The 54,978-nt window shown below is 65.4% G+C and carries 61 protein-coding genes and 1 tRNA gene (2 of these 62 running past the window's edge); 45 read left to right on the forward strand and 17 right to left on the reverse strand.

Annotated features, from left to right (window positions below):
- A protein-coding gene (locus AB1781_09480) for an ABC transporter ATP-binding protein (protein MEW5704796.1) crosses the window boundary here: on the forward strand, positions 1 to 1,369 show its 3' portion. Its footprint begins 239 nt before the window's first position; the window shows 1,369 of its 1,608 coding nt (coding positions 240-1,608); the start codon falls outside the window, past its left edge; it ends in the stop codon at positions 1,367 to 1,369.
- Between the two features lie 43 nt (positions 1,370 to 1,412).
- Positions 1,413 to 3,215 (forward strand): translation elongation factor 4, encoded by a 1,803-nt coding sequence (gene lepA / locus AB1781_09485; GenBank protein MEW5704797.1) that lies wholly within the window; start codon positions 1,413 to 1,415, stop codon positions 3,213 to 3,215.
- Here the strand turns inward: lepA and AB1781_09490 are convergent, their stop codons facing one another.
- On the reverse strand, positions 3,216 to 3,515 hold the full coding sequence (locus AB1781_09490; GenBank protein ID MEW5704798.1) for a hypothetical protein: 300 nt from the start codon (positions 3,513 to 3,515) through the stop codon (positions 3,216 to 3,218). It lies immediately after the preceding gene.
- Positions 3,516 to 3,638: 123 nt separating this feature from the next.
- Here AB1781_09490 and AB1781_09495 point away from each other — a divergent pair.
- Positions 3,639 to 3,731 (forward strand) — tRNA-Ser (locus AB1781_09495).
- 243 nt (positions 3,732 to 3,974) lie between these two features.
- On the opposite strand, the gene AB1781_09500 is transcribed toward AB1781_09495, so the two are convergent.
- The 10 genes from AB1781_09500 to AB1781_09545 all read right to left on the reverse strand — a co-directional run bounded on the left by AB1781_09500 (position 3,975) and on the right by AB1781_09545 (position 15,711).
- Positions 3,975 to 4,889: a restriction endonuclease gene (locus AB1781_09500; protein ID MEW5704799.1), complete on the reverse strand. Its 915-nt coding sequence runs from the start codon at positions 4,887 to 4,889 to the stop codon at positions 3,975 to 3,977.
- Positions 4,889 to 7,945: a type I restriction endonuclease gene (locus tag AB1781_09505; protein ID MEW5704800.1), complete on the reverse strand. Its 3,057-nt coding sequence runs from the start codon at positions 7,943 to 7,945 to the stop codon at positions 4,889 to 4,891. Before AB1781_09505 ends, AB1781_09500 begins: the two co-directional genes overlap by 1 nt.
- The gene (locus AB1781_09510; protein ID MEW5704801.1) at positions 7,942 to 8,640 is read right to left on the reverse strand and encodes a retron system putative HNH endonuclease; all 699 of its coding nucleotides are present in this window, start codon (positions 8,638 to 8,640) and stop codon (positions 7,942 to 7,944) included. Before AB1781_09510 ends, AB1781_09505 begins: the two co-directional genes overlap by 4 nt.
- Positions 8,624 to 9,901 carry an AAA family ATPase gene (locus AB1781_09515; GenBank protein ID MEW5704802.1) on the reverse strand — a complete coding sequence of 426 codons (1,278 nt, stop codon included), beginning with the start codon at positions 9,899 to 9,901 and terminating at the stop codon, positions 8,624 to 8,626. Before AB1781_09515 ends, AB1781_09510 begins: the two co-directional genes overlap by 17 nt.
- Positions 9,898 to 11,187: a restriction endonuclease subunit S gene (locus AB1781_09520; protein MEW5704803.1), complete on the reverse strand. Its 1,290-nt coding sequence runs from the start codon at positions 11,185 to 11,187 to the stop codon at positions 9,898 to 9,900. Before AB1781_09520 ends, AB1781_09515 begins: the two co-directional genes overlap by 4 nt.
- Positions 11,184 to 13,196, reverse strand: a complete 2,013-nt coding sequence (locus tag AB1781_09525) for a class I SAM-dependent DNA methyltransferase (GenBank protein ID MEW5704804.1) — start codon at positions 13,194 to 13,196, stop codon at positions 11,184 to 11,186. The genes AB1781_09520 and AB1781_09525 overlap by 4 nt, the downstream gene beginning before the upstream one ends.
- A gap of 1 nt (position 13,197) precedes the next feature.
- A complete protein-coding gene (locus AB1781_09530) occupies positions 13,198 to 13,449 on the reverse strand; it encodes a type II toxin-antitoxin system Phd/YefM family antitoxin (protein ID MEW5704805.1) in 252 nt (83 codons plus the stop codon).
- Between the two features lie 77 nt (positions 13,450 to 13,526).
- A complete protein-coding gene (locus AB1781_09535; protein MEW5704806.1) occupies positions 13,527 to 13,934 on the reverse strand; it encodes a hypothetical protein in 408 nt (135 codons plus the stop codon).
- Complete coding sequence (locus AB1781_09540) at positions 13,931 to 15,262, reverse strand: recombinase family protein (GenBank protein MEW5704807.1); 1,332 nt, start codon at positions 15,260 to 15,262, stop codon at positions 13,931 to 13,933. Before AB1781_09540 ends, AB1781_09535 begins: the two co-directional genes overlap by 4 nt.
- The gene (locus AB1781_09545) at positions 15,259 to 15,711 is read right to left on the reverse strand and encodes a DUF2924 domain-containing protein (GenBank protein MEW5704808.1); all 453 of its coding nucleotides are present in this window, start codon (positions 15,709 to 15,711) and stop codon (positions 15,259 to 15,261) included. The genes AB1781_09540 and AB1781_09545 overlap by 4 nt, the downstream gene beginning before the upstream one ends.
- 351 nt (positions 15,712 to 16,062) lie before the next feature.
- On the opposite strand from AB1781_09545, the gene AB1781_09550 reads away from it, so the two are divergent.
- Both AB1781_09550 and AB1781_09555 read left to right on the forward strand, forming a co-directional pair.
- Positions 16,063 to 17,310, forward strand: coding sequence for a hypothetical protein (locus AB1781_09550; protein ID MEW5704809.1), 1,248 nt, complete (start codon positions 16,063 to 16,065; stop codon positions 17,308 to 17,310).
- The gene (locus AB1781_09555) at positions 17,270 to 18,250 is read left to right on the forward strand and encodes a hypothetical protein (protein MEW5704810.1); all 981 of its coding nucleotides are present in this window, start codon (positions 17,270 to 17,272) and stop codon (positions 18,248 to 18,250) included. The genes AB1781_09550 and AB1781_09555 overlap by 41 nt, the downstream gene beginning before the upstream one ends.
- A 32-nt stretch (positions 18,251 to 18,282) precedes the next feature.
- On the opposite strand, the gene AB1781_09560 is transcribed toward AB1781_09555, so the two are convergent.
- On the reverse strand, positions 18,283 to 18,696 hold the full coding sequence (locus tag AB1781_09560) for a helix-turn-helix domain-containing protein (GenBank protein ID MEW5704811.1): 414 nt from the start codon (positions 18,694 to 18,696) through the stop codon (positions 18,283 to 18,285).
- A gap of 76 nt (positions 18,697 to 18,772) precedes the next feature.
- On the opposite strand from AB1781_09560, the gene AB1781_09565 reads away from it, so the two are divergent.
- The 22 genes from AB1781_09565 to AB1781_09670 all read left to right on the forward strand — a co-directional run bounded on the left by AB1781_09565 (position 18,773) and on the right by AB1781_09670 (position 34,158).
- Positions 18,773 to 19,168, forward strand: a complete 396-nt coding sequence (locus tag AB1781_09565) for a mercuric transporter MerT family protein (GenBank protein MEW5704812.1) — start codon at positions 18,773 to 18,775, stop codon at positions 19,166 to 19,168.
- A 12-nt stretch (positions 19,169 to 19,180) separates the two neighbouring features.
- Complete coding sequence (locus tag AB1781_09570; GenBank protein MEW5704813.1) at positions 19,181 to 19,513, forward strand: heavy metal-associated domain-containing protein; 333 nt, start codon at positions 19,181 to 19,183, stop codon at positions 19,511 to 19,513.
- A 4-nt stretch (positions 19,514 to 19,517) separates the two neighbouring features.
- Complete coding sequence (gene merF, locus AB1781_09575; GenBank protein ID MEW5704814.1) at positions 19,518 to 19,766, forward strand: mercury resistance system transport protein MerF; 249 nt, start codon at positions 19,518 to 19,520, stop codon at positions 19,764 to 19,766.
- A 1-nt stretch (position 19,767) separates the two neighbouring features.
- Complete coding sequence (merA, locus tag AB1781_09580) at positions 19,768 to 21,195, forward strand: mercury(II) reductase (protein MEW5704815.1); 1,428 nt, start codon at positions 19,768 to 19,770, stop codon at positions 21,193 to 21,195.
- A 187-nt stretch (positions 21,196 to 21,382) separates the two neighbouring features.
- Positions 21,383 to 21,958 (forward strand): hypothetical protein, encoded by a 576-nt coding sequence (locus tag AB1781_09585; protein ID MEW5704816.1) that lies wholly within the window; start codon positions 21,383 to 21,385, stop codon positions 21,956 to 21,958.
- Positions 21,959 to 21,992: 34 nt separating this feature from the next.
- Entirely contained in the window at positions 21,993 to 22,334 is a 342-nt protein-coding gene (locus AB1781_09590) for a hypothetical protein (GenBank protein ID MEW5704817.1), read from the forward strand.
- The gene (locus AB1781_09595) at positions 22,334 to 22,828 is read left to right on the forward strand and encodes a hypothetical protein (protein MEW5704818.1); all 495 of its coding nucleotides are present in this window, start codon (positions 22,334 to 22,336) and stop codon (positions 22,826 to 22,828) included. The genes AB1781_09590 and AB1781_09595 overlap by 1 nt, the downstream gene beginning before the upstream one ends.
- Positions 22,825 to 23,124: a hypothetical protein gene (locus AB1781_09600; protein ID MEW5704819.1), complete on the forward strand. Its 300-nt coding sequence runs from the start codon at positions 22,825 to 22,827 to the stop codon at positions 23,122 to 23,124. Before AB1781_09595 ends, AB1781_09600 begins: the two co-directional genes overlap by 4 nt.
- Entirely contained in the window at positions 23,124 to 23,957 is an 834-nt protein-coding gene (locus AB1781_09605) for an ATP-binding protein (GenBank protein MEW5704820.1), read from the forward strand. Before AB1781_09600 ends, AB1781_09605 begins: the two co-directional genes overlap by 1 nt.
- A 6-nt stretch (positions 23,958 to 23,963) precedes the next feature.
- Positions 23,964 to 24,704 (forward strand): hypothetical protein, encoded by a 741-nt coding sequence (locus AB1781_09610; protein MEW5704821.1) that lies wholly within the window; start codon positions 23,964 to 23,966, stop codon positions 24,702 to 24,704.
- 5 nt (positions 24,705 to 24,709) lie between these two features.
- Positions 24,710 to 24,937, forward strand: a complete 228-nt coding sequence (locus tag AB1781_09615) for a hypothetical protein (protein ID MEW5704822.1) — start codon at positions 24,710 to 24,712, stop codon at positions 24,935 to 24,937.
- 140 nt (positions 24,938 to 25,077) lie between these two features.
- Entirely contained in the window at positions 25,078 to 25,293 is a 216-nt protein-coding gene (locus AB1781_09620) for a DUF6511 domain-containing protein (protein MEW5704823.1), read from the forward strand.
- A 15-nt stretch (positions 25,294 to 25,308) separates the two neighbouring features.
- Entirely contained in the window at positions 25,309 to 25,728 is a 420-nt protein-coding gene (locus AB1781_09625; GenBank protein ID MEW5704824.1) for an HNH endonuclease signature motif containing protein, read from the forward strand.
- Entirely contained in the window at positions 25,725 to 26,495 is a 771-nt protein-coding gene (locus AB1781_09630) for a hypothetical protein (GenBank protein ID MEW5704825.1), read from the forward strand. The genes AB1781_09625 and AB1781_09630 overlap by 4 nt, the downstream gene beginning before the upstream one ends.
- Positions 26,492 to 27,772, forward strand: a complete 1,281-nt coding sequence (locus AB1781_09635) for an ATP-dependent RecD-like DNA helicase (GenBank protein ID MEW5704826.1) — start codon at positions 26,492 to 26,494, stop codon at positions 27,770 to 27,772. The genes AB1781_09630 and AB1781_09635 overlap by 4 nt, the downstream gene beginning before the upstream one ends.
- Positions 27,765 to 30,692, forward strand: a complete 2,928-nt coding sequence (locus AB1781_09640; protein ID MEW5704827.1) for a toprim domain-containing protein — start codon at positions 27,765 to 27,767, stop codon at positions 30,690 to 30,692. The genes AB1781_09635 and AB1781_09640 overlap by 8 nt, the downstream gene beginning before the upstream one ends.
- Before the next feature lie 107 nt (positions 30,693 to 30,799).
- Positions 30,800 to 31,339, forward strand: coding sequence for a hypothetical protein (locus AB1781_09645; GenBank protein ID MEW5704828.1), 540 nt, complete (start codon positions 30,800 to 30,802; stop codon positions 31,337 to 31,339).
- Positions 31,336 to 31,593, forward strand: a complete 258-nt coding sequence (locus AB1781_09650; protein MEW5704829.1) for a DUF6378 domain-containing protein — start codon at positions 31,336 to 31,338, stop codon at positions 31,591 to 31,593. The genes AB1781_09645 and AB1781_09650 overlap by 4 nt, the downstream gene beginning before the upstream one ends.
- A complete protein-coding gene (locus tag AB1781_09655; GenBank protein ID MEW5704830.1) occupies positions 31,590 to 31,790 on the forward strand; it encodes a hypothetical protein in 201 nt (66 codons plus the stop codon). The genes AB1781_09650 and AB1781_09655 overlap by 4 nt, the downstream gene beginning before the upstream one ends.
- A complete protein-coding gene (locus AB1781_09660) occupies positions 31,783 to 32,223 on the forward strand; it encodes a DUF6362 family protein (protein ID MEW5704831.1) in 441 nt (146 codons plus the stop codon). The genes AB1781_09655 and AB1781_09660 overlap by 8 nt, the downstream gene beginning before the upstream one ends.
- A 394-nt stretch (positions 32,224 to 32,617) precedes the next feature.
- On the forward strand, positions 32,618 to 33,940 hold the full coding sequence (locus AB1781_09665) for a DNA modification methylase (GenBank protein MEW5704832.1): 1,323 nt from the start codon (positions 32,618 to 32,620) through the stop codon (positions 33,938 to 33,940).
- Positions 33,937 to 34,158: a hypothetical protein gene (locus tag AB1781_09670; GenBank protein MEW5704833.1), complete on the forward strand. Its 222-nt coding sequence runs from the start codon at positions 33,937 to 33,939 to the stop codon at positions 34,156 to 34,158. The genes AB1781_09665 and AB1781_09670 overlap by 4 nt, the downstream gene beginning before the upstream one ends.
- Before the next feature lie 52 nt (positions 34,159 to 34,210).
- Here the strand turns inward: AB1781_09670 and AB1781_09675 are convergent, their stop codons facing one another.
- The 3 genes from AB1781_09675 to AB1781_09685 all read right to left on the reverse strand — a co-directional run bounded on the left by AB1781_09675 (position 34,211) and on the right by AB1781_09685 (position 35,330).
- Entirely contained in the window at positions 34,211 to 34,456 is a 246-nt protein-coding gene (locus tag AB1781_09675) for a hypothetical protein (protein MEW5704834.1), read from the reverse strand.
- Between the two features lie 4 nt (positions 34,457 to 34,460).
- Entirely contained in the window at positions 34,461 to 35,006 is a 546-nt protein-coding gene (locus AB1781_09680; protein ID MEW5704835.1) for a DUF3489 domain-containing protein, read from the reverse strand.
- Between the two features lie 102 nt (positions 35,007 to 35,108).
- Positions 35,109 to 35,330 (reverse strand): hypothetical protein, encoded by a 222-nt coding sequence (locus AB1781_09685; protein ID MEW5704836.1) that lies wholly within the window; start codon positions 35,328 to 35,330, stop codon positions 35,109 to 35,111.
- Between the two features lie 147 nt (positions 35,331 to 35,477).
- On the opposite strand from AB1781_09685, the gene AB1781_09690 reads away from it, so the two are divergent.
- The 5 genes from AB1781_09690 to AB1781_09710 are packed head-to-tail and all read left to right on the forward strand — an operon-like array spanning position 35,478 to position 39,960.
- On the forward strand, positions 35,478 to 36,047 hold the full coding sequence (locus AB1781_09690) for a terminase small subunit, Nu1 (protein MEW5704837.1): 570 nt from the start codon (positions 35,478 to 35,480) through the stop codon (positions 36,045 to 36,047).
- Positions 35,962 to 37,938, forward strand: coding sequence for a phage terminase large subunit family protein (locus tag AB1781_09695; GenBank protein MEW5704838.1), 1,977 nt, complete (start codon positions 35,962 to 35,964; stop codon positions 37,936 to 37,938). Before AB1781_09690 ends, AB1781_09695 begins: the two co-directional genes overlap by 86 nt.
- 10 nt (positions 37,939 to 37,948) lie before the next feature.
- Positions 37,949 to 38,161, forward strand: a complete 213-nt coding sequence (locus tag AB1781_09700) for a hypothetical protein (GenBank protein ID MEW5704839.1) — start codon at positions 37,949 to 37,951, stop codon at positions 38,159 to 38,161.
- Between the two features lie 3 nt (positions 38,162 to 38,164).
- Entirely contained in the window at positions 38,165 to 39,625 is a 1,461-nt protein-coding gene (locus AB1781_09705; GenBank protein MEW5704840.1) for a phage portal protein, read from the forward strand.
- Positions 39,622 to 39,960 (forward strand): MerR family transcriptional regulator, encoded by a 339-nt coding sequence (locus tag AB1781_09710; GenBank protein ID MEW5704841.1) that lies wholly within the window; start codon positions 39,622 to 39,624, stop codon positions 39,958 to 39,960. The genes AB1781_09705 and AB1781_09710 overlap by 4 nt, the downstream gene beginning before the upstream one ends.
- 29 nt (positions 39,961 to 39,989) lie before the next feature.
- On the opposite strand, the gene AB1781_09715 is transcribed toward AB1781_09710, so the two are convergent.
- Positions 39,990 to 40,283, reverse strand: a complete 294-nt coding sequence (locus AB1781_09715; GenBank protein MEW5704842.1) for a HigA family addiction module antitoxin — start codon at positions 40,281 to 40,283, stop codon at positions 39,990 to 39,992.
- Positions 40,284 to 40,294: 11 nt separating this feature from the next.
- Positions 40,295 to 40,576 (reverse strand): type II toxin-antitoxin system RelE/ParE family toxin, encoded by a 282-nt coding sequence (locus AB1781_09720; GenBank protein MEW5704843.1) that lies wholly within the window; start codon positions 40,574 to 40,576, stop codon positions 40,295 to 40,297.
- Between the two features lie 54 nt (positions 40,577 to 40,630).
- On the opposite strand from AB1781_09720, the gene AB1781_09725 reads away from it, so the two are divergent.
- From AB1781_09725 to AB1781_09785, 13 genes are all read left to right on the forward strand, one after another.
- A complete protein-coding gene (locus tag AB1781_09725) occupies positions 40,631 to 41,938 on the forward strand; it encodes a S49 family peptidase (protein ID MEW5704844.1) in 1,308 nt (435 codons plus the stop codon).
- Positions 41,939 to 41,955: 17 nt separating this feature from the next.
- Positions 41,956 to 42,345: a head decoration protein gene (locus tag AB1781_09730; protein ID MEW5704845.1), complete on the forward strand. Its 390-nt coding sequence runs from the start codon at positions 41,956 to 41,958 to the stop codon at positions 42,343 to 42,345.
- 93 nt (positions 42,346 to 42,438) lie between these two features.
- The gene (locus tag AB1781_09735) at positions 42,439 to 43,461 is read left to right on the forward strand and encodes a major capsid protein (protein ID MEW5704846.1); all 1,023 of its coding nucleotides are present in this window, start codon (positions 42,439 to 42,441) and stop codon (positions 43,459 to 43,461) included.
- A gap of 2 nt (positions 43,462 to 43,463) precedes the next feature.
- Positions 43,464 to 43,778: a hypothetical protein gene (locus AB1781_09740; GenBank protein ID MEW5704847.1), complete on the forward strand. Its 315-nt coding sequence runs from the start codon at positions 43,464 to 43,466 to the stop codon at positions 43,776 to 43,778.
- Positions 43,775 to 44,422: a DUF6441 family protein gene (locus AB1781_09745; GenBank protein ID MEW5704848.1), complete on the forward strand. Its 648-nt coding sequence runs from the start codon at positions 43,775 to 43,777 to the stop codon at positions 44,420 to 44,422. The genes AB1781_09740 and AB1781_09745 overlap by 4 nt, the downstream gene beginning before the upstream one ends.
- A gap of 94 nt (positions 44,423 to 44,516) precedes the next feature.
- On the forward strand, positions 44,517 to 44,951 hold the full coding sequence (locus AB1781_09750) for an acyl-CoA transferase (GenBank protein MEW5704849.1): 435 nt from the start codon (positions 44,517 to 44,519) through the stop codon (positions 44,949 to 44,951).
- A gap of 21 nt (positions 44,952 to 44,972) precedes the next feature.
- A complete protein-coding gene (locus AB1781_09755) occupies positions 44,973 to 46,250 on the forward strand; it encodes a phage tail tube protein (GenBank protein MEW5704850.1) in 1,278 nt (425 codons plus the stop codon).
- A gap of 10 nt (positions 46,251 to 46,260) precedes the next feature.
- The gene (locus tag AB1781_09760; GenBank protein MEW5704851.1) at positions 46,261 to 46,698 is read left to right on the forward strand and encodes a hypothetical protein; all 438 of its coding nucleotides are present in this window, start codon (positions 46,261 to 46,263) and stop codon (positions 46,696 to 46,698) included.
- Positions 46,699 to 46,920: 222 nt separating this feature from the next.
- Positions 46,921 to 49,410 (forward strand): phage tail tape measure C-terminal domain-containing protein, encoded by a 2,490-nt coding sequence (locus tag AB1781_09765; GenBank protein ID MEW5704852.1) that lies wholly within the window; start codon positions 46,921 to 46,923, stop codon positions 49,408 to 49,410.
- A gap of 27 nt (positions 49,411 to 49,437) precedes the next feature.
- The gene (locus tag AB1781_09770; GenBank protein MEW5704853.1) at positions 49,438 to 50,040 is read left to right on the forward strand and encodes a DUF2460 domain-containing protein; all 603 of its coding nucleotides are present in this window, start codon (positions 49,438 to 49,440) and stop codon (positions 50,038 to 50,040) included.
- Positions 50,037 to 51,098: a DUF2163 domain-containing protein gene (locus AB1781_09775; GenBank protein MEW5704854.1), complete on the forward strand. Its 1,062-nt coding sequence runs from the start codon at positions 50,037 to 50,039 to the stop codon at positions 51,096 to 51,098. The genes AB1781_09770 and AB1781_09775 overlap by 4 nt, the downstream gene beginning before the upstream one ends.
- A complete protein-coding gene (locus AB1781_09780) occupies positions 51,088 to 51,552 on the forward strand; it encodes an NlpC/P60 family protein (GenBank protein ID MEW5704855.1) in 465 nt (154 codons plus the stop codon). The genes AB1781_09775 and AB1781_09780 overlap by 11 nt, the downstream gene beginning before the upstream one ends.
- A gap of 66 nt (positions 51,553 to 51,618) precedes the next feature.
- Positions 51,619 to 54,978, forward strand: the 5' portion of a protein-coding gene (locus AB1781_09785) for a phage tail protein (protein MEW5704856.1). 144 nt of this gene lie beyond the right edge of the window; the window shows 3,360 of its 3,504 coding nt (coding positions 1-3,360); it begins with the start codon at positions 51,619 to 51,621; the stop codon falls past the right edge of the window.

Here is a 54,978-nt window from a genome sequence, read left to right on the forward strand (position 1 = left end):
GGCGCCGGAGAACCGGCTGCGGGCGCTGCGCGGCGACCGCATCGCCATGATCTTCCAGGAACCGATGACGTCCCTCAACCCGCTGCACACGATCCGCAAGCAGATCGGCGAGACGCTTCAATTGCACAAGGGGCTGCGGGGCAAGCCGGCCGAGGCGCGTACGCTCGAGCTTTTGCGCCTGGTCCAGCTCCGCGACCCGGAAGGGCAGCTCGACGCCTATCCCCATCAACTTTCCGGTGGCGAGCGCCAGCGCGTCATGATCGCGATGGCGCTGGCGAACGAGCCGGACCTGCTCATCGCCGACGAGCCGACGACGGCGCTTGACGTCACGATCCAGGCCGCAATCCTGAAACTGTTGAAGGAGCTGCAACGGAAGTTCGGCATGGCGATGCTCCTGATCACCCACGACCTTGGGATCGTGCGCAAGATGGCTAGCCGCATCGCCGTCATGCACGCGGGCAGGATCGTCGAGGAAGCGGAAACGGCAACCCTTTTCGCCGCCCCCCGGCACCCCTATACGCGGATGCTGCTGGCGGCGGAGCCGGGCGGAAACCCCGCTTTCGCCGACCCTGCCGCGCCGGTCGTCCTGACCGGGGCAAACATGCGCGTCTGGTTCCCGATCCGGAAGGGACTCCTCCGGCGAACCGTGGACTATGTAAAGGCGGTGGACGGCATCTCCGTTTCCATCCGGGCCGGCGCAACACTTGGCGTGGTCGGCGAAAGCGGGTCCGGCAAGACGACACTTGCCCTTGCCCTTTTGCGGCTCCAGCGGTCGGAAGGCGAGATCCGCCTCAACGGCCAGGACCTAAGACGCGTGGGTCCGGGCGCGTTGCGCGCCCTTCGGAAAGAGATGCAGATCGTCTTCCAGGACCCCTTCGCGAGCTTAAGCCCGCGCCTTTCCATCGGCCAGATCATCGAGGAAGGGCTTCGCGTCCATCGGCTTGGCGAACGCCCGGAGGACCGCGTAAACCTCATCGAAGCGGCGCTCCGCGAGGTGGGGTTGGACCCGGAAAGCCGGCACCGCTACCCCCACGAGTTCTCCGGCGGCCAGCGCCAGCGCATCGCCATCGCGCGCGCCATCGTGCTGAAGCCGAAGCTCCTCGTGCTGGACGAACCCACTTCGGCACTCGACCGTTCCGTCCAGGCGCAGATCGTGGCCCTCCTGCGCAGCCTCCAGGCCCGCCACGGGCTTGCCTATCTCTTCATCAGCCACGACCTCAAGGTGGTGCGCGCCCTGGCCGACGAGGTCATCGTCCTGAAGGACGGCCGCCTGGTCGAGGAGGGGCCCGCGGCAACCATCTTCGCCGCCCCCCGCGAGGCCTATACGAAAGCCCTCATCAAGGCCGCCTTCGAGCTGGAGACGACATAGCCCCCGTTGCGCAAGCAAGCCCGCGCCCCTATAAGGCGCTGGCATGACGGACCTCGCCCATATCCGCAACTTCGCGATCATCGCCCATATCGACCACGGGAAATCCACCCTGGCCGACCGCCTGATTCAACTGTGCGGCGGGCTGACCGAGCGCGAGCTGCGCGAGCAGGTGCTGGACACCATGGAGCTTGAGCGCGAACGCGGCATCACGATCAAGGCCCATGCCGTCCGCCTCAACTACCGGGCGGACAATGGCGAGACTTACGAACTCAACCTCATGGACACGCCGGGCCACGTGGACTTCGCCTACGAGGTAAGCCGCTCGCTCGCCGCCTGCGAGGGCTCGCTCCTGGTGGTGGACGCCAGCCAGGGCGTCGAGGCGCAGACCCTTGCTAACGTCTACCAGGCGATCGAAAACAACCACGAGATCGTTCCCGTCCTCAACAAGATCGACCTGCCGGCGGCCGAGCCGGAGCGCGTGAAGACCCAGATTCGGGACGTCATCGGCCTTGACCCCGAAACCGCGCTCCCGGTCTCGGCCAAGACCGGTATCGGGGTGCACGAGGTGCTGGAAGCCATCGTCCACCGCCTGCCACAGCCCAAGGGAGACGCCGCCGCCCCCCTTTCGGCCCTTCTCGTGGACAGCTGGTACGACGCCTATCTCGGCGTCGTCATCTTGGTCCGCGTCATGGACGGCGAGGTCAAGACGGGCATGAAGGTCCGCATGCTGGCGACGGACGTCACCTGCACGATTGACCGTGTCGGCGTCTTCACGCCGAAACCGGAAAAGATCGAAAGCCTAGGCCCCGGCGAGGTTGGCTTCGTCACGGCCGGCATCAAGGCGGTGGCCGATTGCCACATCGGCGATACGATCACCGAGGATCGCCGGCCGACGTCAAAACCCTTGCCCGGCTTTAAACCGAGCATCCCGGTCGTCTTCTGCGGCCTTTTCCCGATGGACGCCGCCGAGTTCGACCGCTTGCGGGAAAGCCTCGGCAAGCTCCGCCTGAACGACGCCAGCTTCGCGTTCGAACCGGAAACCTCGGCCGCGCTCGGCGTCGGTTTCCGCTGCGGCTTCCTCGGCCTTCTCCACATGGAGATCATCACGGAACGGCTTGAACGCGAGTTCGACCTCAATCTCATCACGACGGCGCCCTCGGTCATCTACCGGGTGCACACGACGAACGGCGAGATGAAGGAGCTGCACAACCCCGCGGACCTGCCGGACCCGGTCAAGATCGCGAAGATGGAAGAGCCCTGGATCAAGACGACGATTCTGGTCCCCGACGAATATCTCGGCGCCATCTTGCAATTGTGCACCGAGCGGCGCGGCGAACAGATCGAGCTCACCTACGCCGGGACCCGTGCGATGGTCGTCTACCGGCTGCCGTTGAACGAGATCGTTTACGACTTCTACGACCGGCTGAAGAGCGTGTCGCGGGGCTACGCCAGCTTCGATTACGTGATCGACGGCTACGTGGAGAGCGACCTCGTGAAGCTTTCCGTCATGGTGAACGGCGAGCCGGTGGACGCGCTCGCCACCATCGTCCACCGCTCGCACGCCGAAGCTCGCGGGCGCGGCATGTGCAAGCGGCTGAAGACGCTGATCCCCCGCCAGCTTTTCAAGGTGGCGCTGCAAGCGGCGATCGGCGGCAAGATCGTCGCGCGGGAGACGGTAAGCGCGATGCGGAAGGACGTGACGGCGAAGTGCTATGGCGGCGACGCGACGCGAAAACGCAAACTCCTGGAAAAGCAGAAGAAGGGGAAAAAGCGGATGCGCCAGTTCGGAAACGTCGAGATCCCCAAACGCGCCTTCCTCGAAGCGCTCAGGACCTCCGAGGACTGATCAGCGGCGGAAGGCCCGGGCAAGCAGTACGCCCACCCCCCCGAAGACGACCCAGGCGGGCAGCAGCAGAAGCTGGAGGAAGCCATAGTCCCAGAGCCAGGGGTGCACGTAGCGCTGGACGATCGCCTGCAGGAAATTGAGGCTGCCGGCGTCGAGCTGGTACCAAAGCTCGCCCAGCGCCAGCGACTTGAAGGCATTCCCCATCACCCAGGGCTGCAACGCGCCGCCAAGGCTGAGCAGCGCTAGCACGATCAGCGCCCAACCGAGGACGCGCCCGGCTTGCCGGAAGCGGTGACGCATGTGGCCTTCCCTTGGCTGGCTGCCTTTGGTCCTCGCCGACTTTAAGCCTTCGCGCCGGCCTTGCAAGCGGGAAGCGGGGTCTTGCGCGCGACCGGCGGATGGGCAATGGTGGCGGCCCTTGTCGGAGGGGTGGCCGAGCGGTTGAAGGCGCGCGCCTGGAAAGTGCGTATACGGTGATGAACCGTATCGAGGGTTCGAATCCCTCCCCCTCCGCCATTTCTAGCCATTCGAACGTTCTCCGCGTGCGGACGCGCGGCTGAAATGCCAAGGAACCGCGCGGTTCGGGCGCGAACCTCTGGACTGCGACGTCGGCACACTCGGCTCCGAGCGTTCTCTCTCCGCCCCTATTCTCTCGACCTCTGGACTGAACCGGTGGCAGTACGGAGCCCTAAATATAAGAAATCAAATCAGAAACGGCCGCTGACCTACCACCCGAATTGATATCCCATTTGCCGGGCGTCAGTCTTCCGAGAAGAAATCCTCGTCCAGGCGCTTGAACTCCAGCACACGGCTGGAACGCACCCCGACACCGTGTTCGACCATCAGCTCCGTCAGGCGGCGTCCGTCAATCAGGATCACACGCTGCGGAATGCGTGATGCGAACTCGACGGCCTGGGCGGAGAACGTCGAGGTCGTCACGAAGACGCCCTTTGACGCGCCGAGGCCGACCAGACTTCCGGTGAATGCCTGGATCTCGGGCCGCCCGACCGCGCTTCCCGGGGCGTATCGTTTCGCTTGGACGTAGACGCGATCGAGACCGAGAACATCCTCGTTGATCACGCCGTCAACGCCCCCGTCGCCCGATTTGCCAAGTTGCTCGGACGCATTGCGATGAGAGCCCCCGTAGCCCATCGCCACCAGAAGTTCGACGATGACCTGTTCGAAGAAGCTCGGGCTGTTTTGAAGGATGCGGTCCAGCAGGTCTGCCCGAAGTGCAGCGTGGACAGCTTTGTATGCGGCTTCGACCACCTCCTCAGGCGTCGCGGACGGAGGCTCCGCTTCGGCCGCCGCGGTGACCGCCTCGGAATCGTCCCCACCCCGGTAGAAGTCGCGAAACGCGGGGATCGCAAGCAGATACTTGGTATCGAGGCTGGCGGGCGGATTGGACAGCACCTTCTGCCCCGCCGTTGTTATCGTGAAGCGCCCGCGCTTGGGGCTTTCCAGCAGTCCAGCCTTCGTCAGATAGAACTTTGCCCAATGGATGCGGTTGTGGAGAACGCGCTGTTTGCCGCTCGGCAGCATCTGGCCACGCTCTTCATCCGACAGGCCGAGTTTCGTCGCGATCTCTGCTTCGGCCAGCGGTACGGAGGTCTCGGCCTTGGCAGCCACCTCCAGAACCGGAAGCATGAGGGATTGATAGTCGGGGATGGCCATTATTCGATCGCCTCGTCGGCGGTGCTTTTAGCTCCCGCTGGAAGTCGAAGCTTGCGATAGGCCTCCGAGGAGAGCCAGCCTGTCACGACCTTCTGGAATGACTTATCGTTCATAAATCGGGCAAAGATCTCTTCATTCTGATCCATCCGTTCAACAAACAGAGCTTCCAGAAGATTCTTGAAGACCAACTCGAACTTGTCGCCGGGATTGACTGCTGCCGCTTGACGCAGCGCATTGTCGGATATTGCGGCCTCAACAATTTGATCGAAGAATAGCTGATCTGCCTGATTGAAGTCCGTGCCAAACCGATCGTTGACGACATCAATCAAACGCGACAAGGGCACCGCTTCTTCGTGGAGAACGCCGCTTCCCACCTCGGATGGCCCATCGAGACGATTGGCTTGGCCGTCGCTCAGGCTGATCGAGCCTTCGCTGATTTTCTGAAGACGATAGTATTCTAGCCGGACTTCGTCATCGAATTGGTAGGACGGGCCGCTATCGCGCCTGGGCAGCTTGGAAGCCAGGTGGCGAAGGAACACGTAGAGGCGTTCTAGATCGGAATCCTGATAGGGAATTATCTGGCTCAGGAAACCATAAAGGCTGCCGAACGCCAGCATCTTTCCGCGCCACAACTCCGCTTCGTCCGGAGCTGAGCTCTGCAGATCCTTGAAGCGAGCAACAGCTGGATCTAGGGCAGCGTTCATCAGCTGATGATCGGATGAACTCTGGCGCTGTTTCGGCTTGAAATAGACTGAACAGAACTTTTCCACATCGACGGCTTCGTAGACGCCGTCTGCATCCAGCTCGCTCTTGATTTGATACATCCGCGCGGGGTCGACCTCATCGCCGATCTCCGCGCCCTCGAAGTAGGTCTTGAATGCTTCGCGGATTTCGTCTCGATCGTTGACGAAATCCAGAACGAACGTGTCCTCCTTCAACGGGTGGATTCGATTGAGGCGCGATAGAGTCTGGACTGCCTGAATGCCTGCCAGTCTTCGATCTACATACATTGTATGAAGGAGCGGCTGATCAAAGCCGGTCTGATACTTCTCGGCAACCAGAAGGACCTGATACTCCTGCGTGGCAAAAATTTCCGGGAGCTCCTTCTCACGCACCCCAAGGTTCATGCCCTCTTCGGTGTAAGTCACGTCTTCAAGTTTGTCGTCCGTCACAACGCCGGAGAACGCGACCAATGACTTGATCGCGTAACCCTTTTCCTGAATGTAGCGGTCGAAACTCTGCTTATAGCGAACCGCCTCAAGGCGGGAGCCGGTTATCACCATGGCCTTCGCCCGGCCGCCAATCTTGTGCTGGGTGGCGGCATGAAAATGCTCGACCATTACCTCGGTCTTCTGCGCGATGTTGTGAGGATGAAGCTTCAGGAAACGTGCTAGCGCGCGCGCCGCCTTTTTCCGCTGCACGTTCGGATCGTCTTCGCTCGCCTTGAGTAGCCGGAAATAGGTGGCGTACGTGGTGTAGTGCTTAAGCACGTCGAGGATGAAGCCTTCCTCGATCGCCTGGCGCATCGTGTAGCGGTGCGCGGGCTTGCCGTCCTGGCCGCCGAACACCTTGAGCGTCTTGTGCTTGGGTGTGGCGGTGAACGCGAAGAAGCTGAGATTCGCCTGCCGGCCGCGTTTGGCCATCGAGCGATATAGCTCCTCCATGTCCGTCTCATCGTTCTCGGCCATGTACTTCGCGGCCTCTTCGCGCAGGCCCTGGCCACCGAGAACCTCCTTGAGATCGGTCGCCGTCTCGCCCCCTTGAGAGCTGTGGGCCTCATCGATAATGACCGCGCACCGCCTCGATTTCAGCGTGGCGCTTTCCGCATCGTTTCGCTCCTCCGCCATCTTCGCAAGCTGGCGGGAGACAAACGGGAACTTCTGCAGCGTTGTGATGATAATCGGAACGGCGCTCTGAAGGGCTTCGGCCAGCTGGCGCGAGTCTTCATCGATCTTTTGCACGACCCCATGCTTGTGTTCAAACTGGTAGATCGTGTCCTGCAGCTGCTTGTCGAGCACCACGCGATCGGTGATCACGATGACGCTGTCGAATACCCTCTCGTTGTTCGCATCGTGGAGCGAGGCTAGTCGGTGCGTCAGCCAGCCTATCGTGTTGCTCTTTCCGCTGCCGGCCGAATGCTCGATCAGGTAGTTGTTGCCGACACCATCCCGCCGTGCCTGATCGACAAGAACGCGAACCGCCTCCAGCTGATGGAAACGCGGGAAAATCAAGGTCTCCTTCTTGACCTTTCTTCCCTGATCGTCCCGCTTCTCGTCGATCTGCATATGGATAAATCGCGCAAGCAGATCGAGCAGGCTGTCCCGCTGCAGCACCTCCTCCCAGAGATAAGCGGTGCGATAGCTCCGCCCCTTGGCGTCGGGTGGGTTGCCTGCGCCACCGTCGCACCCGCGATTGAAAGGCAGAAAATGGGTCGCCGACCCGGCGAGCCGCGTTGTCATAAACACGGATTCCGTATCGACGGCGAAATGGACGAGCATTCGCCGCTTGAACTCGAAGATGGGTTCGCGCGGATCGCGGTCATTGCGATACTGGCGCAAGGCAGCTTCCACCGTCTGCCGCGTCATCGGATTTTTGAGTTCCAGGGATGCCACTGGAATTCCATTGATGCTCAACACGACATCGAGCGACTTCTCGGAACCCTTGGAATAGTGCAGTTGCCTGGTGATCCCGACGCGGTTCGCCGCGTAGCGCGCCTCAAGCTCGGGATTGAGCGCGTGGGCGGCCTTGAAGAAGGCTACTCGAAGGGTCTTGCCATAGCATTTGAAACCGTGGCGCAGAGTCGCCAATGAGCCGTTCGCATCCATCCACTTGGTGAGATCTGTGATGATCTGTGCCCCGGTCTTTGCGCCGTGCAGCGCTTCGAGCGCCTTCCACTCTTTGGGTTGTGTCGCGCGAATAAATCCCAGAACGGTTTCCGGAAAGATCGCCCTCTCGCGATCGAAACGTTCCTCAAGCTCGCGGACGTAGCCGTTGGACAGTAAGTGCGCTTCGATGACGGTCTCGAATGCGCCCTCCGAATGCCTGGCGTGGTTCATGCCCGCCTCCTTCCGTCACGAATTTTCTCGATGCGCTGGATCTGCCGTTCCAGCGCCTGCACCAAGACAAATGAAAAGGGTTCAAGCGGTCCGGCCTGATCTTCGGCTTGCTCCAGGGCGCGGAGGCGACGTCGCGCATTTCCCACGTCGATTGACGCCGGCCCCTTGCCACGGATCTGCAGCGTGGCATCGATTACTGCCTTGCGAAGTTGGACCAGTGAGGGGTCGTTGAGACCCAACCGCTCTATGGTTTCACTTGCTGCTGCATCCCCCGCCTGCGCTGGAGCGATCTCGCCCTTCAGGTTGAAGGCGAATCGGGAGCCGCATCCCCCCGATAGAGGCGATACGAACAAGTATTCGTCGGGTATCGGCGGCCAGCTATCCTTCTTGTGCGCACCATAGGGCAGGCGTGGCGTGTTCGGCGCGGGAACCCCCGCTACGAGATTTCTGTAATCAACGTCCTCGCCTGGCCCGCAATGGCATTGGGGACGAAGGTGCTCGATATGACAGGTGCTGCTTTCGATCCGGCGTCCGGTGTAGGCACAAAGGCCGCGCTGTTCGGCAACCAGAGCAGTCCGAATCTCGTCGCGGTGCGCCGCAGACAAAGAGGCATAGCAGTAGTTTGGAAGGGCACGATTCGCGGCCTTCCATGCCGTCATCACACCCGGCTCCGCGCCCTTATTGATCTGCCGCATCGCCAAGCGCCTCGAGATTGTTGATTGTCGCCTCGAGGGCTACGACGGTCGGATCATCACCGTGAATCAGTTCTCTCAACCGCGCCAAACCAGCCCGGGCGCTCTTCAGGTCGCCGTCATCGAGCGCGGTTTCGATATGGTCGATCGCCTCGCGAACCGGCTTGGCGCGCGAGGGGGTTCCCATGATCTGCTCAAGAATCGCGTTGGTATCGAGCCCGAACGCCTGTCCGCATCGATTTGCGACGATGCGTTCGCCATCGGACTGTAGCAGTAGAATCCGTTCCGGTTGCGTTTCCCCGATGATCTGCGGTGAATGCGTGGTGGCGATGAACTGACACTTGGGAAATGTACTGGTCAACAAGCTGCCGATTTGGCGCTGCCACTGCGGATGCATGTGCATGTCGAGCTCATCGATCAGCACGATGGCCGCCCCGTCCTTTACAGGATCGTCCAGGTCGGGGTTCGCCTGCGACAGCCTTCGCGCCAGATCGAGCACCAGGGCGAGCAAACCGCGTTCGCCGTCTGACAGCTGGCGAACATCGAGTGTCAGCCCCTGCTTCTCGATCAAGAGGGTTGGTCGCCCTTCAGCTTCAGCCCGCAGCCCATCGCACTCCGGCAGGAAGCTCCTAGCGGCGGTTCGCAGGGCGTCGAGGTGATGACCGGCTCGTGGAAACTCCGCCGATAGCGACCCCTGTGCATGCATCCAGGACGCAAGTTCCGCAAGCCGGAGCGGACGTGCCACAAGGGCGTCGGCGAACGCCGCAGCCTGCCCACCGCTCGCTCTCCCGGACTTCGGCTGCTCGTCGGAAATCAGCGACCGACGCGTCGCAAAGTAAACCCCTATCGGTTGGCGCCGCGCGCTCTTCAAGGCTTTTGCGGCCTTGCCGGGTCCGGGCGTCATGCTCTCGCGATCGGGCGTGGCCAACGTCTGTTCCCGGACCACACCCGGCTTGTGGCCAATACTCTGTTCACGCTGCTTATGGACGAGGAGATTCTGCGCAGTGCCATCGAACTCCAGATGGAGGTCCACCGTGAGGGCAGAGCGGCCGACCCGAATATCGTCGATCGTGAATGGCTCGGGGCGTGCTCTGCTGGCCGTGAACTTGGGAAGCACCCGCGACAGGGCGATGCGCAGCGTCTCAAGAACGGTGGTTTTGCCGACACCGTTGACGCCGACGAGCAACGTCAAGGCCGGATCGAACTCGAACGCCGCCTGCTCGAAGGCGCGAAGACCGGCGACATCAAGGCGCGTGATCTTCATGCAGCCTCCGGGATTGCGATCTGGCCTGTGACGGCCGCAGCAATAAGCGCTCCCCGGCGCTCCTTCAGCAGGGTGATGGAATGCTCGGTGGCGGCGCGAAGGCGGTCGATCTTCGCGGTTTCGGCGGCGATGTGGCGGACGATCTCGTGCTGCTCCCCGATCGGCGGCACAGGCCAATAGGTCTGAAAGAAACCCTCCGGATAGAGCCTCAGGCGCGACGACCAGACGCCTTTGGAGTAGCGCGTAACCTCCTGAGCAAAGACCGGGATGCGCACAAGGGCGTCGACGTAGTCGGGTATGAGGCGAGGGCCTGGCGTGTAGACATTGTAGGCTGGGCTTACGATGCCATCGACGCGGGCGGTGCCCATGGCCCCCATCCACGCCCAGAGGGTATTGATGACAAGGTCACCAGCAAAGCATAGCTTGTAGCCGGCTGTCGTCTCCGCCTCGAACATGTTGACGTCTTTCTCGGACCGCGGCGTGACGCCCGTCAAATGAGAGACGGTCAGCATCTCCTCTTCGCCGGTTTCCGAGCGTTCGTCGCGCTCCTGGAACAGCCAACGGGACCGTTCCAACTCCCAATGCGCGGGGATGTCGCCGAGCCAGTCGATGCCGGAGGCGCGCAGCGGGGCGGCGGGGTTCAGCCCGCGCATGACCGCCTCGGCTATGACGGCTCGCCGCTTTTCGGCCAAGAGATCGAGCAGCCGCTGCTTGGCCGCGATCAGTGTGTCGATGCCCGCGGTTTCGCGGTCGAGGTAATGAGCGATCGCCTGCTGAATGGATGTAGGCGGCACGGGCAGAGCCATCGAACCGATAGCATTTTTCGGGATGCCAAAGCGGGTAATACCATTGGCGGCAAGCTCCAGCTGGATCCGCAAGGTCTTGGATTGCAAACAGCGGAGGAGAAAGGCCCCTATCAGTTTCTCACGATGCGGACGGATCATGGCCAGGTGATAGCCGCACACCAGGTCGTCCGCCGCCTCGGTCACCAAAGCCGGAATGGCGATGTCGTCCCAGGCCTCCGAATCCTTGGTGATAACCACATCATCAACGAACAGGCGAAACTTCTCGATCTCTGCCTCGGATGCTGTCCCCGCCATAAATTCCAATCCGAGATGGATCATCTCGTTGTTGTAGACGTCTGTGTAATTGCATAGGCGGACCGAAATTTCTTGGTTAGATACAATCTTGTCGACATTGCTGACGGCATAGTCTGCGACGGAACGAAGCGGTTGCACCGTCCAGTTCTTCGGGATTTTCGTACGCCAGGCGTCAAGACCGCTCATTCGGTCACCTCCCGCAGAAGCCGGAGGATTTCGTCTTCCGCTTTCTTCAGGTCCACATCGATCTCAGCCAGCTTGCGAGGCGGAGTGAACTTGTAAAAGTGCCGGTTGAAATTGATCTCGTAGCCGACCTTGTCCTTCGTTCGGTCCATCCAGGCGTCGGGGATGTGCGGAAGAACCTCGCGTTTGAAATAGGCGTCGATGTCTTCCTTGAGCGGCACGTTCTCGAAATCGCGAAGGTCGGGATCGGGCTCGAAGCCCTCGCTCCGTCCGCCCTTTTCGACCGGCTCGGCCGCGGGGTCCTTCGCCGTGAACACTGAGCGGAACAGCTTTTCTTCCGGCGCCTTCCAGCGCGACCCGCGTTTCTTGAGCAGCTTCCCGATGCTTGCTGAGACGGAATTCCAGTCGAGCTTCGGCTCGCGACCAAGCGCCTTGTCGATGGCCTGAATATCGTCGAGCAGATGAGGCGCGGCATCGAGGAATCGCGCCTTGTCCTCCACCGACATCCGGTACCGCAATCTCAGCGGCCGTTCGATGGTGACGCGCGTGTAGCCGAAATCGGCGTTGTCGAAGATTTTCGACCGTTCGCCCCGGGCGAACCGGCCATAGAGTTTGACGATATCGCCGATCTGATCCGGCTCGTCTGCGCGATCCTCGCCCTCGCGCGCCGGTCCCTCGCCAATCTTGCGACGCTTGTCGCCCTGGCTGCGCCGCATGGGGATCCAGATATCTCTGGCGTCAACCAGCTGGACCTTGCCCTTGCGCTCCTTCGCCTTCCGGTTCGTAACGATCCAGATGTAAGTGCCAATTCCGGTGTTGTAGAACATCTGCTCCGGCAGGGCGACGATCGCTTCCAGCCAGTCGTTCTCGATGATCCACCGGCGGATTTCGCTTTCGCCGCCGCCGGCGCCGCCTGTGAACAATGGCGATCCGCTGAAAACGATCGCGGCACGCGAGCCATGCTTGTGGTTTTTCGGGTCGACGTCCTCGAACTTCGAGATCATGTGCTGGAGAAACAGCAGCGAGCCATCGTTGACCCGGGGCAAGCCGGCTTTGAAACGGCTCTTCTCGCCGCCCTTTTCGTGCTCGCGGACAATCTCTTTCTGCTGCTTCTTCCAGTCCACGCCGAAGGGTGGGTTGGCGATCAGGTAGTCGAACCGCTGCCCCTCGAACCGATCCTCCGTGAAGGTGTCGCCGAATTGGATGTTCTCGCCGCCTCCATTGTGGTCGACCTCCTTCATGAGCATGTCTGACGCCGCCGTCGCGAATGCCCGCTTGTTGTAGTCCTGCCCATAGACGTAGAGCTTCGCGGCGGCGTGGTGCTCGCGCATGTATCGCTGTGCTTCTGCAAGCATCCCGCCCGTGCCGCAGGCGGGATCAAGCATCCGCATCACGGTGCCGGGCTTGCTGAGCAGATCGTCCGCGTCCATGAAGAGGAGGTCGACCATCAGGTGGATCACTTCCCTCGGCGTGAAGTGATCGCCCGCCGTCTCGTTCGCCAGTTCATTGAAACGCCGGATGAGGTTTTCGAACACGAGGCCCATGTCCCGGTTCGGCACCTTGCTCGGATGCAGATCGACGTCGCAGAACTCGCTGACGACGAGATAGAGGATGTTGGCCTCGCGCATCCTCTCGATCTCGTTTCCGAACTCGAAGTATTCGAAGATGCGGCGGACGTTGGCGGAAAAGCCGTTGATATAGCTGGTCAGGTGTTTGTCGATGTTGTCCGGGTCGCCTTTGAGGCGCTGGAAGTCGAGGCCCGACCGGTTGTGGAACCGATGACCCGACGCCTTGTTCAGAATGCGGTCCAGAGCATCGTCAGCCAGCTTGCCGGTCTTTCGACGCTCGTACTCCGCCAGGACCTTTGCCTTCGTGTCAGCGAGGACGCAGTCGAACCGACGCAGAACGACAAGCGGCAGCATTACGCGCTCATACTGCGGCGGTCGGTAGGGACCGCGAAGCAGGTCCGCGATCTGCCAGATCAGATTGGCGAGATCAGAATGGCTCGCCATGTTAGATCACCTTTTTCGACGGCTTGCTGGACCGCTTCTGTTTCGACAGCAACTTCTTGTCCCCCTCAGGCTCTTTGAGCTTTGAAGCCGACAGCTTCGTGCCCGTCTTGCCGGAGAGGCGCTCATACTCTTCGACAGCGATAACCACGACGACGGATCGCCCATACTTTTCGATGGCGACGGGCTCGGCCCTTGCCAGATCGATCAGCCGGCCGAATCCGTTCTTGGCGTCGCGCGCCGACATGCGATGCATGAATCACCCCCGACCAGTTGGAGCTACTTTAGCCAACAATCTGGCGGCTGGATAGGGCGGAAATCGAGCTCGGGAGGTCAGGAAAGGTCGATATAGCGCCTCTGCTTGGCCCATTCGGACGGAAGCGGCCCCAGAAGCGCGCCGAGCTGCAATCCAGCTGGCTGCCTCCCATCAAGGATCGCCTCAACGATGTCCGGGGCCAGCAGGGTCAGGCGCAGAACCCGGCACAGGTAGGACTGGTTGATCTTCTCCGCTTCGGCCAGTTCGGTCACCGAGGCGAATCGGCCGCTCTCCATGAGGCGCTTCCAGCGGTGGGCCCGGGCGATCGCCTTGATCATGGTGTTGTCGACGCGCGGGCGCGGCTGGCCCCAACATGCTCCGTCGGGCATCACCACCTGCTTGCGCCCGCCACGCTTCCGGAGGGTCAGAGGCACACGGACCGTCAGCGTGCGCCCGTGATCGGTGGTGGCGTCACCGGCTCTCATGCTGCCCTCCGCGGATCGTCGGCCATGCCGCCAAGCTCATGAACCAGACGGGCCAGCCCATCGACGCGGAGGCGGATGTCCACGCCCTCCTGTCCAACCTCGACGCGCTCGACCAGCAGCTGGACGACGCGCGCCTGCTCGGCCGGGAACAGCTCGTCCCACAGGGGGTCCAGCCCTTCCAAGGCTTCCCTGACCTCAGCCTCGGACAGACCATCGATCTCGGGTCGTGCCGATCGCCATGTGCCGACGATCACCTCCGGGGCGCGAAGGAGGCCGCGCAGCTGGTCGACCACGGCGCCCTCGATCTCGGCGGCGGGTACGCGCCCCACCGGGCAGGCATCCGCGCCGCGTTTCAGAACGGACTGACTGACGTAGTAGCGGTAGAGCTTGTCGCCGCGCCGCGTGTGCGTCGGCGTCATGGCGCAGCCGGTCGGCCCGAAGATGAGGCCCTTCAGAAGAGCCGGGGTCGCGGCCCGTGTCCGGCCCGCGCGCATCCTCGGGCTCTCGCGCAGGATTCCGTGCACCTTGTCCCACAAGGCGCGCGTGATGATGGCTTCGTGCTCGCCGGGATAGGCCGTGCCCTTGTGCACGGCGTCACCGATATAAACCCGGTTGTTGATCAGCTTGTAGAGAAACCCCTTGTCGACGAGCCGACCGCGCCGCGTCCGCACGCCCTCGGCCGCGAGCGCCCGGGCCAACGCGGTCGCCGAACCGACCTCGACGAAGCGCTCGAAGATCATCCGGACCGTCGCGGCCTCGGCATCATTGATCACCAGCTTGCGGTCCCTGACCTCGTAGCCGAGCGGCACGAAGCCGCCCATCCACATGCCGCGTTTGCGCGAGGCGGCGATCTTGTCGCGGATGCGCTCGCCGATCACCTCGCGCTCGAACTGGGCGAAGCTGAGCAGGATGTTGAGCGTAAGCCGCCCCATGGACGTCGTGGTGTTGAACGACTGGGTCACGCTGACGAAGGTGACCCCGCCGCGATCGAACACCTCGACCAGCTTGGCGAAATCCATCAGCGAGCGGCTGAGCCGGTCGATCTTGTAGACGACGACCACGTCGATCCGGCCGTCCTCAATGTCGGCGAGCAGGCGCTTCAGCGCCGGCCGGTCGAGCGTCCCGCCCGAGAAGCCGCCGTCATCATAGGACTCAGGATAGAGCACCCAGCCTTCGGCCTTCTGGCTGGCGATATAGGCCTCACAAGCCTCGCGCTGGGCGTCGAGGCTGTTGAATTCCATCTCCAGCCCTTCTTCCGTCGACTTGCGGGTATAGACCGCGCAGCGCAGCTTGCGGATGGGTTTGGCGGATGCGGGCGATTTCGTCATGCTTGGCCTCGCCGGTTCTTGAGGCCGAAAAAGACCCAACCGTTCCAGCGCGTGCCGGTGATGGCGCGCGCGATGGCGGAGAGCGAGCGGTAAGGGCGCCCCTGCCATTCATAACCGTCGTTCAGCACCGTGACGGTGTGCTCGACGCCCTGCCATTCGCGGATCAGCCGCGTGCCGGCGATCGGCTTGTCGTCGGCGCGGATCCGGCGCAGCACGATGTTGCCGCCGTCGAGCTGCTCGCCCAGAGCTTCGAGGCGTTCGACGGTCGCCGGTTTCAAACCACCATGGGCCAGCTCTTGGATTCGGTAGGCGAGCCGGCTTTCGAGGAAGCGCCGATTGTAAGGTGGTGCCTCCGTGTCGAAAAGTTCGCGCCACTGCTTCTTGAGGTCGGGCGTCGGCGTGGTCTTCAACGCGGCTAGCCGAGCCAGGATGGTGTCCGTCATGGTCATGCGTCTCCTTTGCAAATTGGAGTTCCATGACCGCTCCGGTCGGGCGGGAAGTGAAGGCAACTTTCTCCGCGGTCGCCAGATACTTGCCTTGACTGGCGTGCTTTGAGCCGAACCAGCCCGCGCGCAAGAATCCTGCAGACCTCCCCGATTCGCTCGTCCGGCGTCATATGCCCGGGGTGGATCGGGTTCGGCATGTCCATCGCAGAGATCACCTAAGGGATTGGATTCCCTTGGCCTCTACTCACGGTGCGGACGATCCGTCCCAAGGCGATGGCTTTTGAATCGACTCCGCTAGGCATTTGCGATAAGAACGTAAGATGAACAAATGCGAGGCAATTATGGGCGGCTGAGATGGCTAAGAACCTGAAGAAATTCGTCAATCCCAAGTTTACCCGAACCGTCGACCTCGGCCTGTTGGGCCGCCTGTTCGAGCGCCACAGCGATGCCCTGAACGGGCTGGACCTTGGGGTCTTCAGGGGCGAGGCCGCGCAGGACGAGGCACGAAGCGCCGTCCAGGATTTCTTCGCGGGGCCGGAAGAGAACTATCCGGAAGGGCTCGTCGCCGACCTGCACCGGATCGCGGAGATCGGCAACGCGGCAGGCCTCGACATCATCCTTCAGCAGGCCGCACGGCTCGGGATACGCGTGACACCCGAAGCGAAGGGTGACGAGCCGGAGGCTCACCAGGATCCCAAGCACGTCGCCTTGCGCGTCTTCCTCGAACATCCCGATGTCTTTGACGCCGCGTCGGACATGATGGCGCTCATGGCGCGCACGTCGCTCGCCGAGTTCGTGGGCCGCGACGAAGGCGTCGAGGCGATCATGGATGATCGCGCAAAGGCCGAGTTTGAAACCGCCGCCGCCGCGATGTTCGAGCAGGATCTCCGCAGCAACTATTGCCGCGCCGGCTGGTATGACGATGCCGACGAGCTCGTCCTGGTGATCGAGCACGGATCTCCGATCACCACGACCGATGTCCTGCAAAAGGACCAGAAGCGCGTAATCAGCTTCCGCGCCGCCGAACACGCGGTGCTGTCCTACAACTCCACGACGGGGCTGTTGAAGATCGGCGGCGTCGCCAAGGCGCGCCGCGCCGACCTCGCGGAACTGTTCGCCGGCAAGATTCTGGGCAAGCCCGAATTCTTCGCCGGCGACGACGCGCAGAACCTCTACACGCTCGACCCGGTGCAGCGCGCGGGCTTCGGCTTCGCGTTCAACCATGACTTCGATCCGGGCATCCATCGGGTCCAGATCACCGAGGTCCAGGTCGACCGCGTCGGCGCCGATCCGAAGACCGGCGAGACACGAACCTTCTACTCCTATGTTGCGCGCGACGGACGCGACAATGCCCTGGCCAGATTGGGCGAGATGATGCGGGACGCTCGTCTCGGGTCGGATTGGCGCCTCAACCACATCGTCATCCGCGTTCATTTTGCGACCGGCGGCAAGTCGGCGAAGAAGGTGACCGTCAAGCTGAAACCGCCGGCACACGCCATGTTCAAGCGTCAGCAGTTCGAGGGCCGGATCATGACGCTCCTTCGCCGCAACGGACTGCTCAATGACCGAGACGCTGCCCAGGCTGCTGTTGCGGCTGAGTGAGGCGGGCGATCCCGCAATTCTATGGGGCCGACAGGCGGCGCCTCATGCCGGGCGCGATTTCGAGCGGCTGCTCGATCGGGGCGTCCTGGTCGAGCAGGCGCCGGCAACGGAATGGGATGTGTGCCCAGCCTGTGATTGCGGTCTCGACGCGCGGCTTGTCCAGCAGGTCAATGGGCAACATATCGCGGTTTGCCCGACGGACCGGCACAGCGACGTCATTCTCGGCGATGACGACCTGCGGAGCTTTCGGATTCATCCCTCCGCACTGGTCCGCGAAATCGTCATGGCGTCCGGGTTCGGAGGCGAGCCGACGCCGGTCGCGGCGGGTGTCTGGCATCTGGGGGAAACATCGAATCAGCGGGCGCTGTTCCTCGCACTGTCGCAGGATGCAGTGCTTCAACCGGGATTGATCGGCCTGATGCGTTCGGTCGCCCGGTCGGTGCCCATCACGGTTATCGCGCCGGCGATGGCTGCGGATGACCAGGCGCGTCTGGTCGACGCGGGGCTTCATCTTGTGTCTGGATTGGATTGCATTGCTTGCGATGGAGCGGCATCTGGATTCGCCATCGATCAGTCCAAACTAGAGTCGCGACCGAGCCTGGCGCCCCGATTGGTAATTCGGCGTACCGCCAAGACCGTATCTCTCGACGGAATGCCGAAGACACTTTCCGACCAAGAGTTTCAGCTCTTGGTCCTTCTGGCGGAACATGCATTGAAGTCGCCCGCCATCGTCGAGAATCGTGCGATCGAGGCGCACATCTGGGGAGCGAGCATCCATAGGATTTCGTCGCAGGTGCGCGAGCCCGTGCGCGCGCTTCGGGATGCGCTGGCTCACGGCAGCGCGGATGCCACGTCCGTACGCGCATTGATTGAGAATCGGCGAAATCCAAACGGCTATCGATTGGCCATCGAACCGGATGAGATTGCCATTACCGACTAACAAACAGGCGTTGCCATACACCTATCCGATGTTCAGCCCGATAGTGCCTCCAATACCGGACACTCAGGCACCTGCTCGCCGGAACACTGGGCCGCCGTCGTCGCCAGCACCTTCTCGATTCGCTTCAGGTCGGCAATCTTCGTGCGCACCTCGGCGAGATGTCGCTCGGTCCGTTCCTTCACCTCCGAGCAGGTATGAGTGCCGCCATCGACAAGCGCGAGCAGGCCGCGGATTTCCTCAATGGAGAAGCCAAGCTCCCGCGCCCGCAGAATGAAACGCAGCCGCGCCACATGCGTCTCGTCATAGACGCGGTAGCCAGACGCCGTGCGCGGCGGCTCCGGCATCATATCGATCTTCTCGTAGTAGCGGATTGTTTCCAGGTTGCAGCCCGTACGCCGAGCCAGCGCCGCGCGCTTCAGTACCCTCCCGGTAACGTGATTGGTCATGTCATCGATAATCCTTGAGCCTGTAGTCACTACAGACCTTATCTTCAAATCAGAACGAAGGCGAGGACCACGACGCATGAACTCAACGCGAACGGAAACCCAGGCGCTGCAAGGCGACAGCGAGGCGAACAACCGGAGAGGCTGGTTCGCCGCTGGCGGCGTCATCGGCGGCGTCCTGGCCTCGACCTGCTGCATCGCGCCGCTGGTGCTGCTGACGCTGGGAATCTCTGGCGCCTGGATCGGCACGCTCACGGCGCTGGAGCCCTACAAGCCGTACTTCGCCGTCGTGGCGCTCATCTTCATTGGGCTTGGCTTCCGGCAAGTCTACTTCAAGGCGAAGCGTGTCTGCGTGGACGGCTCCTACTGCGCCAAACCCCAATCCGCTCTCATCACCAAGACCGCTCTCTGGATCGCGACCGTGTTGGTCGTTCTAGCGCTGACGATCGACTGGTGGGCGCCGTTTTTCTACTAAGGAGAATCCGACATGAAACGACCACTTATCCTCGCCGCCACACTGCTTGCCGTGGGCGGGCTCGGCGCTCTGGGCCTGACGGCGATCCCATCCGTTTCCGCTCAAACCGCAGCCATTCAGATCGCCGCCGCACAATCGGCGACATTCGCGGTGGAGAACATGACCTGCGCGCTCTGCCCGGTCACGGTGAAAAAGGCCATGGAGAAGGTGACCGGCGTGCAGTCGGTTCAGATCGATTTCGCCGCCAGAACGGCGACCGTCGTCTTCGACCCGGCCGTGACGTCCGTTGAAGCCATAGCCGCCGCTTCGGCCGACGCAGGCTATCCGGCGGAGGTCAGAGGCTGAACTGATGAAGGATGCGACCATCGTCAAAACGGGCATCGTCGGCTCTGTCATCGCCGCCATCTGCTGCGCAACGCCGGTTCTAGTGATCGCGCTTGGCGCTGTCGGGCTGTCCGCCTGGCTCGGCTGGATCGATTATGTGCTGCTGCCAACGCTCGCAGTCTTTCTGGCCATGACGGTTTATGGACTCTGGCAGAGGCAACGTGCGGCAGCCTGTTGCGCAAACGAAACGCAAACCACCAAGGAAAGCGCCTGACATGGCCGATTGCTGCACGACTGACGGAAAGAAGAACACCTACGACCTCGCCGTCATCGGTGCGGGCTCGGCAGGCTTTTCAGCGGCCATCACTGCGGCTGAGCACGGGGCGAGCGTCGCCCTGATCGGCCACGGCACCATCGGCGGGACCTGCGTCAATGTCGGCTGCGTGCCGTCGAAGACCATGATCCGCGCCGCCGAGGCTCTGCACGGCGCGCGGGCGGCGGGGCGGTTTCCGGGGATTTCCGGCGAAGCAACAGTGAACGACTGGCGCAGCCTGATCGCCGCCAAGGACGACCTCGTCTCGACGCTGCGGCAGAAGAAGTACGCCGACCTGCTGCCCGAGTACGACGGGATTACCTATTTGGAGGGCGCGGCGCGATTGAACGGCGCCGGCGTCCTCGTCGAAGGCGGCCCTGTCGCCGCCGACAAGATCATCATCGCCACGGGCGGACGACCTGCCGTGCCGCCGATTCCCGGCATCGAGACCGTGGCCTACCTGACCAGCACGACACTGCTGGAACTGGAGAAGCTGCCCAGGAGCCTGATCGTCATCGGCGGCGGGTATATCGGCGCGGAGCTTGCCCAGATGATGGCGCGCATGGGCGTTGCGGTCACCGTCGTCTGTCGCTCCCGTCTGTTGCCGCAGGTGGAGCCAGAAGTCTCCGACGCGCTGGCTGCGGCCTTTCGCGCCGAAGGCATCACGCTCCATTGCGGCATCACCTACGATGCCTGCCGCGAGGATGAAACCGGCGTCACGGTGTGCGTCGAGGAGGACGGCGATCTCGTCGAACTGACGGCGGAGCGCCTTCTGGTGGCGACGGGCCGCGCCCCCAACACCGAGCAGCTCGGCATCAAGGAGGCGGGTATCGAGCAGGACCGCCGCGGCGCCGTCGTCGTCGATGATCACATGCGCACGTCCCGGCCGGGCGTCTACGCCGCGGGCGACGTGACGAACCGCGACCAGTTCGTCTACATGGCCGCTTTTGGGGCAAAGTTGGCTGCCCTCAATGCTCTCAACGGCGACAGCTTGCGTTACGACAATGCCGCCATGCCCTGGGTGGTATTTACTGATCCTCAGGTGGCGGGGGTCGGCCTCGGCGAGGTCGCGGCCAGAGAAGCGGGCTTTGAGGTCAAGACCTTGGTCCTCCCGCTCGACCAGGTGCCGCGTGCGCTGGCCGCCCGCGACACACGCGGGCTCATCAAGCTGGTGGCAGATGCGAAGAGCGACCGCTTGCTCGGCGGCCAGATCCTTGCACCCGAGGGCGCAGACAGCATTCAGACGCTGGCCATGGCGGTCAAGTTCGGCATGACCGCAAAGGCACTGGGCGAGACGATCTTCCCGTACCTGACCACGGTCGAGGGGCTGAAGCTCGCTGCCCAGACCTTCGATAAGGATGTAGCCAAGCTTTCCTGCTGTGCCGGGTGACTGCCGCAACAGCGAAATGTTCAAGGCGCGAACATTATTGATGCGTCGAGTCATCGAGATAGGCCGCACCTGACGCAGCCAACAAACCCACATTCTACCCACGTACTCCCCACGCCCCGCACACCTATCGGATCGGCGGCTTCGGCAGGCTTGAGGTCATCAACAGCGATGACCCGAGGCCATACCGATGCACTCTTCGATTTCCCGAGACGACCTTCAGATCCTTCTTCATGAGGCGGACATTGCCGCCCGCCGTCTGGTGCGCCAGCTGCGGCTTCCCCGTGCTGATCTCGACGATGTCCGCCAGGACCTGCTTGTCGACCTGATCGCGCGTCTTCCCGCCTACGACGCTGATCGCGGCACGCTCGGCGCCTTTGCCGGCGCCATCCTCGCCAACAGGGCGACGCGCATCGCCAACAAGGTGAAGCGGGAGCGCCGGATGTATGGCGCGACGCCGATCTCGCTCGATGAGGTCATTCCCGAGAGCGACGGGCTGACCCGCGGCGACCTCATCGCCGAAGCCGACGGGCTGTCAGCACTCTTCGGCCAGCCCGTCGATGTATTCGCCACCGCCGAGGAGCGTCTCGATGTCGAGCGCGGTCTTGGCTCGCTCGAACCCGCAGACGGCGCTCTCTGCGCAGCCCTTTCCCGCACCACCGTCGATCGCCTCGCCGCGAGCGGGCATGGCGCCCGCAGCAGCCTCTACCGCCGCGTCAAGGACATCCGCCTCGCCCTGACGGCGATCGGCGTCCGGGCCGCGTGAGACGGTTCGGCGAGCGCGTGAGTAGGAGCCCATCATGAACGTCATTGCATCCAGATTCCCCGCTGTCCGGAACCCGCTCACCGAGGTTGAACTCTGTGGCTGGATCGGCCAGGCCGCGCCCGGCGACATCCTCGAATATCACCGTGGTTTCCTCGCGCTCGACACCATGCCGCAGGGCACGCGCCTTGCCGAACGGGAGCGCGCGGAACTCGCCCGCGTCGCGCGCCGCGCCTGGTGGGCGGCCGAGCGCGGACTGATCCATCTCGTGCAGCGTCGCCACCGGTCGGACGATTACAGCTATCTCGCCATCGCCCGCCCGAAGCCGAAGCAGGCCTCGGTCTCGCTGTCCTCGCTTCTGCTGGCGGAGGTGGCGTGATGGCATCTGATCGCAACAACCGCCCCAGCCTCGACGACATCCGCACCATGCCGGTCGGCGAGATCGCAAAGCTTCCGGCGGAGCATCTGGCGCTGCTCCAGGAGGATGCCGACGCCGCCCTGGATGCCGCCAAGCGGCTCAAGGAGTGGCTCGAAGGTGCGATCGCGCTTCGCTACGCCGACGCGGCAGCGACGGTGCGCCGGGCCGAGGGCAAGGACACCGGCCTCGTCCGTTTCGAGGACGGCGCCGTCGTCGTCGCTGCCGATCTCCCGAAGAAGGTCGACTGGGACCAATCGCTGCTCGCCGCACTCGTCGAGCGCATCCGTGCGAGCGGGGAGAACCCGACCGATTACGTCGACATCGGCTTCAAGGTCCCCGAACGCAAATACACCGCCTGGCCCGCCGCCATCCGCGAGGCCTTCGCCGCCGCCCGCACGGTGCGGACCGCCAAACCCACCTTCCGTCTCACCATCAAGTCCGAGGATGCCCGATGACCAGCTCTGCTGCCCTGACCGAGATCCGCAAGCGCCACTACGCGCTCGAAGCGCTGCCCGACACCATCGTCATCCCGGTGCTCGGCGAGATCCGCCGCGAGCAGGTGGTCAAGCCGATCGAGGACGCCACGCTCGACGATATCGCCTTCGCCTTGCTGGGCGTCGAAGCCGAGTTCAGCGCGGTCGGCGACCGCCTTCACGCCTTGCGCAAACTCTATGGTCTTGCCCGGCAGGCGGGTGCCCGCGGAAGCGAGTGCGCTCTTGATATGGCGTCACGCGACGCTGGAGGCCGCTGATGGCGCTGCGCATCGTCAGCGCCGACGAACGGCTGTCCGCGGCCGGCGCCAAGACCACCATGGCGATCTTCGGTCCGAGCGGTGTCGGCAAGACGTCCTTGCTGAAATCGCTGCCGCCGGCCGAGACGCTCTGCATCGACCTCGAGGCAGGCATGAAGTCCGTCCAGGACTGGCGCGGCGACAGCATTCCGGTGCGCACCTTCGCCGATGCCCTCGACATCGGCTGTCTCGTCGGCGGGGTCAATCCGTCGGCCGACCCGAGCGGCTTCTTCTCCGAGGCGCATTACCAGCATCTCAGGGAAAGCTATCCGGATCTCGTTCAGATGATCGCGGGCAAGCGCATCATCTTCGTCGACTCGATCACCGACCTCACGCGCCAGGCCATGGCCTGGGCGAAGACCCGGCCCGAGGCCTTCTCCGACAAGACCGGCAAACCCGACACCCGCGGCGCCTACGGGCTGCTCGCCCGCGAAGTCATCGGCCTGCTCAAGCATCTGCAGCACGCCTCCGGAAAGACCGTGATCTTCGTCGGCATCCTTGAGCGCGTCACCGACGAGTTTAACCGCACGACCTGGCAGCCGCAGATGGAAGGCGGCAAGGCCGGCCGCGAGCTTCCCGGCATCGTCGATCAGGTCATCACCATGAGCCTGTTCGCGCGCGACGGGGACGGCTGGCGGCATGAGCCCGAGCGCGGCGAAGACCGCCGCCTCGTCTGCCGCGCCGGCAATCCCTTCGGCCTGCCGGCGAAGGATCGCAGCGGCCGTCTCGATGTCACCGAGCCGCCCGACCTCGGCGCGCTGCTCTCCAAGATCAACGCAACCCCGAAAGGATGACGAGCCATGAGCTTCGACATGAACGACGCCGAGCCGCAGAAGAGCGGCGAACTGATCCCCGACGGCACCTTCGCCAAGGTCACCATGACCATCCGGCCGGGCGGGACAGACGGCCAGAGCGAGATCGACCGGGGGCTGCTCAAGGCCTCGAACGCGCCCGGCAGCGACGTGCTGATGGTGGATGCCGAGTTCACCGTCGCGGAGGGCCCTCACGTCCGACGCAAGTTCTGGCAGATGTTCACCGTCTCCGGCGGCAAGGTCGACGAGCAGGGTGTCTCGATCGGCTGGAAGATCTCGAAGGCCAGCTTCCGCGCGATGATCGACAGCGCGCTCGGGCTCGATCCGCAGGACATGAGCGAGGCGGCGAAGGCGAAGCGAATCCTGCGCGGTCTGGCCGACCTCAACGGCATCACCTTCGTCGCCAAGATCAAGGTCGAGCCCAGCGACGACCCGCGCTACGGCGACAGCAACAAGCTCGACCGTGTGGTTCTGCCGAGCGAGCCGGAATGGCGGAAGGTGATGGACGGCGAGGTCCTGGCGCCGAGCCCCAGCACCCGCGCGCGGCCGAAGGCTGCATCGCCCGCATCGCCCGCATCGCCCGCAGCTCCGGCCTGGGGGCAGCCCGCCGCATCGCCGCCTGCGAGCGCTGCCCCGGCCTGGAGCCGGCCGGCACAGCCGGGCACGGCCCCGGCAGCCGCACCTGCAGCGACGCCGGCCCCGAGTGGCCCGGCCTGGCTCAACACCTGACCGTCATGACGGCCGATGAGTGGCAGGCGCACGTCACGCGCGAGGCAGCGAAGGCGATGGGACAATGGCTCGAAGGACGCGGAAGGCTTCACCAGCCCATCGCCGCTCTCACGCTCCCCGAACTGGAAGCCATGGCGGCGAACGCGATCGCGCGGTTCATCGTCCTGGCCTCACACCGGATCAAGGATCAGCCGGACGACGCAGAGGACCTGACCCGGCTCTTGCTCGGGTAGCCGTCTGCGCCGTCTGCGGACGCGAGGCGCGGGGCTTCGGCTACGTCCACCAGCTGCGCTGGGACCGCTTTCCTTACCACCGCTTCTGCTCGATGCGCTGCCTCGATGTCGGCGCGGCGCTCGCCAACAGGAACAACGGGATGATCGACAAGACCGACATGGAGACCCGAGCGATCAAGGAGGCGCGCCGGTTTTTCGCCGAGACGCTCACCGAGCTCGACCTGATGGCGCCGTTCTACGACCGGAAGCCGGAAGAGATCGATCGCATCATCGAAGCCTGCGTCGACGGGTTTCAGGAATCGATGCAGCGCCAGGCAGCCGCCCGCGACCCGCTCGACGATCCCTTGCCCCTTTAGAGACGACGAATAGCCATGACCAATGGAGAAATCTGGAGAGATATTCCGTCCCTGCCTCGCGTTCTCGCCAGCAATGAGGGACGTATCATGCTGGTCCCTTATCGTGGCGCGATGCCGCGTGGTGGGCAGCGCCCCTATGGTGGAACGCCGACCTTTGGCGTTTGGAACAAGGCCGATGGGCGTTTTATCGTCACGATTGGCGACCGCACCTACAAGGTCGCCCGGCTGGTAGCCGAGGCATTCCATGGCGGCCCGCCCTTCGAGGGCGCCGTGGTCATGCACCTCGATGAGAACGCAGCCAATAATCGCGCTGACAATCTGCGCTGGGGCACGCAGCAGGAGAATCTCAACGCACCGGGATTCCTGGATTACTGCCGTTCGCGCACCGGAGACCAGCACCCCGCTGCCAAGGCCCGGGCGAGGTCGCGCCCATGATCGTCGATCTCAACCACGGCTCCGGCTTCGTCTATGGCCGCATCGGCCACGCGATCGGCGTGTCCGATAGAGTTAATGCGCTGATCGATGTGGCGCTCGTCGCACGCAATCGGCGGCAGCAGCCGCGCGACTATCTCGGCGGCAGCCGGATCGGCGAGCCCTGCGCGCGCAAGCTCGTCTACGAGGTGACCCATACGCCCAAGGATGAGGGACGGGATTTCGATGGCGCGATCCTGCGCATCTTCGACGCCGGCCACCAGTTCGAGACGCTCTCCATCAGCTGGCTGCGCGGCGCGGGCTTCGACCTTCGCACCGAGCGCGCCGACGGCGGACAATTCGGATTCGAGGCGGCGGGCGGCAAACTGCGCGGCCACATCGACGGCGTGATCGTCGCCGGCCCCGACGTCGGTCTGCGCTGGCCCGTGCTCTGGGAGCACAAGGCGCTCAACGCCAAATCCTGGAACGACCTGGTCAAGCGTGGCTTGTGCGCCTCCAAGCCGGTCTACTTCGCGCAGGTCCAGCTCTACATGGGCTATCTGGAGCTGGAGACCGCCCTCGTCACGGCGCTCAACAAGGACACCGAGGCGCTCCACCACGAGGCGGTCGGGTTCGATCCGCCCTGCGCGCAGGCGCTGTCCGACAAGGCCGTCGATATCCTGCGCGCCGCGGAAGCCGGCGAACTCCCACCGCGGATCGCCGCAGCCCAGGACTTCTATCTCTGCCGCATGTGCGCCTATGCGGAGCGCTGCTGGGAGGGCGAGCGATGAGCTTCATCCCGTCTCCGCAGCAGGCGGCGGCAATCGCCGCGATCGAGGACTGGTTTCGGCGCCGCACGCGCGAACAGCAGGTGTTCCGCCTGTTCGGTTACGCAGGAACGGGCAAGACAACCATCACCCGCCATGCAATCGGCGAGCTCGGTCTCGAACCGATGGATCGCACGGGTGGCGCGGGCGGCGTGCTCTATGCCGCCTTCACCGGCAAGGCGGCCCTCGTGATGACCCGGAAGGGAACGCCGGCCTCGACGATTCATAGCCTGATCTACAAGGTCTCCGAGGCGACACCGGAAGAAATCGAGCGCGTCACCCGCGAGTTGGAGACGCTGCGCAAAGGCTTGCGCAGCATGGGACCGGCAGAGCGCTCCTTCGCCGAGACCCAGATCCGCCGCCTCGAGCTCCGGCTCGCCGATATCCATCAGCCCCGTTTCATTCTGAACGAGCAGTCGTTGGTCCGCGACGCCGACCTGATTGTGCTCGACGAAGTCTCCATGGTCGGCGCCGAGATGGCGAGCGATCTGCTTGCCTTCGGCAAACCGATCCTCGTGCTCGGCGACCCCGGCCAGTTGCCACCGATCAAGGGCGACGGCGCCTTCACAGACGCCGATCCCGACGTGATGCTGACCGATATCCATCGCCAGGCCGAGACCAGCGCGATCATCCGCCTCGCGACGCTCGCGCGGCAAAGCATGCCCATTCCCTACGGCGAGCACGACGACTTCGTCTGGAAGATGCGGCGCTCCGACATCGGCCCGCATCAATTTCTCAAGGGCGGTCAGGTGATCTGCGGCCGCAACGCGACGCGGCTCTTTCTGAACACCGCGATGAAACAGGCGGCCGGCTTTCCGTACGCTTACCCGCGCGGGCTCGGCGAGAAGATCATCTGCCTCAAGAACCGGCACGATCTCGGTCTCGTCAACGGCATGTTCCTCGACCTGTCGGACATCCGCGACGAAAGCCCGCTCGCCTTCAGCGCATCGGTGCGGACGGAGGACGGAGCGAGCGTTCCCGGCCGCCAGCGGTTCTACAAGGGGCATTTCGACGACCACGTCGCCTACGACGCCGAGCGCCTGCGCCGTGATTGGCGTGACATGCGGGGGCTTGTCGAGAGCGTCTGGGGCTACGCCATCACCTGCCACAAGGCCCAAGGGTCGCAGTGGGAGAACGTGATCGTCTACGACGACGGTCTTGGGCGGACCGCCGAGGACCGCGCCCGCTGGCTCTACACCGCCATCACGCGCGCGGAGCAAGGGCTGGTGATCCTTGATTGACTTCAACGACATCGCACCCGCCAGAACGCCTGCGGTCCATTACGATCTCGACGCCATCGTGGCTGGCCTGCGTGACAGGACCGGCGCCTGGGTGCCGCAGCACTTTCCGAACGGTCGGCGCAACGGCGACGAGTGGCGTCTCGCCAACATCAATGGCGCTGCGCCGCGAAAGAACGGTTCCTGCGTGATCACGCTCAGAGGCGAGCACGCCGGCGACTGGATCGACTTCGACGGCGGCCAGGGCGGCGGACCGCTCAGCACGCTGGAACAGGCGACCGGCCTCAAGGGCCGCGACCTTTTCGCCTATGCCGCCGATCTGGTCGGATGGTCGGCCGCGGCGCCAGCCAGGCGCGAACCCTCGGCGGCTTCCGCGAAGCCGGAGAAAGACCCTGCGCGAGAAATCGAGATCATCCTCTCGCGGGCCCTCCCGATCGCCGGCACACCGGGTGAGGCCTATCTGCGCGCACGAGGACTGACGGTCCCGCCACCGTCCGACCTCCTGTTCCATCCGGATCTCGCGCATTGGGATACGAGGACCGGGTTCCCGGCCATCGTCGGGCTGGTTCGCGACCGCGCCGGCAGCGTGGTTGCCCTGCACCGCATCTACCTGCGCCCGGATGGGGCGGCGAAAGCCGAGGTCGAAAAGCCGAAGAAGATGCTGGGCCGGGTCGGCGGCGGCGCCGTGCGCCTGGCGCCGATCGCCGACGATGCTGTCCTTGGTCTCAGCGAAGGCATCGAGACGGCGCTCGCCGTGATGACGGCCTGCCCGGGCATGGCGGTATGGGCAACGCTCTCGGCCACCAATCTCGAACAGGTCGTCCTGCCGCCGGAGGCCCGGCGTGTCATTCTGCTCGCCGACCACGATGCGTCGGGCGCTGGCCTTCGTGCGGCCGAGGCGGCGGCGCGGCGGCTCCTCGCGGAAGGCCGCAGCGTCGCTATCGCCCTGCCGCGAGTGGAAGGCGAGGATTTTAACGACGTTCTGCTGCGCGACGGCGCGGATGCGGTCCGTCAGATCATCAACGCGGCCGAGCCGTGTGCAGTGGCGGATGGCACGGATGCGCAGGATGGCGCCCGAAACCGTCCGATCGGCTTCGTCGAGCCGCCGGGCCGCTTGCCGCAACTGCGCGCCGATGAGGGCGATCTCGCCCGCGCCCACGCACGCAGCTGGAGTCTGCTGCTCGCGTCGAACAGGACGCCCTGGCTCTTTCGCAGCGGCGGCATGCCGACCTGGGCCGTGCATGACGATGACGGCCTGCCCATGGCCCGGCCCGTCACGGAAGAGCGCCTGCGCCACATGCTGGCCAAGCTCGCCGATTGGCGGCGTCTGGCGCGCAATGGCGATCTCGTTCCCGCGCATCCGCCGACGCCGCTCATCAAGTCACTGCTGGCGACGCCCGATCCCGGCCTGCCGGTCCTGGCGGGGATCGTCACCACGCCGGTCTTCGGCCGCAACGGCGCGCTCCTGACCGAGCCCGGCTACCACCCCGATGCCCGGCTGCTCTACCAGCCGACACCGGGCTTTGCCGTGCCGCAAGTTCCGGAGCGCCCGTCGCCGGCGGAGATCGCGACGGCGCGCAGTCTCATCATCGACGACATGCTGGGCGAGTTCCCCTTCACTAGCCACGCGGAGCGGGCACATGCGGTGGCGTTGCTGCTGCTTGGCTTCCTGCGGGCGATGATCGACGCGCCCACGCCGCTCCACCTGATCGAGAAGCCGACGCCCGGCACCGGCGCGACGCTGATGGTCGACGCAATCGCGACCGTGCTCACCGGCGTCAGCGCCTCCGTGATGACCGAGGGCCGCGACGACGAAGAGTGGCGCAAGCGGCTGACCGCCAAGCTGCGTCAGATTCCCTCGATCGTGCTCATCGACAATCTGCGTCACCCGCTCGACTCCTCGGCGCTTGCGGCAGCGCTCACCGCGCCCTTCTGGGAGGACCGCATTCTCGGGGCGTCTGAGATGACGCGATTGCCGATCCGCTGCGTCTGGATCGCGACCGGCAACAATCCCGAATTCTCCAACGAGATGGCGCGCCGCATCGTGCGCATCCGCCTCGACGCCCGCGTTGATCAACCCTGGCGGCGCGAGGGGTTCCGCCACCCCGATCTCATGAGCTGGGTCCGCGCCAACCGGCCGCGCCTCGTCACGGCCTGCCTCACGCTCTGCCGGGCCTGGATCGCCTCCGGCCGTCCACGGGGCGCGCGCATGATCGGCAGCTACGAGAGCTGGTCGCGCATCATGGGCGGCGTCCTCGAGGTCGCCGGGATCGAAGGGTTTCTCGCCAATCTCGACGAGATGCTCGCTGCCGCCGATGGCGAGGGCGCGATCTGGCGCAGTTTCATCGGCGCCTGGTGGGACCGCTTCGGGACCGCGGAGGTCGGCACCAGCGATCTCTATGAGGTGGCGTTGGCCTGCGAGCCGCCGCTGCCGCTGGGCGCCGGGGGCGACCGGTCACAGCGCACACGGCTCGGCAAGGCGCTCGCCCGCATGCGCGACCGGGTCTTCGATATCGACGGCCGCAAGATGCGCGTGCGCACGCTGGGCGTCTCCCATCAGGCCAAGCGCTGGCAGCTCACGATCGAAGGGGAACGTGGGGAACGTTTTCCGCAAGGTGTCGCGGCATCGGGCGGGGAACGTTGCGCCGAAAAGGGGAACGTCGAAATCCAACGTTCCCCGGCACAACCCATTGAAACAAAAGGCTCCGGGGAACGTGGGGAACATGGGGAACGTTTTTCGACACTAACGCATGTGCGCGGCTGCGCCCACGCGATGGAGGATGGGGAAAAACGTTCCCCACCTTCGTCACCTTCCCAAAGCGCTTGTTTCTCAACGGCTTGCACCGGGGAACATGCGGGGGAACATCGCTCGCCACGTTCCCCGAACGGCGCAGCGCCGGACTGGCTCAAGGAGGTGCTCTGATGGGCATGCTCCGTCAACTCGGCCGTCTTCAGGCGGCAGCGACCGGTCCGCCGCGATGGGTATTCGATCCGAAACCCGACCCTTGCTCCCGCTCCTTGGAGAGAACCATGGCTTCGACCATCGAACCCGGCCCCGCCGCAGCAGGGGCCATCGTATTCCGTCCGCATCCGGCTCATGCGCATCGCGCCATCCTCGCCCTCGACCTCGGTACCTCGACCGGCTGGGCACTGCGCAGCCATGACGGCCTTATCACCAGCGGCACCGTCTCGTTCCGCCCCGGCCGCTTCGACGGGGGCGGCATGCGCTACCTGCGCTTCACGAACTGGCTCACAGAGATCGATCGGCTGTCCGGACCCATCGCGGCGATCTGGTTCGAGGAGGTCCGCCGCCACGCCGGCACCGACGCGAGCCACATCTACGGCGGGCTCATGGCCACGCTGACCGCATGGGCCGAACTGCGCGGCGTTCCCTACGAGGGCGTCCCGGTCGGCACGATCAAGCGGCACGTCGCCGCCAAGGGCAACGCCGACAAGGCTGCCGTCATGGCCGCCGTTCGCGCCCGCGGCTTCTCGCCCGCGGACGACAATGAAGCCGACGCCATCGCCATCCTCCTCTGGGCCATTGAAACCGAGGGAGGTGTGCGATGAGCGGGGAGACGATGCTCAAACATGCCGCGTCGGTCGTCGCCGAGCGCCGTAAGATATACGGCGAACCGGCCACCGCGATGGCCGTGGTCGCCAGACGCTGGTCGATCACGCTCGGCCGGCCCATCACGCCGGCGGAGGTCGTGCTCTGCCTCATCGATCTGAAGCTGGCGCGGCTCGGGCACGATCCGAAGCATCAGGATTCGATCCTCGACATCGCCGGCTATGCAGCGGTGCTGCAGGAGGTCGGACGATGAGATGGCTGCCGAAAGGATATGGCGGCGAACGCCGGTCGGCCGAAGAGGTCAAGCGGGAGGGCTGGCGCGAGCAGGGCCTCCTCGTCGTCAGCCCCACCGATCCGCGCCTCACCTGGCCCGAGCGAGAACTCGTTCGCCAGCTCGGCGAGAAGCTCTATGGCGGACGGCGCCAGCCGACGGAGCATCGGCATGGCTGATTGGACTCGTGAACTGGTCGAGGAGCGGTTGATCGAAGCTGCCGACGTCATGAAGCGCCTGCCCGAGGTTCGGGTGCAGGGCTATTTCTCGGTGTGGCCGAAGATCGTGCACGAGTTCGCTGATCTCGTCGGTCAGGAGCCGCCGCGCATGAAGCGTCCGCCGCCCTTGCCGGACGCCATCAGCCGCATGGAGGCGACGCTGCCCTGGCTCAGATGGCTGGAGCCCGACGATGCGCGGCTTGTCTGGGCGCGCGCCGAGGGCACACCGTGGAAGCCGATCTGTTGGCGCTTCGGGATCTCCCGCGCCACGGCGTGCCGCCGCTGGGAGTACGGCCTCAGCGTCATCACCTGGAAGCTCAACGGACAGAAAGTGCCGGCGAAGCGCTCGCGCGCTTTCCTCGTCGACCGCGTTCGCTCGTCAAGTTCATTTTGATGCGTGAGACAATTTTCGCTGAGACATTTCCCGGCGAGACACACATCGTCGATTTGGGCTAGTTCTCCGTTATGCTCAGGCGAGCCGCGTGCGGGGATGATCACCGACCGGCGAGATGCACGGTTCCTCCCTGGCCGAAATCGTATGCTGGCGGCAATGGCGCGACGCTTTCCCAGTGACCGCGCCGAAATAGGCCATTTCGTTTCGCCCGCATCCTTGGCCTCGTGAATCCAAACACTTGGGCGTCTGCGTGCCTCGGCGATGGCGAAGCCGCCAGTCGGGGGCGTTTCGTTTCGAGCGCATAGGCGAAGCGGGCCCCGTTTCGCCGGCACAGCGCATCGGCTGGTTTCGCGACCGCCGGATCAGATCCTTCACCCATCGCACCGGACCGACCATGGACGTCGTCGAAACGCCGATCGACAAGCTCGTGCCCTATGCGCGCAACCCGCGGCGCAACGAGGAGGCTGTCGCCACGGTCGCCGCGTCGCTGGCCGAGTTCGGCTGGCGTCAGCCGATCGTCGTCGACGAGGACATGGTGATCGTCGTCGGCCACACCCGCTACGAGGCGGCCAAGCGCCTCGGCATGACGAGCGTGCCGGTGCATGTCGCGCATGGCCTGACGCCGGCGCAGCTGCGCGCCTACCGGCTGATGGACAACCGCTCGCATCAGAATGCGAGCTGGGACGACGAGCTGCTGAAACTCGAACTGGCCGATCTGAAGCTCGACGAGTTCGACCTGGCGCTGACCGGTTTCGAGGACGATGAACTGGCCCGTCTCCTGGCCGAGGCGCCCGTCGAGGGGTTGGTGGACGAAGACGATGTTCCGGAGCCGCCCGCCACGCCCGTCACCCGCCGCGGCGATCTCTGGATCCTCGGGGGCCACCGCCTGCTCTGCGGAGACTCGACCTCGGCCGAGGACGTCACCCGCCTGATGAATGGCGAACGCGCCGCACTGTTCGCGACCGATCCGCCCTATCTCGTCGACTATGACGGCACCAACCATCCGACGAAGAAGAACGCGTCCGCCCGCGCCAAGAAGATCGCGAACAAGGACTGGTCTGAGGACTACATCGAACAGAAGCACTGGGACGATTCATCCCAGGGGCCGCAGTTCTATGAAGCGTTCATGCAGGTCGCCATCGACTGCGCCATCAAGGAGGACGCGGCCTGGTATTGCTGGCATGCCTCGCGGCGCCAGGCGATGCTGGAAGCCTGCTGGTCTAAATTCGACGTTCTGCATCACCAACAGATCATCTGGGCCAAGAGCCGTCCGGTGCTCACGCGCTCGATCATGCTATGGGCGCACGAGCCCTGCCTGTTCGGCTGGCGCTCGGGCAACAAGCCGCGCGTCAATCGCGAAGGCTTCGAAAACTGGCCGACGACGGTGTGGTCCATCCCCTCGAGCGAGATCGAGACGCGGGAGCACCCGACCTCGAAACCGGTCCGCGTGTTCACGCTGCCGATGGAGCTGCACACCGTGCCGGGGGAAATCTGCTACGAGCCGTTCTCGGGCTCGGGCTCGCAACTCATCGCAGGCGAGCGGACGGGGAGACGCGTCTACGGCCTCGAGCTCTCCGAGACCTTTTGTGACGTGATCGTCAACCGCTGGCAGGCCTTCACCGGGAAATCGGCAAGGCTGGAGGGTGAGAATCGCAGCTTCGACGAGGTGAAGACCGAGCGCGTCGGCGCTCGTGACAGCGATCAGGACGCCGCATGATGCAGTCGCGCCGAATGTCCCTGATCGAGGCGTTGAGCAATGTCGCGATCGGTTACGGCGTGGCCGTGCTGACCCAGATCGCGGTCTTCCCGCTGTTCGGTCTGCAGGTGTCCCTGAGCGACAATCTGTTGATCGGCGCTCTATTCACGCTGGTATCCGTGGCGCGCAGCTATGCCGTGCGGCGCATGTTCGAGAGGATGCGCTCTTGGACTGCATAAGCGAAACGCCGCCGCCCATGGTGGGCAGCGGCGGCTCAGTGATGATGACGTGTCAGCTGGTCGTTATGCCGAGCAGCTTCACCCGGAAGTCGGCGTCCACCGGCCGGCTCTCGCCAACGGTGCGGCCGGCACGGAGCGCGCCGGCACGGCCGACAAAATAGAAGCCGACCTGCTCGCCGGTTTCCCGGCGCGTTCGCGTGAGGACCGTGTAGCGGGTCGAGCGTGCATCAGCGATGATCGCTTCGCCTCGGTGCTGCAGGGCGGCGACGAGACGGTCGTGGATGGTGATCCTCGCCATAGCCTCAGCCCTCCCGACTGAGGCGGTAGACCCGACCACGCCCCTCGACCTTCTCGGAGGTCACATCGAGCCCGAGCTTCTTCTTGAGCGCCCCGGCGATGGCGCCGCGCACGGTGTGCGGCTGCCACCCGAATGCGGCGGCGATCTCGGCGACGGTTGCTCCGTCGGCGCCCTGCAGCATGGCGATCAGCTGGGCCTGCTTGCTGCCTTCGCGGGCATTTGGTTTCGTTGGCGTCTTGACGGCAGCGTGATCGCTTTGCGTCGGCTCCGCAGCGTCGCGCGAGGCCTCCGGCTCGATGCCGATGGCGGCGAGCCCGTGCTCGGTGATCGCGAGTGTGACGCCGTGGCCGTCGCCGGTCTCGCGCCAGACGTGCTCGCCGATCCGCGAGTCGGCATCGATCTCTTCGAGCAGGCCCTGCTTGAGCAGCGGTGCAATCACCTTCTGCGCGGCGCCGCCCTTGAGGTTCTTCGGGAGCGGTAGCGCCAGCATGTTCGCGCGCTGCGCGGCGGCGCTGAGGACGATCGTCTGTGTGTCGGAGAGTTTGGTCATGGGGCAATCCTTCTTCAGGAGAGGCGCGCGACCATCGCGGACCTTCTACTGCCCCGAGCCCCGAGGGCGAGCCCATCGGGGCGAAGGCGGGAAGCGGCGCGCCTAATCGGCGTGCTCGCCCTCCTTGAAGGCGGCGTCGGTGATGCGCTTCAGGAGTTCGGCGTAGTGGCTGAGCGTTCCGACGTGGCCCCAGTTGATCTCGTCGGGGCTGGTGTCGAAATGGTCGTCGCTCAGCAACTTGATGCGCTCCAGCATCGCGTCGATCTCCGCCTTCTTGGCGATGAATGCGTCGAGGGCGGAAGCGGTGCTTCGGGACTTGGTCATGGCGGTCTCCAATGCTCGATGGTGACCCCATACAGGCTCTGATCGGCACCCTCATCAAGTCGATAAGTGCATCATTTCATTGCTTTTTCTGCAGTGATGGCGGGGCTCCCGACATGACCTGATCTTGCCCGGGAGCGGCCCCCGTTCATGGCGACCAATACCCAACCCATCGCGGTCATTGCCCGGCTCCTGGACCTGACCGAAAGGCGGGTCCAGCAGCTGGCGCGCGACGGGATCATCCCGGCGTCAGCTCGCACCGGCCCCGAACGCGGGCGCTACGACCTCGTCGGCACGGTGCGCGGCTATGTGCGCTACCTGCGCGAGCTGGCGACGCGGTCGCAGACGGGCGCCGCGGACTTCGGTGTCGAGCGCGCCCGGCTGATCAAGGCCAAGGCCGATCTCGCCGAAATGGACGCAGCTGTCCGGCGCGGCGATCTCTTGCCGGCCGCTCAGGTCGAGGAGGCGTGGATCGCCGTGCTGGCCCGCCTGCGCGCGCGTTTGCTGGTCCTGCCCGACAGGCTGGCGCCGCTGGTCCATGAGGAGTCCACCATTGCCGGCACGCGCGCGCAGATCCGCGACGCGATCACCGAAGCGCTCGCGGAACTCGCCAACCTCCCGGCCATCGCCGTTGATGCTGAAGGGGCCGGCGCGGCTGGCGCAGGCGACGCGCAAGGCGCTGACGATCCTGGCGCCGCCGCCGACCCTGACGATCAGTGAGTGGGCCGACGCCAGGCGCCGCCTGAGTTCCGAAGCCAGCGCCGAGCCCGGCCGCTGGCGCACCGAGCGGGCCATCTACCAGCGCGGCATCATGGACGCGATCTCCGATCCGGCGGTCGAAAGCGTCGTCGTGATGTCGTCGAGCCAGACCGGCAAAACGGAGGTGCTGCTCAACACCGTTGCATTCCACATCGACCAGGACCCGGCGCCGGTGATGGTGGTGATGCCGACGGAACGCGATGCGGAGACCTGGTCGAAGGACCGTTTCTCGCCGATGGCGCGCGATACGCCCTGTCTGCATGGGCGCATCTCGGATCCGAAGTCGCGTGACGGTTCGAACAAGATCCTGCACAAGAAGTTTCCCGGCGGGCATCTGACCATCGTCGGCGCCAATGCACCCTCGGGCCTGGCCAGCCGGCCGATCCGCATCCTCCTGTGCGACGAGGTCGACCGCTATCCGTTCAGCGCCGGCGCCGAGGGCGATCCGGTCAATCTGGCGAAGAAGCGCACGGTCACCTTCTGGAACCGCAAGATCGTCCTGGTCTCGACGCCGACCATCCGTGGCGCGAGCCGGATCGAGACCGCCTATGCCGAAAGCGACAGGCGCCGCTTCTTCGTGCCGTGCCCTGAATGCGGCGAGCATCAAACGCTGGTCTGGGAGCAGGTTCGTTGGGACCGCGAGGCGGACGGCGCCCACCGGCCGGAGACCGCGCGATACCAATGCCGCCATTGTGGCGCGCATTGGAGCGACGCCGAACGCTGGGCCGCCGTACGCAGGGGCGAATGGCGGGCCGAGGCGGCCTTCGATGGCATCGCCGGCTTTCACCTGAACGAGGTCTACTCCTCCTGGGTCCGTCTGGAAGCCATGGTGCGCACCTTTCTGTCAGCGAAGGATCACGGCGACGAGGCGATGAAGACCTTCGTCAACACCTCGCTGGGCGAGACATGGGTCGAGACGGGCGAAGCGCCGGACTGGCAGCGGCTCTACGATCGCAGGGAGAGCTGGCCGGCCGGCACGGTGCCGATGGGCGGCTTGTTTCTCACCGCCGGCGCCGACGTCCAGAAGGATCGCATCGAGGTCGATGTCTGGGCATGGGGGCGCGGGCTGGAGAGCTGGCTCGTCGACCACATTGTCATCGAGGGCGGCCCCGAACATGCCGCCGCATGGTCCGCGTTGGACGGTCTCTTGGGCCGCAACTGGCCGCACGCCTCGGGGACGGCGATGGGCCTGTCGCGCCTCGCGATCGACACCGGCTTCGAGGCGCCTTCGGTCTACGGCTGGGCCCGGCGCGCCGGCTTCGCGCAGGTGGCGCCGGTCAAAGGCGTCGAGGGTTTCAATCGGGCGAGCCCGGTCTCCGGCCCGACTTATGTCGATGCGACTGCCGGCGGCAAGCGACTGCGGCGCGGCGCGCGTCTGTGGTCGGTCGCGGTCTCGACTTTCAAGGCCGAGACCTATCGCTACCTCCGGCTCGAACGGCCGACCGACGAGGAGCGTGCCGGAGGCGCGCGCTTTCCCGCAGGGACCATCCACCTGCCGGCTTGGGCCGACAGCGAGTGGTGCAAGCAGTTCGTCGCCGAGCAGCTGGTGACGGTGAAGACCAGGCGCGGGTTTCAGCGGCTCGAATGGCAGAAGCTGCGCGAGCGCAACGAGGCGCTGGATTGCCGGGTCTACGCGCGAGCCGCCGCCTGGATCGCCGGCGCCGACCGCTGGGGCGAGGAGAAATGGCGCGATCTCGAACGCCAGGTCGGCTCGTTCGATCCGAGCAACACAGCGGCGCCAGAGACCGCGGCCCCTGACCCCGGCGCGCCAGAGATCGCCTCCGCGGGTCTGGTGCGACGAGCACCAGCCCGGCGCGGCCGACGGGTGTTCACGCCCAGCTATCTGAGTTGAGACCAAGACCATGACGCTTGAGGACATGATCGCGCGCCGCGATGCGCTGCTTGCAGCCCGATGGCGCGGCGTGCGCACCGTCGAGGTCGAGGGGCGCCGCATCACCTATGCGAGCGATGCCGAAATGGCGGCCGCCCTCGGCGACCTCGAACGGCGGATCGCCGAGGAGCAAACCGGCGCGCGCCGTCGCATCGTTCGCACGACGGCAAGCAAGGGGCTCTGACCCGTGCTGGAATCGATCACACGGTGGCGCCGCCGCATCGGCGCTCTGGTGGGCGGCTTTGAAGCGGGACAGGGAAGCCGAAGGCTGCGGCACTTCCAGCCGAGCCGGGCGCATCTCAACACGCTGATCGCCGCCGCCGGCGCCGACATCACCGCGCGCGCCCGTTGGCTCGTGCGCAACAACGGCTATGCGGCGAACGCGATCGAGAGCTGGGCCGGCAATGTGGTGGGCGACGGCATCAAGCCATCGTCCCTGATCGCCGATGCCGATCTCAAGGCGCGCGTGCAGCGCCTCTGGCTCGACTGGACCGACGACAGCGACGCCGAGGGGTTCACCGACTTCTACGGCCAGCAGCGGCGCGCCGCGCGCGAGGTATTCATTGCCGGCGAGGTGTTCTTCCGCTTCCGTCCGCGCCGGCCCGAGGACGGGCTCATGGTGCCGCTGCAGCTGCAGATGATCCCCTCCGAGATGCTGCCGCTCACGCGCAACGAGCAGATCGCGGGCGGCAACGTCATCCGCCAGGGCATCGAGTTCGATCGGATTGGCCGGCGCGTGGCCTACCACTTCCTGCGCCGCCATCCGGGCGACGTGACCGATCCCGGCCTTGCGGGCGAGACGGTGCGGGTTCCGGCGTCCGAGGTCATCCACGTCATCGATCCGGTCGATGCGGGGCAGTTGCGCGGGATCTCCCGCTTCGCGCCGGGCATCGTGAAGCTGTTCCTGCTCGACCAGTACGACGACGCCGAACTCGACAGGAAGAAGGTCGCGGCGATGCATGCGCTGTTCATCACCACGCCGGCGCCGGCGGAGCCCTTCGACATTGCCGAGAGCGATGAGAGTGGCGAGCGCACGATGGATCTGCAGCCCGGCCAGATCGTGATGCTGGAACCGGGCGAGGAGGTGCAGACCTCGGCGCCGGCCGATGTCGGCCAGACTTACGAGCCTTTCCAGTACCGCACGCTGCTGCAGGTATCGGCGGCGCTCGGCATTCCGTATGCGTATTTGTCGAACGACATGCTGAAAGCGAACTACTCGAACTCGCGGCTCGCGCTCCTCGAGTTTCGCCGCCGCATCGAGGCCTACCAGCACTCGGTCATGGTCTGGCAAATCTGTCGACGGGTCTGGGCGCGATGGCTCGATACGGCGGTCATGGCGGGCGCGATTGCCTTGCCCGATCACGAACAGCAGAGGCGCGTTTATCTCGGATGTTCCTGGCTTCCGCCCAAATGGGACTGGGTCGATCCGCTGAAGGACGCGCGCGCCGAGATCGAACAGATCGAGGCGGGGCTGAAGAGCAGGACGCAGGCGCTCGCCGAGCGCGGCTATGACGCCGATCAGGTCGATGCCGAGATTGCTGCGGACCGTGCGCGAGAGCGTCAGCTTGGCCTCTCCTTCGGCAGCGCCGCGGGAGGGATTGGAGAACAGCCGGACAGTAATCCGATCCTGGAGGAACAGCCCTCATGACGGAGCGCACTTTCACAGTTGCCGAGGTCTGCGCTGCGGTGGGCATCAGCCCGCCGCGCCTGCATCAGTGGATCGAGCGAGGTCAGTTCGATCCGGTCCGGGTAACACGGTCCGGTGTGGCTCGCGATTACACACTGCGCGATGCCATCCATCTGGCCGCGATCACCCGCCTGCAAACAGCGGGCCTGCCGATATCGCGAGCGGCAGAGCTGATCGGCACGTCTCCCTTGCAGACTGCCGGGCAGGATATCGTCAGCGCACGGAAAGGAGACGTCGAGGTCGTAATCGATCTGGCCTCCGTCACCCGCGATGTCCGCGCCAGCTTGGGGGCCTGAGGTGATCATGGTCCTGTTCATTTCAGCGGTCAGGCCGCTCTGGGATGAACCCTCGCCTCGATTTCGGGGCCAACTTGGTCGCGCGCCAATTCGAGGTCGTAGGTCGCCTGCATGCCCATCCAGAGTTCCGGGCTGGTCCCGAAGTAGCGCGCAAGCCTGAGCGCCGTGTCGGGCGTGATGGCCCGCTTGGCGTTGACGATCTCGCTGATCCGGATCTGCGGCACGTCGATTGCCTTGGCGAGTGCGTACTGGCTCATGCCGAGCGGCTTGAGAAAGTCCTCGCGTAGAACCTCACCGGGATGGGTTGGGGCAAAATCAGCCATGGGTTTTCTCCTCAATGATAATCGACGATCTCAACGTCATGGGCGTCACCGTCCTGCCAGACAAAGCATACGCGCCATTGGTCGTTGATCCGGATGCTGTGCTGGCCTTTTCGGTCTCCAGTTAGAGCCTCGAGGCGATTGCCCGGTGGCGCCCTGAGGTCTTCGAGAGTTCGGGCGTTGTGGAGTTGCATCAGCTTTCGGTTCGCGACCTTCACGATGTCGTTTGGGACGCCCTTGATGAAGCGGCGAGCCCAGGCGGCCTCTGCCGCAGCGTTCCGAAACGACTTGATCATACCCAATACTAACGCACTTCGTTAGCTAACGCAATACATAAGCATGGATCGGATATGATCAACCCTCTCATGGCCCGGCTATCGGGCCGGCTCTTGGCGATCGCCCCGCGAGCGCTCGACGGCCTGCTCGCCGCCGGCCCAATGCTCGATGCCCGTCCGGTCATGCTTCCGGCCCGCGATGCACCGCCGGTGGCGAGCCATTCCGTTACCGGTCCCGGCATCGCCGTGGTGCCGATCCTCGGACCGTTGGTGACGCGTGGCGACTGGCTCACCAGTCTTCTGGGCGCCAGCGACTATGACGAGATCGCCTCCGCCGTGGAAGCCGCGCTGGCCGATCCTTCTGTGCGGGCCGTGTTGTTGGAGATCGACTCGCCGGGCGGCGAGGTCGGCGGTCTCTTCGACCTGGTCGATCGCCTCGTGTCGTTGCGCGAAGCCGCGCAGAAGCCACTCTGGGCTGTCGCGAGCGAAAGCGCGCTGTCGGCTGCCTTTGCCATCGCCAGCGTGGCGGACCGCCTCTACGTCACCCGGACGGCGGAGGTCGGATCCATCGGCGTCGTGGCCATCCATGTCGACGAGAGCGTCGCCGACGTCATGGCCGGCCTCAAATGGACGCTCGTTCACGCGGGCGACCGCAAGATCGATGGCAATGCCCACGAACCGCTCTCGGATGCGGCGTTGTCGGCGATCCAGGCGGATGTCAACGCGCTCCATGCCGACCTCGTCACTCTGGTAGCGCGCAACCGGAACATGAGCCCCGACGCTGTCCACGCGACACAGGCCGCGATCTATCGGGGCCAGCGGGGCATCGACGCCGGCCTTGCCGACCAGGTCGGCACCGTCGGCCACGCACTTGCCGATCTCACCCGGATGCTCGACCCGCCACGCCTCATCACGGGCGCATCGCAACGTGCCCGAGCCCATCAACCGTCAAGGAGAAAGACCGCAATGACAGTAGAACCCGACCTCAACCCGGCTGCCGAAGACGCGGCTGTCGAGGAGACGAACGCGTCTGATCCGGAAACTCTCGGAACGCCGCAACCAGCGCCGCTCGCCGCGTCGCCGGAGGCGACGGAGGCGCAGACCGATCAAACCGCCGAGCGGCTGCGCGCCGAATATGCGGAGATCGCCGCCATCGCCGCCCAAGGGGCCCGGCTGGGCGTCGCCATCGACGCCGCCGACGCCATGGCGAAGGGGATTGCGCCGCATGCGCTGCGAAGCTCCATCCTTGATGCGCTCGCAGCACGCGCCGAGGCGAGCTCTGTGGTCGCCGTGGCGCCGTCACTGGCCGGCTCGCCGGTATCGAACGGCGAAAGCCCCATCGTGCGTCGTGCGCGTGAGCGCGCCTCGGCCAACCGCAGCTGAAGACAAGGAGGATCATCATGACCGTTCTCACCATGTCGCCGACCCTAGGCGACCTGCTCAAATACGAGCTCAATGCGAGCTACTGCCGCGAGGCTGTGACCCTCAAGGCTGGCACGAACTACGCGCTCGGATCCGTCCTCGGCCGGATCACCGCGTCGGGCAAGTACCGCCTATCGCCGGACGCCGAGGTCGTCGGAGATGAGGGTGCGGAGGTCGCAACGGCCGTCCTGATCGAGGCGGTCGACGGGACGGCCGGCGACAGGACTGGCCTCGTCGTCGCCCGCGGGCCCGCGATCGTCTCCAAGGCGGCGCTCGCCTTCGACGCCTCCGTCGATGATGCGGCGAAGACGGCCGTCAAGCACGCCGAGCTGAGCTCTGCCGGCATCGTGCCACGCGACACCGCCTGATCCACGCTCGTCAGACCCAACCCGTCACCGGCTCCGAGGCGTCCGCCTTCGGGGCCTTTTCATGCCCGTTCCATCCCAAGGAGACCCGACCCCATGGTCGCCATGATCAATCCGTTCGACGCGGGCGGCTACTCGCTCGCCGAGATGACCCAGGCCATCAACATCCTGCCCAACGTCTACACCCGGCTCGGGCAGATGGGCCTCTTCCGCTTCGAGGGCGTGACCCAGCGCTCCGTCGTCATCGAGCAGGCCGAAGGCGTGCTGAACCTCCTGCCGACCGTGCCGCTCGGCGGTCCCGCCACCGTCGCCAACCGCGACACGCGCTCCATGCGCTCCTTCACCGTGCCGTGGATTCCCCACGACGACGTGATCACGCCACAGGACATCCAGGGCGTGCGCGGCTTCGGTGTGGCCGACGCCGCCGATCCGCTCGCCACCGTCATGGAGCGCAAGCTCACCCGCATGCGGGTAAAGCACGCCCAAACGCGGGAATACATGGAGGTCAACGCGCTGCGCGGCATCGTCAAGGACGGCGCCGGCACCACGCTCTACAACTACTTCACCGAGTTCGGGCTGGCGCAGCTTGAGACGGACTTCGTGCTCGGCACCGCCGGCACCCAGGTCCAGGGCAAGGTGCGCGACGTGCTCAGGAAGGTCGAGACCGAGCTCAAGGGCGAGACCATGACCGGCGTGCTGGCGATGGTGAGCCCGGAGTTCTTCGACAAGCTGATCGGCCACGCCAAGGTCGAGGAGGCCTACAAGTACTATTCCTCGACCGGGGCGCAGCCGCTGCGCGAGGACACCCGCCGACGTTTTCCCTTCGCCGGCATCCTGTTCGAGGAGTACAACGCCACCGTCACGCTCTCGACCGGCGCAACGGAAACCCTGATCCCCTCCGGCGAGGGCATCGCCTTCCCGCTCGGCACGCTCGACACCTTCGTCACCCACGGCGCCCCGGCCAACCTGATCGAGACGGTCAACACGGTGGGCCTGCCGATTTACGCGCGGCAGATCGCCCGACCCGACGGCAGCGCCATCGAGGTCAAGACCGAGGCCTCGATCCTGCCGATCAACAAGCGTCCGCGTCTCGCCGTGCGCATCTTCTCCAGCAACTGAGCATGAGCGTCTTCGCAGAGGCGATCGACGACCTCTTCGCCGATCCCAATCTCGCGCGGGATGCCATCTGGCGGGCAGGCGGCACGGGCGCGCCGGTGACCGTCCGGATTGTCTTGCGACAGCCGGATCGTGTCGAGAGCTTCGGCGAGACGCGCATCTGGAGCGAAAGCATCATTGGCGATGTACGAACGCGCGACGCCCCGAGCCTGGCGGAAGCGGATGCCTTCGAAATCGACGGCGCGAACTACGTCGTGCAGGGAGAGCCCGTGCGCGACAGCGAACGCCTTGTCTGGAGCGTGGAGCTGAGACCGGTATGAGGCTGTCCGCGACCATCATCGGTGACCTTGGTCGCATCATGGCCGAGGAGGTGAAGGCGGCCGAAGAGGCTGTCACGGCCGGTGTCGGTGAGGCGGCGGAGGGACTCAAGACCGAGCTCAGGACGCAGATCACCAATGCGGGGCTCGGCCCTCGGCTGGCCCGTACCTGGCGGTCCGAGACCTTCCCCAAGGGCCAGAACAGCATCCGGGCGGCGGGGCTCGTCTGGTCGAAGGCGCCCGGCATCATTCGCATTTACGAAGACGGCGCGACCATCCGGTCGACCAAGGGTTTCTTCCTGGCCATTCCGACCGCTGCTGCCGGACGCTTCGGCGACGGTGGCCGCAAGATTACGCCCGGCGGATGGGAACGGCGTACCGGGCAGCGGCTGCGCTTCGTCTACCGGCGCAACGCTGCGTCTCTGCTCGTCGCCGACAACATGCGGGCGCGGACGGGGAAGCGGGGCGGATACGCCAGAGCCAGTGCCGCCGCTGTGCGGAGCGGGCGCGGCTTGGTGACCGTGCCGATCTTCATTCTGGTGCCGCAGGTGACATGCAGGAAGCGGCTCGATGTCGCCTCCGCCGCGAACAGTTGGCAGGAGCGGCTGCCCGGCCTGGTCGTCCGCAACTGGGTCGAAGGGCGGTAGCCCCGTCTTCGCCTTCTTCGCATCCCGGTGCATGTGCGCGCCGCACCGTGTGCGGAGAGATCACCTGCATTGGCCGCAAGTTTAAGGAAAACCAGTGTCCAGCCGCCGTGAAGCCATCCTCGGAGCCCTCTTCCAGACGCTCGACAACACGTTGGACGCGAACGTGCGTCGCAACGAGGTGCTGCCCGAGAAGGTGCCGGCATCCGGTCTCGTCATCCTGCGGGACGGCGATCCGGGCGAGCCGGACGTGACGCTCAATCCGCGCACGGAGTTCTACGCCCACAGGATCGAGCTCGAGGTCTATGTGCCCCGCGATCCGACGGGCGGAGGCGAAGCGGCGCTCGACACGCTGCTCGGCGCCATCGGCTCGGCACTCAGGATCGATCCCTCGCTCGGTGGTCTCGCCGAGAACCTGACGCCGTCGGCGCCCGAGACCGGGGCGCTCGCCATCGAGGGTGCAGCCCCGATCCTCACCGCCCGGCTCGTCGTCACCGTCGAATATCTGGTGAGCGATCCGCTCACTGCCTGAACCTGGAAATAGGAGTTCTCCATGCCCAAGGTGCGCGCTTACGGCGCGGACGCCACGCTGAAGGCTTGCCGCGAGGCGAGCTACGGCGTGGCTCCGCTCTCCGGCTATCGAAGCCTTGATTTCAAGTCGACCGATCTCTCTTCGGCGCAGCCGCTTGGGGACGACCCGCTGCTCGGACGCGGGCGCAATGCGCAGGATCCCTATCGCGGCCTCATCACCGACGAGGGCCAGCTCGACATCCCGCTCGACCTGCGTGGAACGGGCTTTTGGCTGACGGGCCTTTTCGGAGACCCGGTGACCACGCCCACGAACGCCAGCGGCTCGATCGTCTTCGCCGTCAATCCCACGGCGGGGGACACGATCACCTTGAACGGTACGGCCTGGACGTTCGTCTCCGGTACGGCGGGCGCAGAGGAGACGCAAATCCAGGGAACGGCCACGCAGACCGTCGATCAGCTGGTCAGCGACCTCAACGCTTCGGCCGATCCCGAAATCGCCAAATGCACGTATTCCCGGCCGACGAGCACGCAGACCCTCGTCATCGCATTTGATGTCGTCGGGCCGACCGGGAACGCCTTCACGATCTCTGCCTCTGCCTCTGCCGCGGCAGCTTCGGCGGGGACACTGACCGGCGGCGGTTATGCGCATGTCTGGGAGAGCGGCGCCGACGACATCCCGAGCTACACGATCGAGGTCGGCCATCCGAAGCTCACGACACCGGTGTTCTTCCGTCACCTCGGCACGGTGATGGAGAGCCTGAACTTCGAGATGGGTCAGGAGGGACCGGCAAACGCCCGTCTCCAGCTCGTGGCCCAAGGCGAGGAACGCTTCTCGGCGACGGTCGACGCCAATCCGACGGCCTACGCGCTCCGCCGCTTCAGCCAGGGGCGCGGCTTCATCCGACGCGGCGGTGCGGCGCTCGCCGGCGTCACTGGCGGCAGTCTGACCTTCTCCAACAATCTCGAACGCGTCCGGGTCATTCGCGAGGACGGCAAGATCGAGGCGGCCGATCCCACTTTCGCCTCGGCGGAAGGATCGATGTCGGTACGCTTCGATGGCGCGACGCTCGTGGCCGAGGCCGCCAATGGCGATCCCGTCGGACTCGAATACGGGTTCACCTTCCCGGAAGGCTACGCGCTGCGGTTCGAGCTGCCGCGGGTCTTCCTGCCCAAACCAAAATATGCCGTCTCCGGCCCCGGCGGAGTCGAGGCGAGCTTCGACTGGCGCGCCGCCTACGATGACAGCGAAGGCACGATGCTGCGCGCCCACCTCCTGAACGACGTCACGAGCTACACCTGAGGCCATTCCCATGATCCGCCTGAACCTGTCGCGCGAGCCGACCTGGCTCGACCTCGGACATGACGTGCGTGTGCGCGTCGCTCCCCTGACGACCTCGCTCATGGCCGCCGCCCGCAGTGATCCGGCGGTGGCTGCCTTGCCCGAAGGCGCGTCGAACGAGACCATCGCGGTCACCATGGCCAAGGCCCTGGCACGGCTGGTCGTGCTGGAATGGGAGGGGGTGGGCGACGCCGAAGGCAATCCGGTGCCCGTCACACCGGAAGGCATCGACGCGCTGTTGGACATCCTGCCGATCTTCGAGGCCTTCCAGCTCCGCTACGTGTCGAAGGGCCTGTTGCTGGAAGCGGAAAAAAACGGCTCCGCGCCCTCGCCGAATGGCACTTCAGCGGGGGCGACCAGTATTGCCGATCCTGTCGCGGCACCTGCAGCGAATGCCCCGCCGTCCTGAACCGTCCACTGACGGTCGAAGGATGGCAGGTCTGGGATCTCGCCAAAAAGCTCACAGGGCAGCTGCGCGCCGTCCCCGGTGCGGTCCTCGGCCTCGACATGACGGCCGCTCTCGCCTGCGCGCACGCGCTTGGAGTGGACACCCTCGTCTGCGCGGAACTGCTGCCCGAGGTGGAGGGCATGATGGTGCGCGGGCTGAACGCGCAAATCAGGACTGATCAAGATGGCTGAGAAACGCGTCTCCGTTCGCCTTGCCGTGGTCGGAGGGCGCGAGGTCCGTGCTGAACTGCAGGGCATCGGCGATGCCGGCGAGCAAGGGTTTCGTCGGCTATCGCGGGAGATGGACGCTGCGAACAGCCGTGTCGCGGCCTTTTATCGGCGCGTGCAGATCGCGGCCGCCGCCGCAGCGACCGCCTTCGCCGCGGGCGCTGCGGCCATGATCCGCTCCGGCCTTCAGGTCGTTGACGCACAGGCCAAGCTCGCCCAGTCGCTCGGGACCACCGTCGAGAGCATTCAGGTTCTCGAACGAGCCGGCGAATTGGCCGGCGTGTCGATGTCCGGCATCGAGCAGGCGACCAAGGACCTCACCCGCCGCCTCAGCCAGGCGGCCGCCGGGACCGGTCCTGCCGTCGCGGCGCTCGAACGGCTCGGGCTCTCGGCCTCGGCCTTGCTTGCCCTGCCGCTAGATGAGCGTGTCGGTCGTATCAATCAGGCGATTGAAGACTTCGTGCCCGCGGCTGAGCGTGCAGCGGTCGCCGGGCAGCTGTTCGGGGAGGAAGGCAGCATCGCCATCTCCCGGATCGACACGGCGACCCTCCGGCAGGCGACACAGGACGTTCGCGATTTCGGCGTGGTCGTGTCCGAGCAGGACGCCGATCAGATCGAGCGGACGAACGATGCGATCTCTCGCCTTAGTCTGATCTGGCGCGGGCTGTCGAACCAACTCGCCGTTGCCGCCGCCCCGGCCCTCGAAGCCGTCGCCGACGCGCTGGCGGCGATCTCGCGCACCACCGGTCCGCTTGGTCAGGCGATCCGGCTCCTGTTCGACAACATCGGTCGCCTCGCCTCGATTGCCGCGGCCTTCGCCGCTTTCATCGCAGGGCGCTGGGTCGCCGGCATGGTTGTGGCCGCCGCCTCGGTGCGCGGCCTCGCCACCGCGCTGGTCTTTCTGCGCGGCGCGTTGATCCGAACCGGGATCGGCGCGCTCGTCGTTGCGGCGGGCGAACTGATCTACCAGTTCAGTCGCCTGGTGCAGGCGACCGGCGGCTTCGGCGCTGCGCTCGGCCTGCTGGGTGACGTGGCAGCCGAGGTCTGGGACAGGATCGGACTGCTGGCCGGCGTCCTGAAAGCGCGCATCGACGCCGCCTGGAGCGGCATTCAAGCGAGCATCGCCGACGCGCTGCAGGCGTCGCTCGAGGCCGTCGTCGCCTTCGGCAATCGCACCATCGGGACGTTTCAGGGCGCTTTCGATGCAATGGTCGTCATCTGGGGCAACCTGCCTCGGGCCATCGGCGATCTGACGATCCAAGCGGCGAACGCGCTGATCGCCGGGCTGGAGTCGATGCTGAACGGTGCGGTCGACGGCATCAACGCGCTCCTCGAAGGCGTCAATGCGGGTCTGGCGGCGATCGGCATCGAGCGGGCCATCGAGCTGGTGCCGGACGTCGATCTCGGCCGGATCGAGAACGAGTTTGCGGGTGCCGCGAGCCAGGCTGGCAACGCCGCGCGTGATGCCTTCGCCGCTGCGTTCGAGACGGACACCTTCGCGGCACCGGATTTCGGTCTGTCGGCTTTCGCCGAGGATGCGCGCGCTGCCGCCGACAGTGCGCGAGAGACGGCGACGGCGCTGGGAGAGCTGGCAGGCGCGCCCCTCGCGTCAATCGCGGCGCTCCGGGAGGCCATGGCGGGCGCGAACACCGAGATCGACAATGCGGCCGGGGCGACCGACCGCCTCGATGAAGCCTTCGCAGCCATCGGCGGCGCCGGGGGCGATGCCGCAGGAGACGGCGAGGGCTCGGCCGGTTCCGCCGCACGCGCCGCGGAAGCAAGCCGCGCCGCTGGTGAGGCGGCGGCAACGGCGGCCACGCAGGCGGCAACCGGCTGGGCGGCCGTTCGCGAGGAGCTGTCCCGCTATGCCAGCGAGGCGATGGACTGGGGCAAGGGTCTCGGCAGCGCTCTCACCAGCGCCTTTCGCAGCGCCGAGGACGCCATCGCCAGCTTCGTGACCGGCGGCAAGATCGACTTCAAGGCGCTCGCCGACAGCATCCTCGCCGACATCACCCGCATCGCGGTTCGTTCCGCGATCCTCGGGCCTCTAGCCAATGCACTTGGCGGAGGCAGCGGCGGACTGCTCGGCGGCTTGTTCGGCGGCGGAGGCGGGCTGTTTGCCGGCATCTTCCATCAAGGCGGCGTCGCCGGGGGGCCCGCTCAGCAGCGGCTCGTCCCGGCATTCGCTTTTGCGGGTGCGCCGCGCTTCCACGACGGCGGTCTCGCGGGGCTTCGTGCCGACGAGGTGCCCGCGATCCTGCAGCGTGGTGAGATGGTGCTGTCACGGGCTCAGCTCGCCGCGATCGGCGCCGCACGCGAAACCCGTCCACCGGTCAACGTGGTGATGAACATCTCCACCCCGGATGCTGGCAGCTTTCGCTACGCCCAGGGGCAGATCGCCGCCGACGCCGCCCGCGCCATGGAGCGGGCCCGACGTAATCTCTGAACTGGGCAATCTCTGACGGATCGACAGATGAGCGGCTTTCACGAAGTTCAGTTCCCGCCGGACATCTCCTACGGGGCGTCTGGCGGCCCCGGCTACTCGACCACCGTGGTGACGACGGTTTCGGGACACGAGCGGCGCAACGCGAACTGGGCCGCCGCGCGGGGCAAATGGAACGTGGCGCACGGCCTGAAGAAACGCGATCAGGTGGCCGCCCTCATCGCCTTCTTTCGCGCGCGACGCGGGCGAGCCTACGGCTTCCGCTTCAAGGACTGGACCGACTACCAGGCGCTGGCCCAGCTGATCGGGCAAGGCGACGGCGCGAGCAAGACGTTCCAGCTCGTGAAGACCTACGCCAGCGGCGGCGAGGTCGAGACCCGGGTCATCACCAAGCCCGTTCCCGGAACGGTGAAGATCTACCGCAACGGCGTCGAGGCGGTCTCTGGCTGGAGCGTCAACACGGCGACCGGGCTCGTGACCTTCACCGTCGCCCCCGCATCCGGCGTCCAAGTGACGGCGGACTTCGAGTTCGACGTGCCCGTCCGCTTCGACAGCGATCAGATGGACCTCACCATCGAAACCTATCAGCTCGGCAGTTGGGGCCAGATCCCGGTGCTGGAGATCAGACCATGAAATCGACTTCGGCAGCCCTCGCGGCGCACCTCGCCGGACCGGTGACGACACTCGCCACCTGCTGGCGCATCTCGCGCGTTGACGGCAAGGAGTTCTTCTTCACCGACCACGACCGGGATCTGTCGTTCGAGGGCAACGTCTACAAGGCGAGTTCCGGCTATTCGCGCACGGCCATTGCCAACGATGCGAGCCTGAGCGTCGACAATCTCGACGTCGAGGGCGTCTTCGACAGCGCGTCGATCACCGAGGAAGAGCTGCGCGCGGGTCTCTTCGACCAGGCCGAGGTGCGGATTTTCCTGGTCAACTGGGCGGACCCCGCCATGGGCGCTCTTCGGATGCGCCGCGGCTGGTTCGGCGAGGTCGTTCTGACCGAGCAGGGCATTTTCCGGACCGAACTGCGTGGCATGACCCAAGCGCTGCAGCAACGCGTCGGCGAACTCTACAGCCCCGAATGCCGCGCCGATCTCGGAGATCACCGCTGCAAGGTGCCGGTCAATCCGCCAGAAATCGCCCGGTCGACGGCGTACTCCGTCGGTGACGTGGTGCGCGTGCGTACGGGAATGGGAACCGGCTCGCAGATGTTCGAGAACCGCGTCTATCGGTGCGTGACCGATGGAACGACCGCATCCGAGCCACCGAGCTTCGACACCAATGTCGGCGCGCAAACCACCGATGGCGGTGCGGTGTTCGAGGCCGAGGAAGCCTGGAGCCGGTCGGGCATCGTGACGGCAGTCACCGACCGGGCCGTCTTCAACGCCACGCTCGATGAACCGCGAGCGGCCGACGGTTGGTTTGCTGGCGGCGTGCTGACCTGGGAGACCGGCGCCAATGCCGGTCGCTCCATCGAGGTCAAGGGCTGGACCCAAGGCAGCGGGCGGATCGAGCTGTTCCTGCCGATGGGATACGCGATCGAGCCCGGCGACGCCTTCCGCGTTCATCCCGGCTGCGACAAGCGGTTCGACACCTGCATCGACCGCTTCACCAACGTCCTGAACTTTCGAGGCGAACCCTACGTGCCGGGCCAGGACGCCATGATGAGTTATCCCGATGCACGCTGACCGCCCACCATCAGCGACCGCCACCGCGATCGGGGATCTGGCCGATGCGATCGTCGCCGAGGCCCGGACCTGGCTGGGTGTTCCCTGGCGACACCAGGGGCGAAGCCGCGCCGGTGTTGATTGCGCGGGGCTCGTGGTCCTTGTCGCGCGGGCGCTCGAACTCGCCGACCACGACAGCACGGCCTATGGGCGCCGCGCGCAGGGACAGGGCTTCGTCGAGCACTTTCGCGGGCACATGGACGGCATTGCTGTCACACAAGCGAAGCCCGGTGACGTCCTCGTCTTCGCTGATCAGGCTTATCCCTGCCATTGCGGCTTTCTGACGGAACGGCTCGGACGGCTGCATCTCCTGCACGCGCACGCCACGCGCAGGCAGGTGATCGAGGAACCCTATGTCGGCGAATGGCCGGCCAAGATCAAGTTCGCATTTCGCTTTCGCTCTCTCGGATCCTGACCTCGGGACTTTGTGTGTCGCGTTCTCGGACGCGAAACCGGTCCCCACTTTCGCTGAGAACGCTCAATGGCCATCCTCGTCGCAGTGGGCGGAGCCGCGCTCGGCTCCGCGGTCGGCCTCGGCTGGCAAGCCGGCTGGCTCGTCGGCTCGGTGGTCGGCAGCCTCTTGTTTCCCGCCAAGGGGCAGAACGTCACCACCGAGGGACCGCGCCTCGGTGACCTGACCGTCTCCTCGTCCGCCTATGGCGCAGCGATCGCCATCGGCTACGGCACCTTGCGCATGGCCGGCAACATGATCTGGTCCTCCGGCATTCGCGAGCAGCAGAACGTCACCCGGACCCGCTCGGGCGGCAAGGGCGGCGGCGGAGCCACCCAGACCTCGGTCACATATTCGTACTTCGCGTCCTTCGCCCTCAGCTTCGGCGAAGGGCCGGCCGAGGACGTGCTTCGGATCTGGGCGGACGGCAAACTCATCTACGACAAGACCGGCGCAAGCCCCGACGTCGCCAAACCCGATCTCAAGTTCCGGTTCCATTCCGGGGCGGAGGATCAGCTGGCCGATCCGCTGATCGAAACGCACGTCGGCGCAGGCCGTGCGCCCGCCCATCGGGGTCTCGCCACCATCGTCTTCGAAGATCTGGCGCTCGCGGACTTCGGCAACCGCATCCCCAACATCACGGCTGAGATCACCTACCAGCGGGCGGCTCAGCAGCCCTACCAGCTGCTCGATTTCATCACGACGGGCGAAGGCGGATATTTCGGCACCTACCAGATCGACGATCTGGCCGTCGATTGGCGCCGCGGATACGGCTACTTCCTGGACAGCGACGTCAACGCCGCCGAGGCCGGGATCCGCCGCTTCAGCCTGCGGACCATGAAAGAAGACCACCAGGCGCGGATGACGGACATCACGGCCGTCGCGCCGAACAACTTCCCGAGCACGCTGTTCTGTGGCGAGGACGGTCACCTCTATGTCGTGACCGGATCGAGCAACTCACGCCCGATCCTGCGCATCGAACCGAATGCCCTCAAGGAAGTCGGCCGCTTCGGCTCCACCAGCAACGGCCTGACCAACTCGACCCTGCGGTTCGTCGCCACGACGTGGATGGGGATGCTTTCAGCCTACGGCCCCTCTGGCCGCGTCGACTTCGTTCTCACCGGATCGCTCTTCGACGATGTCGGACTCATCCGTGCCGACACCATGGGCTATGTCTGGGGCGCCGGGCAGAGCGTCACCGAACCTCGCGTTCGGGGCGTCATTGGTGGTGAGGTCGGCGAAGGCTTCGGGGATGGCTGGATCCTCGGCAGCGGGACGAGCACGAACCATGGAAGCCTCGGCCTCTATCGCCTGCGGGTCTCCGCGCTGGCAGAGTACGACGGCCTCACCGGCCAATCCCTCGGCGTCACCTTCGAGAAGGTTGCCACCTTCTCGCCGTCGGATGTCGAGAGCGGCGCCACCGGCTTCTACGGCAGCGCGGGCGGGCTCACCTATGACGCGACCGACGACAGCGTCATCTTTCAGGCGCGCATCTCGAACGGGGGATCGCCCGGCGCCATCTATACGCTGAAATGGCGCAGCGACACCGGTATCGTCTGGAAGACGGTCGTTCCGATCCAGATCAACTACGAAGGGCCCTACTACGGTCAGTGCCGCCTGCGCGGGCAGCGTTGGACGCTGATGCGGGGCACGCGCGTCATCCAGCTGGACACCGCCACAGGCGCTCTCGTTCTCAATGAGATCTGGCCGGGTGCGGTCAGCGAAGGCGGTGCTCAGGTTTACGATGCCGTCACCGACACGCATCTGGTCCGCGGCAGCCAGGGCTGGGCGAAGCTCTTCCTCAATCGCGGCGGCGGTGGTGGAGAGACGCTCTCCGGCATCGTCTCCGACCTTTGCGCCCGTGCCGGCCTTGGTCTGTCCGACATAGACGTCGCCGATCTCGGGGCGACGGTTCCCGGCTATGTCATCGGGCGGCAGACCACCGTGCGGGGCGCCATCGAGCCGCTGGCACAGGCCTATTTCTTCGACGCTGCGGAAAGCGACGATGCGCTGCGGTTCCGGACGCGGGGACGACCGCCCGCCGCGACCATCGACGCGGATCTTCTGCTGCCGCTGGATGAGCGGACCGGCGAAAGCTGGCGTGAGCGTCGCACGCAAGAGGTCGAGCTGCCGGAACGCGTCAGCGTCGTCTACATGGATCGCGGCGCCGACTACCAGCAGGGCACGCAGAGCGAAAAACGCACATCCCTGCCGCTGCCGACCATGCATTCGCGCAACCAGTCCAGCGTAGAGCTAGCCCTTGCGCTGGACGCGACGACGGCCAAGCAGATCGCCGCCAAGACGCTCTACAGCGCATGGATCGAACGCAGCGCGTACGAAGCAGAACTACCGGCCGACTGGCTGCGCCTCGATCCGACCGATGTCGTGGACGTGCTCTTCGAGTCGGGCTCGACCTTCCGGACCCGCATCACCCGTCTCGATGTCGGGGCCGATTTCTCGCTCGCGGTGAAGGGAGTCTCTGAAGCTGCCGCCACCTACGTCTCCAACGTGGCTGCCGATGGCGGCTCCGGAAAACCGGTACAGCTCGTCGGCAGTCAGGCCGCGACGCGGCTGATCCTGCCGGACCTTCCGCTGCTGCGCGATACCGATGACACCGGCGGGTCGGGGTCGCGGATCTATTACCTCATGGGCGGCTTTGGAGGCCCGGGCTGGCCCGGTGCCTCTCTCTACCGGAGCGCCGACGGCACGGCGTGGGCTCAGGTGGGGCGATCCCTGAGCGAGGCGGCCTGGGGCGCCACGGCGACCCCCCTTGGCACGCCCACGTCCCCGTTCGCGACCGATGAGACGAACAGCCTCACGGTGTTCATGACCACCGGCGGTGAACGGCTGGAGAGCGTCACACAGGACTCGATGCTCAGCGGCGCCAACGCGGCCCTCGTCCTCAAGGCCAACGGCGAGCCCGAGATCATCCAGTTCCGCGACGTGACGCTGAACCCGGACGGCTCATACACCCTGTCCGGGCTTTTGCGCGGCCGACGTGGCTCTGATGTCTTCGTGGAGGGGCACGAGGCCGGCGAGTTGTTTGTCCTCCTCGACCCCGACGATGTCGAGACCATGGTCACATCGCTCGGCGATCTCGATCTACCCCGGTCCTGGAGAGCGGTCGGCTTCGGCACGATCTTCGAGGATGCCGAGACGCTGGTCGTCAGTCACTCAGGGAATGACCTCAAGCCCTACGCGCCTTGGAACGTGCAGGCGGCTCTGACCGGGAATCCGGTCAACATCAGTCTCTCCTGGGTCCGGCGGACCCGGATCGGTGGCGAGTTGAAGGACGGCACCGGCCTCGTGCCGATCGGCGAGACCTCCGAGGTCTACGAGGTCGACATCCTCTCCGCCCCGGGCGGAGTGGTGAAGCGGACGCTCACCGCG

The sequence above is a fragment of the Pseudomonadota bacterium genome, assembly GCA_040752895.1.
In the GTDB taxonomy this organism is placed as follows: domain Bacteria; phylum Pseudomonadota; class Alphaproteobacteria.

Bases quoted from the DNA above. Each gene is read 5' to 3' on its own strand.
- AB1781_09555 (MEW5704810.1), top strand. From the start codon at position 17,270: ATGACCGAGACGCTGCCCAGGCTGCTGTTGCGGCTGAGTGAGGCGGGC.
- AB1781_09505 (MEW5704800.1), bottom strand. From the start codon at position 7,945: ATGAACCACGCCAGGCATTCGGAGGGCGCATTCGAGACCGTCATCGAA.
- merF (MEW5704814.1), top strand. From the start codon at position 19,518: ATGAAGGATGCGACCATCGTCAAAACGGGCATCGTCGGCTCTGTCATC.
- AB1781_09685 (MEW5704836.1), bottom strand. From the start codon at position 35,330: ATGACCAAGTCCCGAAGCACCGCTTCCGCCCTCGACGCATTCATCGCC.
- AB1781_09630 (MEW5704825.1), top strand. From the start codon at position 25,725: ATGATCGTCGATCTCAACCACGGCTCCGGCTTCGTCTATGGCCGCATC.
- AB1781_09605 (MEW5704820.1), top strand. From the start codon at position 23,124: ATGGCGCTGCGCATCGTCAGCGCCGACGAACGGCTGTCCGCGGCCGGC.
- merA (MEW5704815.1), top strand. From the start codon at position 19,768: ATGGCCGATTGCTGCACGACTGACGGAAAGAAGAACACCTACGACCTC.
- AB1781_09560 (MEW5704811.1), bottom strand. From the start codon at position 18,696: ATGACCAATCACGTTACCGGGAGGGTACTGAAGCGCGCGGCGCTGGCT.
- AB1781_09525 (MEW5704804.1), bottom strand. From the start codon at position 13,196: ATGGCGAGCCATTCTGATCTCGCCAATCTGATCTGGCAGATCGCGGAC.
- AB1781_09775 (MEW5704854.1), top strand. From the start codon at position 50,037: ATGAAATCGACTTCGGCAGCCCTCGCGGCGCACCTCGCCGGACCGGTG.
- AB1781_09590 (MEW5704817.1), top strand. From the start codon at position 21,993: ATGAACGTCATTGCATCCAGATTCCCCGCTGTCCGGAACCCGCTCACC.
- AB1781_09610 (MEW5704821.1), top strand. From the start codon at position 23,964: ATGAGCTTCGACATGAACGACGCCGAGCCGCAGAAGAGCGGCGAACTG.
- AB1781_09690 (MEW5704837.1), top strand. From the start codon at position 35,478: ATGGCGACCAATACCCAACCCATCGCGGTCATTGCCCGGCTCCTGGAC.
- AB1781_09760 (MEW5704851.1), top strand. From the start codon at position 46,261: ATGATCCGCCTGAACCTGTCGCGCGAGCCGACCTGGCTCGACCTCGGA.
- AB1781_09570 (MEW5704813.1), top strand. From the start codon at position 19,181: ATGAAACGACCACTTATCCTCGCCGCCACACTGCTTGCCGTGGGCGGG.
- AB1781_09625 (MEW5704824.1), top strand. From the start codon at position 25,309: ATGACCAATGGAGAAATCTGGAGAGATATTCCGTCCCTGCCTCGCGTT.
- AB1781_09675 (MEW5704834.1), bottom strand. From the start codon at position 34,456: ATGGCGAGGATCACCATCCACGACCGTCTCGTCGCCGCCCTGCAGCAC.
- AB1781_09510 (MEW5704801.1), bottom strand. From the start codon at position 8,640: ATGCGGCAGATCAATAAGGGCGCGGAGCCGGGTGTGATGACGGCATGG.
- AB1781_09740 (MEW5704847.1), top strand. From the start codon at position 43,464: ATGAGCGTCTTCGCAGAGGCGATCGACGACCTCTTCGCCGATCCCAAT.
- AB1781_09600 (MEW5704819.1), top strand. From the start codon at position 22,825: ATGACCAGCTCTGCTGCCCTGACCGAGATCCGCAAGCGCCACTACGCG.
- AB1781_09615 (MEW5704822.1), top strand. From the start codon at position 24,710: ATGACGGCCGATGAGTGGCAGGCGCACGTCACGCGCGAGGCAGCGAAG.
- AB1781_09665 (MEW5704832.1), top strand. From the start codon at position 32,618: ATGGACGTCGTCGAAACGCCGATCGACAAGCTCGTGCCCTATGCGCGC.
- AB1781_09755 (MEW5704850.1), top strand. From the start codon at position 44,973: ATGCCCAAGGTGCGCGCTTACGGCGCGGACGCCACGCTGAAGGCTTGC.
- AB1781_09550 (MEW5704809.1), top strand. From the start codon at position 16,063: ATGGCTAAGAACCTGAAGAAATTCGTCAATCCCAAGTTTACCCGAACC.
- AB1781_09500 (MEW5704799.1), bottom strand. From the start codon at position 4,889: ATGGCCATCCCCGACTATCAATCCCTCATGCTTCCGGTTCTGGAGGTG.
- AB1781_09650 (MEW5704829.1), top strand. From the start codon at position 31,336: ATGAGCGGGGAGACGATGCTCAAACATGCCGCGTCGGTCGTCGCCGAG.
- AB1781_09585 (MEW5704816.1), top strand. From the start codon at position 21,383: ATGCACTCTTCGATTTCCCGAGACGACCTTCAGATCCTTCTTCATGAG.
- AB1781_09770 (MEW5704853.1), top strand. From the start codon at position 49,438: ATGAGCGGCTTTCACGAAGTTCAGTTCCCGCCGGACATCTCCTACGGG.
- AB1781_09710 (MEW5704841.1), top strand. From the start codon at position 39,622: ATGACGGAGCGCACTTTCACAGTTGCCGAGGTCTGCGCTGCGGTGGGC.
- AB1781_09565 (MEW5704812.1), top strand. From the start codon at position 18,773: ATGAACTCAACGCGAACGGAAACCCAGGCGCTGCAAGGCGACAGCGAG.
- AB1781_09490 (MEW5704798.1), bottom strand. From the start codon at position 3,515: ATGCGTCACCGCTTCCGGCAAGCCGGGCGCGTCCTCGGTTGGGCGCTG.
- AB1781_09530 (MEW5704805.1), bottom strand. From the start codon at position 13,449: ATGCATCGCATGTCGGCGCGCGACGCCAAGAACGGATTCGGCCGGCTG.
- AB1781_09730 (MEW5704845.1), top strand. From the start codon at position 41,956: ATGACCGTTCTCACCATGTCGCCGACCCTAGGCGACCTGCTCAAATAC.
- AB1781_09660 (MEW5704831.1), top strand. From the start codon at position 31,783: ATGGCTGATTGGACTCGTGAACTGGTCGAGGAGCGGTTGATCGAAGCT.
- AB1781_09655 (MEW5704830.1), top strand. From the start codon at position 31,590: ATGAGATGGCTGCCGAAAGGATATGGCGGCGAACGCCGGTCGGCCGAA.
- AB1781_09695 (MEW5704838.1), top strand. From the start codon at position 35,962: ATGCTGAAGGGGCCGGCGCGGCTGGCGCAGGCGACGCGCAAGGCGCTG.
- AB1781_09735 (MEW5704846.1), top strand. From the start codon at position 42,439: ATGGTCGCCATGATCAATCCGTTCGACGCGGGCGGCTACTCGCTCGCC.
- AB1781_09535 (MEW5704806.1), bottom strand. From the start codon at position 13,934: ATGAGAGCCGGTGACGCCACCACCGATCACGGGCGCACGCTGACGGTC.
- AB1781_09545 (MEW5704808.1), bottom strand. From the start codon at position 15,711: ATGACCATGACGGACACCATCCTGGCTCGGCTAGCCGCGTTGAAGACC.
- AB1781_09780 (MEW5704855.1), top strand. From the start codon at position 51,088: ATGCACGCTGACCGCCCACCATCAGCGACCGCCACCGCGATCGGGGAT.
- AB1781_09680 (MEW5704835.1), bottom strand. From the start codon at position 35,006: ATGACCAAACTCTCCGACACACAGACGATCGTCCTCAGCGCCGCCGCG.
- lepA (MEW5704797.1), top strand. From the start codon at position 1,413: ATGACGGACCTCGCCCATATCCGCAACTTCGCGATCATCGCCCATATC.
- AB1781_09635 (MEW5704826.1), top strand. From the start codon at position 26,492: ATGAGCTTCATCCCGTCTCCGCAGCAGGCGGCGGCAATCGCCGCGATC.
- AB1781_09745 (MEW5704848.1), top strand. From the start codon at position 43,775: ATGAGGCTGTCCGCGACCATCATCGGTGACCTTGGTCGCATCATGGCC.
- AB1781_09720 (MEW5704843.1), bottom strand. From the start codon at position 40,576: ATGATCAAGTCGTTTCGGAACGCTGCGGCAGAGGCCGCCTGGGCTCGC.
- AB1781_09670 (MEW5704833.1), top strand. From the start codon at position 33,937: ATGATGCAGTCGCGCCGAATGTCCCTGATCGAGGCGTTGAGCAATGTC.
- AB1781_09725 (MEW5704844.1), top strand. From the start codon at position 40,631: ATGATCAACCCTCTCATGGCCCGGCTATCGGGCCGGCTCTTGGCGATC.
- AB1781_09765 (MEW5704852.1), top strand. From the start codon at position 46,921: ATGGCTGAGAAACGCGTCTCCGTTCGCCTTGCCGTGGTCGGAGGGCGC.
- AB1781_09620 (MEW5704823.1), top strand. From the start codon at position 25,078: ATGATCGACAAGACCGACATGGAGACCCGAGCGATCAAGGAGGCGCGC.
- AB1781_09715 (MEW5704842.1), bottom strand. From the start codon at position 40,283: ATGGCTGATTTTGCCCCAACCCATCCCGGTGAGGTTCTACGCGAGGAC.
- AB1781_09700 (MEW5704839.1), top strand. From the start codon at position 37,949: ATGACGCTTGAGGACATGATCGCGCGCCGCGATGCGCTGCTTGCAGCC.
- AB1781_09645 (MEW5704828.1), top strand. From the start codon at position 30,800: ATGGCTTCGACCATCGAACCCGGCCCCGCCGCAGCAGGGGCCATCGTA.
- AB1781_09520 (MEW5704803.1), bottom strand. From the start codon at position 11,187: ATGAGCGGTCTTGACGCCTGGCGTACGAAAATCCCGAAGAACTGGACG.
- AB1781_09515 (MEW5704802.1), bottom strand. From the start codon at position 9,901: ATGAAGATCACGCGCCTTGATGTCGCCGGTCTTCGCGCCTTCGAGCAG.
- AB1781_09540 (MEW5704807.1), bottom strand. From the start codon at position 15,262: ATGACGAAATCGCCCGCATCCGCCAAACCCATCCGCAAGCTGCGCTGC.
- AB1781_09595 (MEW5704818.1), top strand. From the start codon at position 22,334: ATGGCATCTGATCGCAACAACCGCCCCAGCCTCGACGACATCCGCACC.